A 56,867-nucleotide genomic window follows, 5' to 3' on the forward strand; every position below is an offset into this window, starting at 1 on the left:
CCCCATCCACCATAACAGACAAAGGAATGATGGTAATCCCCAACTCCTTAGCCAAACCAGCTTCTATTGTAGTACTAGAATCTGTTACAATTTTAATCTTCATCATCAAGTGTCCTTCCGTTCTCTTCTGTATTATCCTTTATTATAACAAATTTCAATCTAAAAATAAACATAAAAACAAAAGCAAAAAAGGCTAGTTGCCTAACCTTTTTCAACCAATTCTTTTGCTTGGCTACGGGCTGCATCCGTAATCTTGTCACCGGCTAACATCTTGGCGATTTCCTCGATACGCTCCTCTTTGGTCAACAGGCGGACGCGGGAAACAGTCGAGTGGTCATCAGATATTTTCTCAATAAAAAACTGATAATCCGCGATGGCAATCACCTGTGGCAAATGTGAGATAGCCAAGACCTGACCATATTGTCCAATTTTATATATCTTCTGGGCAATAGCCTGGGCAACACGGCCTGAAACTCCTGTATCCACCTCGTCAAAGACGATGGAGGTCTTGCCTTCCTTACGGGCAAAGGCTGACTTAATGGCCAACATCAAACGAGATAATTCTCCACCAGAGGCAACCTTGACCAAAGGCTTGAAGTCTTCACCAGGGTTGGTAGAGATGTAAAACTCCACCGTTTCATTCCCCTCTCGGTTAAACTTACCCTTGGTAAAACGAACCTGGAACCGAGCTTTTTCCATGTACAAGTCTTGTAATTCTTGACGGATAATCTCTTCCAGCAACTGAGCCAATTCATGTCGGGACTGGCTGAGCTGACTGGCTAAGGTCACTAATTCCTTCTCCATGGTCTTGAGTTGCACTTCCAAGTCATCTCCAGATAGGTCATTTCCTGTTAGAAGATTGTACTCTTCGCTGATTTTTGCAAAATAATCCAAGACATCATCGACCGTTCCACCGTATTTTTTAGTAATGGTGTGGAGCAGATCCAACCGACTTTCTAGCTGCAACAGGCGATTGCCATCGAAGTCTAGATTATCCACCACATCACTGAGGCGCTTGGTCACATCTTCAACAACATAGTAGGCCTCTGTCAGACTGCTAGAAAGCTGCTTGTATTCTGGGTCAAATTCTTCTAAGCTTTGCAGGTCCCCCATGGCTGAACGAAGGTTGTTCAAACTTGAAAAATCTTCATTGTCCAACAGAGCATAGGCATTGGTCAAGGTATCCGCAATCTGCTTGTGATTGAGTAACTTATCCCGCTCTTGATTGAGCTGAACATCCTCGCCAGACTGCAGGTCTGCTGCTTCAATCTCAGCAATTTGGTATTCCAGCATCTCAATGCGAGCCTTATGCTCCTGCTCATTTTTCTGCTTTTCGAGCACTCGTTTGCGGAGGCTACGATAGGCATCAAAAGTGGTCTGATAGCGGTCTTTTAAAGCCCAAAACTCATCTTCTCCAAAGCTGTCTAAAAGACGGATATGGTGCTGGGCCTTCATCAATTCTTCCTGGTCATGTTGGCCGTGGATATCCACTAGGTGCTGACCGATTTGTTTCAAGACAGACAAATTAACCATCTGCCCATTGACACGGCTGACCGAACGGCCATTTTGTAGGATTTCCCGACGGATAATGAGTTCGTCCGCAACTTCAATCCCCTGTTCACTCAAAATCTGTTCCAGAGCTCTGCTATTTTCAAAGGAAAAAAGCCCCTCAATCTCCGCCTTGGCTGCTCCGTGGCGAATGACATCCGTCGTCGCACGCGCCCCTAACATCAGGTTCATGGCATCGATGATAATGGACTTGCCGGCCCCCGTTTCACCAGATAGGATGGTCATCCCCTTTTCAAAATTGAGGGATACCTGTTCAATAATGGCAAAATTCTTAATCGAAACTTCTAATAACATGACCTACCACCCTTTTATCGTACGTTCTAAATTGGGGATGGTTTCCTGGTCCTTCAAAATGAGCAGAATACTGTCATCATCAGCAATAATCGAGAAGATTTCCTCTTGGAAATACTCACAAATCTGCCTTTTTACGACCGTTGCACTCCCTGGTACCAATTTTAAGTTGACCATCTTGTCCATGACTGCAAAATCAAGAATATTATTGGACTTGACCTTGACTAGGCTACTTTTAGGCAAGCCATAGACATATCCCTTGTCAGCTGATGGAACCTTGATAATGCCCAATTCCTTGATATCACGGGACACAGTAGCCTGGGTTGCATGAACCCCCAAGGCTTCCAAGCGTTCCACAATTTCTTCCTGAGTATCAATGGGAAATCGGACTACCAAATCTTTAATGACTTCTAATCGTTCTCGTTTATTCATCCTTCTTAAATTCCTCGTGTGCTTGATCGACTATATTTCTTATTTCACTATGTTCAATCGGGCTAGGCTGGCTAGATTTCTCTAAATGTGCCAAAAATTCCGTGTTACCATGTCCGCCTTGAACAGGTGAAAAACTAAGGCTCTTTACAGAAAAACCGGTTACGACAGCCATAGCAGTCACATCTTCCAAGACCTTGATGTGAACTGCCTTATCCTTGACAATCCCGTTCTTACCGATATGCTCCCGACCTGCTTCAAATTGGGGTTTAACCAAGGCCACGACCTGACCACCGTCTGCCAAAATACCATGAAGGGCTGGCAAAATCAAGCCTAGAGAGATAAAACTGACATCAATCGAAGCAAAACTTGGTTGACCAAGTTCGAAATCTCCCAACTCAGCATAGCGGAAATTATATTGTTCCATGCTAATGACACGCTCGTCCTGACGCAATTTCCAGGCCAGCTGATTGGTCCCGACATCTACAGCATAGACCTGCTTGGCGCCAGCCTGCAACATGACATCTGTAAATCCGCCTGTCGAAGCCCCAATATCAATGGTCGTTTGCCCCTCAACTGATAGGTCGAAAACCTGCAAGGCCTTTTCCAATTTCAGACCACCACGGCTGACATACTTGAGTTTCTCTCCCTTGAGCTTGAGCTCAACTCCCTCGTCAATCTTCTCGCCTGGTTTGTCGTAGCGTTCGCCATTGATGACCGATACCACCAGCCCTGCCATAACACCGCGCTTGGCCTGCTCTCTGGTTTCAAAAAGCCCCTGTTTGTAAGCCAGTACATCTACTCTTTCCTTAGCCATTGATTCGTAAACTTTCTATGATTTTTTTTATTTCTTCTCTTGAAAATGGGACTAGTTGAGCCACTTGATCTAGCTCACTGCTTGCTTGATTCAGGCTGTCTTCTAGAAAGACTTTTGAGGCCTCCAAGCCCATCAGAGCTGGGTAGGTAGACTTCTCTGCCAATAGATCCTTTTGCGGTGTTTTTCCGATTTCCTCAAAAGTGGCCGTCACATCCAATATATCATCCCGCACCTGAAAGGCTAGACCGACTAATTGACCTGCTTTTCGCAAATGGTGGATAACCTCATCTGACTGTCCAGCAATCAAACCAGCTGCGACAAAGGGAAAGGTCAATAATTTTCCAGTCTTATTGGCATGGATGGCTTGTAATTGTTCGAGAGATAATTTTTGTCCCTCGCCTGCCATATCCAAGACCTGACCAGCAACCATTCCAAAAGTCCCAGATGCCTGAGAAAGCTCTCTCACGAGAGCAAGGATGGTCTTAGCTGGCAAATCTACCTGAGCCAAAAATCCAAACGGATCTAAAAATAGACTGTCCCCTGCTAAAATAGCTGTCGCTTCGTCGAATTTCTTATGGTTGGTCAAACGTCCCCGACGGTAATCATCATCGTCCATGGCTGGCAGATCATCATGTATCAGACTGCCAGTGTGAATGAGCTCGACACAGGCAGCTACCTGATAATGAGCTTGTTTTAATTCCACTCCGAAAGACTCCAAGAGGGTTAAGAGGAGCAAGGGACGAATTCGTTTCCCGCCAGCCTGTAGCGAATAAAGAACCGCTTGGTTAAGGCGTTCTGCTACCTGAGGTTCATAAAAACCTGCCATGGTTTCCTCAAGTCGCTGCAATTTACTGGCTCCCATTAGTTCATCTCCGCTTCACTGCCATCTGCCTGCATGACCTTGACCAAGGTCTTTTCAGCTTCAGCAAGTGTCTTTTGTAAATCCTTAGATAAAACCATACCCTTTTGAAACTCGGCAAGTGCCTCTTCCAAGGCTACATCCCCACGCTCCAATTTGGTTACAATTCCTTCTAATTCAGCTAAATTTTCTTCAAATGTTTTTGTCTTTTTGGACATGATTTACCTCCACATCAAGTTGACCATCCTTCATCTGAATGGTCAGGTGTTCACCCTTTTGTATCGTTTCCACACTGTCTAGAACTCGACCATCTTGTAAAAGCATGGCATAACCACGAGCCACAATGCGACTGGTATCCAGCATGGTGAGGGCCTCAATTAACTTGTCTGCCTTGGCCATCTTATTATCATAGATATTGGCCATATTGCTCTTCAAAAGCCGTTCCTGCTGGATAATTCTCTCTTGGAAACTCTCGACTTTAGGGCCAAGTTGTAGGCCTTGTAAGCGTTGATTGAGTAATAAGCTAGCCTGTTTCTGCTGGCCATATACTTCTTTCATCCGTGTCTGCAATTGATTGGTCAAGCGGTCTAATTTTTGCAAATAACCATCGTATAAGCGTTCAGGCTGCCGAAACATAACTGATTGGCTAATTTTCTCAAGCTGACCTCTCAGGAATTTCAAGCGATTGGTCATGGCCTGATAGGCTCGATTTTCCTGCTGATTTAAATAACCCAGCAAATCTGCCTTGGTCACAGGGGTCGCTAATTCTGCTGCAGCTGTCGGAGTGGCTGCCCTGCGGTCTGCCACAAAGTCTGCCAGAGTTGTATCCGTTTCGTGACCCACGCTGGAAATGATAGGAATACGAGATTCAAAAATAGCCCGAACCACTATTTCCTCATTGAAAGCCCACAGGTCTTCAATAGAACCACCGCCACGACCAACAATGAGGACATCCAAATCATCACGCTCATTGGCTCTTTGGATATTGGCAACAACTTCCTGAGCAGCCCCATCTCCTTGCACCTTGGTCGGATAGAGGACAATTTCCACACCAGGAAACCGCCGACTGACCGTGGTAATAATATCTTGAATGACCGCTCCACTCGGACTGGTAATGACCCCTATTTTCTTGGTAAACCGAGGTAATTCCTGCTTGAATTCTTGCTTAAATAGACCTTCCTGGGTCAGAGCTTGTTTGAGCTGCTCAAACTTGATGGCCAGGGCACCAATACCGTCTGGCTCTGCCTTTTCAATGATAATAGAATAGGAACCGCTAGGCTCATACAATTGCACACGCCCGACCACATTGATTTTCATTCCCTCTTCAAGGTCAAAGCCCAGATTTTTATAGACACCAGCCCACATGGTCGCCTGAATGATTGCCTTATCATCCTTGAGCGAAAAATATTGATGGCTAGGACGCTTGCGGAAATTGGACACTTGTCCTGTTAAATAGACCTTCTCCAAATAAGGATCGCGGTCAAACTTTAATTTTAAATACTTAGTTAGATGGCTAACCGTTAAATATTCAACCATGTCCACTCCTTCTGTCTGTATCTCTACTATTATACCAAAAATTGCACATTTATACAGAACTGGACACACCATTTCCAATAGCTTTCCTGTGTTTTTTTCTGCAATTTGCTATATAATAGTTTGTGAGAAAATAGGAACTTGATAACAGGTTCTAAGGAGTTTATGATGAAAATTGACGATTTACGAAAAAGTTCCAATATTGAAGACCGCAGGGGACAAAGAAGCTCAGGTCCGTCTTTCTCTGGTGGTTCAGCTGGCGGAAATCTCTTACTAAGCTTGCTCTTCTCCCGTCTGGGTTGGAAGGGAAAATTGGTGCTAGTGGTCCTCCTATTTGCTTTTGGTGGCATGTCCAATCTAGGTGGCCTACTTTCACCAACAACCAACACCAATCCTTATCAGTCTAGCCAGGTTACGACAAGCGGTAGCAGTGTTTCTGACGCAGATGCAGAATTCATGAGTAAGGTACTGGCCTCAACAGAAGATTTTTGGACACAAGAGTTTGCAAGAAATGGTCTAACCTACCAAGCACCAACCCTTGTTTTCTATACGGACCAGACCCAAACAGGCTGTGGAACCGGTTCTGCTCAAGCCGGCCCCTTCTATTGTTCAGCTGACCGCAAGATTTATATTGATACTTCTTTTTATCAAGAACTTGCTAGCAAATACAAGGCTGCTGGTGACTTTGCCATGGCCTATGTCATCGCTCATGAAGTTGGTCACCATGTCCAAAATGAATTGGAAGTCCTTGGTGCCTACCACCAAAAACGTGCTCAATTATCAGACAAGGAAGGCAATGCCCTCAATGTCCGTCTAGAATTGCAAGCTGACTACTATGCAGGAGCCTGGGCCAAATATGTCGATGGTCAGGGTATCTTAGACGTTGGCGATATTGATGAAGCCATGAATGCTGCCCATGCAGTTGGTGATGACACTCTCCAACAAGAAGCCTACGGCCGTACTGTCCCAGATAGTTTCACCCACGGTACTTCTGAGCAACGTAAAAAATGGTTTAACCTCGGCTATACCTATGGTGACCTTGCCCACGCCGACACCTTCTCAGTAAGCAATCCATAAAAGCGATCCCCAGTTTCATGACTGGGGATTTTTCTTATAAAAAAATGAGGTCAGCTCTTGCCAACCTCGCCTACTTACCTATTTCCCACTTCTGACACAAGCCTCAAAAGTCTGTTCCATGAGCATGGTAATGGTCATAGGGCCAACTCCACCTGGAACAGGGGTAATGTGACTAGCAACTTCTGCTACCTCATCATACTTGACATCCCCAATCAGTTTGCCATTTTCATCACGGTTCATACCAACGTCAATCACTACTGCACCTGGCTTGACAAATTCCTTGGTTACAAAATGTCCACGACCAATCGCAACGACTAAAATATCCGCCTGACGAGCTAATTCTGCCAGATTTTTTGTACGTGAATGAGCAATGGTTACAGTTGCATTGGCATCCAAAAGGAGCTGGGCCGTGGGTTTGCCAACGATATTGGAACGACCAATAACCAGCGCTGTTTTGCCTTCTAGGTCAATCCGGTATTCCTTGAACATCTCCATAATTCCTGCTGGAGTTGACGGAATCATGACCGGATGACCTGACCAGAATTTACCCATATTGGTCGGATGAAAACCGTCCACATCCTTATCTGGGTCAATGGCCAACAAAACTTTTTCTTCGCTGATGTGGGCTGGTAGAGGCAACTGCACCAAAATACCATGCCATGCATCATCTTGATTGTAGCGCTCAATCAATTCCAAAAGTTCTTCTTCTGAAATGCTAGCTGGCACTCGTACAACCTCACTCTTAAAACCAGCTGCAAGGGCTGAACGTTCTTTATTGCGAACATAGACCTGGCTGGCTGGGTCTTCTCCAACCAAAATAACGACCAAGCCTGGTACCAAGCCCTTCTCCACTTTTAATCGAGCTGTTTTTTCTGCCAGAGCTGCCTGCATTTTGGCTGCCAAGGCCTTTCCATCAATCACTGTCATTGCTTAAAATCTCCTCACTTTTTCTTCATTATACCCTATTTGCCACTGATTTGACTAGGTTCTCACCCAATTCATCTGAAAACAGCAAAAAACTCCGAACAATGTCGGAGTTGAGCTTATAAGACTTTGGATAAGAAATCCTTAGTCCGTTCTTCCTTGGTGTGTTCAAAAACTTCTTCTGGAGTTCCATCTTCAACAATATAGCCTCCATCCATAAAGATAACTCGGTCTGCTACTTCACGCGCAAAGCCCATTTCATGGGTTACGATTACCATGGTCATCCCTGACTTAGCCAAGTCCTGCATAACCGCAAGTACCTCACCAACCATTTCAGGATCAAGGGCTGAGGTCGGCTCATCAAAGAGCAAGACATCTGGATCCATGGCCAAACCACGGGCAATGGCAATCCGTTGCTGCTGACCACCTGATAGACTTTGTGGATAGGCATCCGCCTTGTCAGGCAAACCAACTTTTGCCAACAATTCATGCGCCTTAGCTTCTGCCTCTGCCTTAGCAATTCCTTTTGTCTTAATAGGTGACAGGGTAATATTTTCTAATACGGTCATATTTGGAAAAAGGTTAAACTGCTGGAAAACCATTCCCATCTTCTCACGCATCTTGAAAATATCATTGGATTTGTCCGTAATATCGACCCCTTCAAAAGTCACCGTCCCCTTGGTCGGTACCTCTAAGAGATTCATGGTACGCAAGAAAGTTGATTTTCCTGAACCTGAGGGACCGATAATGACAACCACTTGACCTTGCTGGATATCTAAATCAATCCCTTTTAAAACTTCATTTTCACCAAAATACTTATGAAGATCTTTTATGGAAATAATTGCTTCTGTCATCTTAGTGTCCTCCCTTGTTTAATTTTTTCTCAAGAGCTTGAATGCCTAGGGTCAAAATACTGGTCATCATCAAATAATAGAAGGCTGCAAAAATAAGCGGACTTTGAGTGAGATAAGTCGTCGTAGCAACCGTCTGTGCCCCATTCCACAACTCAATAACACCAATGGTTGACAGGAGCGAACTGTCCTTAACAATGGTTACAAACTCATTTCCCAAAGCAGGGAGAATATTCTTGATAGCCTGTGGCATAATGACATAGCGCATGGCTTGTTTTGGACGAATACCTAATGAATAAGCTGCTTCCAATTGACCCTTTGGCACAGCATTGATACCCGCACGAATGGTTTCAGACACATAGGCTGCGGAGTTCATAGAAATGACAATAATCCCTGGAATTAAACGCGTCAAATCTACATCTAAAATCCCTATTTGGATAGTCGGTGCAACAAAATTGGTCATGGCAAAGGCAATCATAATCTGTACTACCATTGGAGTACCGCGGAAAATCCATACATAAATATTGGCAAGCCAAACCAGAACCTTATATCTACTGCGTTGGGCAAAGGCCAAGAGCGTCCCTAAAATACTACCAAAGAAAACCGAGAAAAAAGCGATAATAAGGGTTACAAGGGCCCCATAATTAAAATATGCCCAATAATCAGGCAAGAAAGAAAAATCCATTCATTCACTCCTCAAATATGATCTAGACACCATTATACCATTTTTGAATATTTATGCAACTATTTTTGCTTAGATATTCATTTTATTGCAAGAAAAAAGCACCTATCGGTGCTCGAGCTTGTTCTTAGTACAACAATTCGTAGATTTCCATCGCAATCAAGTCAATGCTGTCAAACGTATAGGTTTCACGAGCAGCGACATCACGCAAGGTAAATACTGAACCATTTTCCTCGTCATAGCTATAAGCCACTTCTGCAACAACAACACCTTCACGCTCAAAATTACGTTTCAATGTACCGCCATCGTTAGCCATAGCTTCCAGACGATTGATAATTCTCACCAAATGTGATTCCATATTCCTTCTCCTAATCCTTTTTATAAAAACATTTTACCACATATTATAAAAAAAGTCTTGATTTTTCAACATTTTCTTGTCAGTTCCAAGGCATCCAAGTGATTATGTTCCGAATATAGCAGTTTCTTGATTTTTCCCTAAATCTTGTTATAATAAAGCTATAACTGACCTTTATTGACTATTTGACAAAGGTCCATTCCATAGAAAGAGGTAGAACGATGCTCTGTCATAACTGTAAAATCAACGATGCAACCATCCATCTCTATACCAATCTGAATGGTAAGCAACAACAGGTAGATCTCTGCCACAACTGCTACCAAATTATGAAAACTGATCCTAATAATGCCATCTTGCGTGGTTTAGGGGATTTAACAAACCCAAATAATATGGACCCTTTCAGCGAGTTCTTCAATCACTTGGGAGGCTATCCAGGAAACACTCCAGCTGGCAAGAAACGTGACCAAACCCCACCAACACAAGCAGGAGGGAACAACGGGCGTGGTGGGCAAACTCCACCACCTCAGCAACCCCAACAACCAAATGGACTTTTAGAAGAGTTTGGTATCAACGTGACGGAAATTGCCCGTCGCGGAGATATTGACCCAGTGATTGGCCGTGACCAAGAAATTACGCGTGTCATCGAAATCCTCAACCGCCGTACCAAGAACAACCCTGTCCTCATCGGTGAGCCAGGTGTCGGTAAAACCGCTGTTGTTGAAGGGTTGGCTCAAAAAATTGTCGACGGCGACGTGCCACAAAAATTGCAAGGTAAGGAAGTCATCCGATTAGATGTTGTCAGCCTGGTACAAGGGACTGGTATCCGTGGTCAATTTGAAGAACGCATGCAAAAACTCATAGAGGAAATCCGTAATCGTCGTGAGATTATCCTCTTTATCGACGAAATCCACGAGATTGTCGGTGCTGGATCTGCTGGTGATGGCAATATGGATGCTGGAAATATCCTCAAACCTGCCCTTGCCCGTGGTGAAATGCAGCTAGTCGGTGCAACAACCCTCAACGAATACCGTATTATCGAGAAGGATGCAGCCTTAGAACGCCGTATGCAACCTGTAAAGGTCGAAGAACCAAGCGTTGAAGAAACCATTATCATTCTCAAGGGTATCCAGAATAAGTATCAGGACTATCACCATGTCAAATACTCTGACGCAGCTATTGAAGCTGCTGCTGTCCTTTCAAATCGCTATATTCAAGACCGTTTCTTGCCAGACAAGGCCATTGACCTACTGGACGAAGCTGGTTCTAAGATGAACCTGACCCTCAATTTTGTTGATCCAAAAGAAATCGACCAACGCTTGATTGATGCCGAAAATCGTAAGGCCCAAGCAACTCGTGATGAGGACTACGAGAAGGCTGCCTATTTCCGCGACCAGATTGCCAAGTATAAGGAAATGCAAAAGGCAACCATCAGCGAGGAAGATATTCCCCTCATTACTGAAAAGGAAATTGAAGCCATCGTAGAACAAAAAACCAACATCCCTGTTGGTGATTTGAAAGAAAAAGAACAATCTCAACTCATCAACCTGGCTAGCGACCTCAAGGCCCATGTTATTGGTCAAGATGAAGCTGTAGACAAAATCGCCAAGGCCATTCGCCGCAACCGTGTTGGTCTTGGAGCGCCAAACCGCCCAATCGGCTCCTTCCTATTTGTCGGACCAACCGGTGTCGGTAAAACAGAACTATCCAAACAATTAGCCATCGAACTCTTCGGTTCTGCCGATAGTATGATTCGCTTCGATATGTCTGAGTACATGGAGAAACATGCCGTTGCCAAGCTAGTCGGTGCCCCTCCAGGCTATGTAGGCTATGAAGAAGCCGGTCAGCTAACTGAAAAAGTCCGCCGCAATCCTTACTCTCTCATCCTCTTGGATGAAGTAGAAAAAGCCCACCCTGATGTCATGCACATGTTCCTCCAAGTTCTCGATGACGGCCGTCTGACAGATGGTCAGGGACGCACAGTCAGCTTCAAGGACACCATTATCATCATGACTTCAAATGCTGGAACTGGTAAGGTTGAAGCAAGTGTAGGCTTTGGAGCAGCCATGGAAGGTCGCACCCAGTCGGTTCTTGGCCAACTCAGCAATTTCTTCAGTCCAGAATTCATGAACCGCTTTGACGGAATCATCGAGTTCCAACCACTCAGCAAGGAAAACCTCCTCGAAATTGTCAGCCTCATGCTGGATGATGTCAACAAACGCTTGTCTAACAACGGTATTAGCTTACATGTGACAGATAAGGTCAAAGAAAAGCTAGTTGATCTAGGTTACGATCCCAAAATGGGGGCTCGGCCACTACGCAGAACTATCCAAGACCAAATTGAAGATGCCATTACAGACTTTTACTTGGAAAACCCAAGCGAAAAAGACCTTCGCGCTGTTATGACCAGCAAGGGGAACATTCAAATCAAGGCACATACAAAAACAAAATAAGTAGGAAAAGTGGGAGTGGGAAAGAACTCGACTGGTCAAAAAAGAGTTCGTCTTCCCACCCCCGCACAGTTGATTAGGTCAGATTTGGAGTGTGAAACACGAACAAATCTGCCAATCAACCACTGCGCTGAGATGTTGATGCGAACTCTGAGAAGAGAGGCTGGACTTTTTGCCCAGCCTCGTTTTTTCAAAAATCCTTCCTCACATATAAAAAAATACCTGATTTGACCAGAAAAGTCTAGTCTGAGGAAAAATGTAAGAAAAATGGTATAATATAGTCATCTCAATTGTAAAAAGGACTTAGTTTACTATGAATATTGCCGTTTTTGGAGAAAAGAAGGCTGACGTAGACTATCAAAATCGATTTGGTGTCTATGCTGTTATCCCTGATGAAAAGAAAGAAAATATCATCCTCGTTCAAGCACCAAATGGTGCCTGGTTCCTACCAGGTGGGGAAATCGAAAAAGGGGAAAATCATCTCATCGCCCTAGAACGCGAACTAATGGAAGAGCTTGGTTTTACAGCCGAAATTGGTCACTATTATGGTCAGGCTGACGAATATTTCTACTCTAGCCATCGAGATACCTACTTCTACAACCCCGCTTACATCTATCAAGTGACCAGCTACCACCAGGTCGGCCTACCTTTAGAGGATTTTAACCACATTGCCTGGTTCCCAATCGATGAGGCCATCGAAAAACTCAAACGAGGCAGTCACAAGTGGGGAATTGAACAATGGAAATTGCAAGAAAATGTATCTGATAACTAGCCAAAACACCCCCTAGCGTGCTATAATGGAACTAAAGAGATGTAGGAGGTTCCACATGAAAATCATAAATACGACAAATAGTCATTCATACCTGGTCCAAAATCAGTTGGCCAATACCGATGCCTTTCTAGTAGAAACCTATTCTGCTGGTAATACAGATGTTATTTTCACTCAGGCCCCTCGTCACTATGAACTCTTAATCAGCAACAAATACAGGGCTGTGCAACAATCCGAAATCGAAAAAATCCGTGATTTCTTCCTTCACCGCAAGATTGATGAACGAACAATTGACAAGGCTGCTATTCAAACCATCCATACCGAACGTTTGATTGAAATGTCTATTCCCATTATTACTGAAATCTAAGAAGCCGAAAGGCTTCTTTTTTTGACCAATTGACAATAAAAAAGCCTATCGCTAGATAGACTTTAATTAACGAATATGGATTGCTTATGCTTCAAAACCTTGAGCTACTGCTTCAGCAAAGTTTTCTTCTACTACGCTAGCACAGTGGTCACAGATTGTTGCACCATAGCTACGCTCAACAACGCTAGTATCAATGCGACGGCAACGGTCACACACCTCTCCGGCTGCACGTTCTACAGCAAAGGCAACTTCATCAACCACAAGCGCTGTTGAAGGGGCAGTTTCAGTTGTTACTGTCAAGTTTGAAACGATGAGTAACTGAGCCAGGTCTGCATTCAAGCTCTCCAAGAAGGACTTGGTTTCAACTGACACATAGGCAGTCAGATGCGCTTCTAGCGATTTACCAATCACTTTAGCATTACGGGCTTCTTCCAAAGCTTTTTGAGCTTTTGTACGGAAGACCATAAAGCTTTCCCAGTCAGCCAAAAGCTGCGCTTCATTAGCAAAGGTTTCCACCTCTGGCATTTCCGCCAATTGTACAAACTCTTCTGCTTCGTGTTCCAAGTAGGACCAGATCTCTTCTGCCGTGTGTGGCAAAATCGGAGTCAAGAGCTTGGTAATTTTCACCAAGATGTCATAGAATACTGTCTGCATCTGACGACGAGAAAGTGATTTAGCACCATCAATGTAGACGACATCTTTGGCAAAATCGAGGTAAAAGGCTGACAAATCAAGTGTTACAAAGTTCACCACAGACTTGTAAATAGCCATGAAATCATAGTTGTCGTAGGCTTCACGGATTTGAGCTACCAACTTGTTGAATTTCACCAAGAGATATTGGTCAACAGAACGGAGCTCGTCGTAGGCTACTGCATCACTTACAGGATTGAAATCAGAAGTGTTGGCAATCAAGAAACGAAGGGTATTACGGATTTTACGGTAGGTTTCAGAAACCTGTCCAAGGATATCCATAGACACACGGACATCGTTGGAAGTATCAACGGATGTCACCCACAGACGCAAGATTTCTGCACCAAATTGCTTCTCAACATCACTTGGAAGGATGGTATTCCCCAATGATTTAGACATCTTCATCCCCTTACCATCAAGGACAAACCCCTGTGACAAGATAGCTTTGTATGGTGCATGACCATTTACAGCAACAGAGGTGATCAAAGATGAGTTAAACCAGCCACGGTATTGGTCTGAACCTTCAAGGTAGAGATCTGCTGGATAGGCAAGGTTTTCACGGGCATTCATGACACCATTCCAAGATGAACCAGAGTCAAACCATACGTCCATGATGTCTGTTTCTTTGGTAAATTCGCCATTTGGTGAACCTGGATGAGTGAAACCAGCAGGCAAGAGGTCTTTTGCTTCTGATTTCCACCAGATAATAGAACCATGCTCTTCAAAAAGGGCAGCAACGTGGTCTGTTACTTCCTTGGTCATAATGGCTGTACCATCTTCTGCATAGAAGATTGGAAGCGGCACACCCCAAGCACGTTGACGAGAGATGACCCAGTCACCACGGTCACGGATCATGTTGTAAAGACGCGTTTTACCCCAAGATGGATTGAAAGTTGTTGCTTCGATTTGGTCCAAGATTTCCTGACGGAATTTAGAAACAGAGGCAAACCATTGCGGTACTGCACGCCAGATGATTGGCTTCTTGGTTCTCCAGTCAAATGGATAGGAGTGATTGATCACTTCGCTAGCAAGGAGCAAGTCACCCAATTTTTCCTTGACAGTTGGCACAACCTTGTCATAGAATTGACCTTCAAAATCAGGACCCGCAGCTTCATTCATCAAGCCACGTTCGTTGACAGTTACCGCAACTTCCAAGTCATATTTGACACCGACATTGTAGTCATCCTCACCAAAGCCTGGAGCCGTATGGACGATACCAGTACCCGAGTCCGTTGTAACGTGGTCACCCAAGATAACCAATTCATCCACTTCTGTATCCCATGGGTGTTCGGTCACAATGTATTCAAATTCAGCACCCTTGTGTTTTGAAATCACTTCAAAGGATTCCCAACCGAATTTGGCTGCCAAGCTGTCAACCAAGGCTTCTGCCAAGATGTACTTACGGTCTGAGCCAGCAGGTTGAACCAAGACATAGTCAATGTCTGCTCCCATGGTCAAACCACGAGAAGCGGTTACTGTAAATGGAGTGGTTGTCCAGACAACGATGTAGCTGTCTGTATCCAAAAGTCCCTTGCCATCTTTGACCTTGTTGGCATAGTAGAGAGAAGTAGAGTCAATGTCATGGTATTCGATTTCAGCTTCTGCAAGGGCTGATTCAGATGACCATGACCAATAAACTGGCTTAGCACCACGGTAGATATAGCCCTTGTCTGCCATAGCACCAAAGACACGAATTTGAGCAGCCTCGTAGTCTTTTGTCAAGGTGATGTATGGATTTTCCCAATCGGCAGAAACACCCAAGCGTTTGAAATCATCGCGTTGCTTGTCAACCTGGCTAAGAGCGTAATCACGACACATTTCAAGGTATTCTACCAAGTCCATTTCCTTGCGTTTGACACCTTGTTTTGCCAATACTTGCTCAATCGGAAGACCGTGCGTGTCCCAACCTGGTACAAAGGGTGCACGGAAACCTGACATGGACTTAGAACGAACGATGATGTCTTTTGAAATCTTGTTCAAAGCATGCCCAACGTGGATATTCCCATTTGCGTATGGAGGTCCATCGTGGAGGTGGAAGGCTGGCTTGCCTGCGTTGAGTTCTTGACGACGAGCATACAAGTTTGCTTCATCCCAAGCCTTTTGCCATTCTGGTTCACGAGTTGGCAAACCTGCACGCATTGGGAAGGCCGTTTGACCTAGATTAAGGGTTTCTTTTAATTTCATTTTATCTCCTTTTTAAAAAGTTAATTCCATTTTTATTTCTTGTCCAATCATACCAACTGATTGGAAGCCAAATTTTTCTAAGATGTACCGCATTTTATGATTGCCGATTACATAATTCATGGTAACTGTGTGGCAACTTGGATCTTCCTTAGCCAGACCAATCACTTGCCGGATGACTTCCTTACCATAGCCTCTATTTTGACAATGCCTGTCTATTAACAAACGCCACACATAGTAGCTCTTGTCTTCTTGTATAGACAACAATACAAAACCTACGATTTTCTCTCCTGATTTGACTGCATAAGGAAGGAGAGTTCCTTCATCCCGATAGAGCCAAGCCTGAGCCAGAGAATATTCAACCGTTGCAACTCGACGCTGGTCCTCTTCTAAGACCTGCACTTGCAAGACTTCTTCAAAATTATCCTTATTTACTAATTCTAATCCGATCATAACAAACAAAAAAACTCCCGCCAATAAGGACGAAAGTTCGTGGTACCACCTTAGTTTAGATAGGGTTTCCCCCATCCCTCTATGTTCGTAACGTGAACCGACGTCTTTCCCTACTTAACTGTTCAGGAAAAATCAGACAAAGGGATCTTTGACTAGAAAGGGATTGCAGGTCTTCCACCATCACCTACTCGCTGAATATATTTCTAGCAATACTGTCTTTGTATCTGAAAACTATTCTGTAATGGAAACTTCAATCGTTTCCCCTTTATCAAAAGCTTCTGCCTGACGAGTTAATTCTGCAATTTCCTCTGGACTTAGCTGACGGGTATAGTCTAAGCTATCCTCTTCAATGGATACTTCCTCATCTAAAGCCTTATGAAGGACATCGCGGAAAGCATCATCGCTAGTTTGAATATAGGTAGCTGTTGGACGGAGAATTTCTTCCCATTCTGGAGAATTTATCAAAGATAGCTGGCTTTCCACTGTTGATTTTAATCGTTGATGGAAAATACGCGTCTTATTCTTTAATTCCTCTGTTTCAATTACAACTTTCTTTGCATTATCTGTCGCATTACGGAGGATCTCATTTGCCTTATCCTTTGCTTCGTGCAATAAAGTAGCGGCATCATAATCTGCTTGTTTAATAATATTTGCTGCTTGATCTTCTGCAGCATGTTTTACTTTCTCAGCTGTATCTTGTGCTAAGAGAACAGACTGGCTCAAGGACTCCTTCATTTCATCAAAATATGCCAATCGTTCACGAAGCGTCTTTAATTCTGCCTCTTGTTCATGGTTTTTACGAGTTAAATCCTCATAATCACGAGTCACAATATCTAAAAAGTCATCCACTTCATCCGCATCGTAACCTCTAAATTTGGTTGCGAAGGTTTTATCTTTTAATTCTAATGCTGTAAGTGCCATTTTTCCTCCTATATGTTAATCATTTCTAACTTTAATTTTACTTTACCTTGCTTAGAAAAACCTAAAAATTCCTTCACAAGAACTCGTCCATGTTTTCTAAGACTTATCAACTGTCCTACTTCCACTTGCTTGCTTCCTTGCTCTACTTGAACGTAGTCTAATTTTACATGACCAGCTTCAATTAATCTATCAACAGTTGTTCGCGAAAGTCGAAAAGCGACTGCAACCAACTTATCCAATCTCAAACTGGATACCAACACTTCCTTCATGATAGATTCCTCTTTGGCTTTGATTGAAATAGACTTCCAATCTTGTTCAAGCATCTTAACAGGAACTCTAGCGATTTTAGAAATTGATTGAAGAGCTAATTCACCAAATTTTTTATCTATAAAAACAAGTAGTTGCTCATCGGTGACGGTAATATCACCTAGATATTCTCTTCGAATTCCTAATTGATGTAGGAATGTACCTAATACCTGCGAATGCGAAAGGCTATGAAATTTTCTAGAGTAGTCTATCTCTAAAGCCATCAAGTTAAAATCATTACTATCTAATAGATAATAACTAGGAGCCAAAATTAACCGTGAATATTCTGTTTGTACGTATTCTCGACTAGAGAATACTTCTAACTGATAATGATTTGCAATGATGTGAACAATCGCATCTTGCCTAGGATTTAGAAATGTGGTCAATCTCAATGAATAAGTATCCTCAACTTGCTGACACATATCCATCACCTTCTCGACAAATTCCCTCTCCTCTCGGGCAAAATGTTCCAAAATATGCTTTTCACTCTTCATGTTTATACCAGGCCAACTAAGAGTTGCACCAATAGGCGTGTTCCCATATTCAAGACTAGCATGGCCACCAGGACTGTCAAATCTAAGCCCATAAATTGTAAGTTCAAGCGCCGAAAGGGTTTCAAGAGCGGACTAACTAGACTTTCTAAGAAACGACCAAGGGGACTTGTGAATAGAGCAGGGAACCAACTCAATAAAGCGTAGGCAAATAAGAGATAGGAATAAATCTCTACAAATTTTAATAGGATTAAAATCAGAATTTGCATACGCTTATCGCTTCATATCAAAATCGAAAGTCGTATCTGCCCCTTGTCCATTATTGGCATTACGCAATTCTTCAATATGTACAGTAACATTTACAGGAGTCAATAGCCACATGGTATTAGATACCTTCTTCAAATTACCAGAAAGAACAGAGCGTGCGCCATCTAAATAATCCAAACAACGTCTAGCCTGTTGCTCTGACATATACTGAAAATCGATCAAAATACTTGCATTATCTAACAGCAAATTGACCATTTCTGGAGCATCCTCATAGCGTTTTGGAAACTTAATGTCAATGGTTGTCCTAGCCATATCACTAATAACTGTATTTTTTAAATCTTGTTGTTTTTCACTTGATCGCTGAACTTGATAGTCCGAACGTGTTTCTCTACGTGTTTCAGGCTTTTGCTGATGCTCACTAACAGTTTGTGTCGTATTAGCAACACGCATCTTAGGACGTTCATTTGGCATGGAATATGCTTCCTCTTGCTCAGCTACTTCATTTACATCGTCAACCTCAAAATAATTAAATAAATTTTTAAATGTATCTTTTAGTGCCACGGTTTTCTTCCTACCTCACCTATTCAAAAAACGCAGAGCCGATTCTCACATAGGTAGCCCCATGTTCAATGGCTATCTCAAAATCACCACTCATGCCCATACTTAATTCTGTAAAAGGCATTCCTGGTAACTGCCGATTTGACAATTCTTCTTGAACTTGCTTCATTTTAGAAAAAATGGAATGCAGTTCCAATTTATCTGCCTCAAAAGGAGCCATTGTCATCAAGCCCACCAACTCAAGGTTTTTAAATTGAGCTATTTCAGACAAGACCTCATCAATCTCTGATAGGTCAAATCCATGCTTACTTTCTTCACCAGATATATTCACTTGCAGAAAACACTTAATTCTTCTAGTAGCTCTTTTATCAATTTCTTTGGCTAACTTTACAGAATCCAAGGCATGAAAATAATCGACAAAATTGATGATATCCTTAACCTTGCGTCTTTGCAGTGTTCCAATTAAATGCCAGGTAAGATTTTGATCTGCCAAGGCATTATATTTATCTAAAAACAGGTCAACTCGGTTTTCACCGATGTGCCTTACCCCTGTTTTTACTAGCTTATTAGCAATAGAGCTGTCAACATACTTGGTGACAGCTATTACATTTACAGATTCAATTGGACGCCCTGCCTTTTCAGCTGCTTGAGCCACAGCTAAAAATACATCATCCTTGTTCTTTTGGAAATCCATCTTAACGGTTTCTGAAGAATGGTGGCGTATCCAACTCATCTTCATCATGCTCCATTGAAAACTTTTCAACAGCTACTGTTGAAGCTGGTTCTGTATCAGTAGGACGGATTAGATTTTCTCGACGTAAGTCCCATTCACCAAATGCTGAAGCTTTTGGTGTTTCTACCTGAGCTACTGCAGTGCGAACTGGAGCCGTTGCTGGAGCTACTGGATAATCAAAACGTTGTGTCTGACGTGGTGAAACAGTTTCTGTACGATGACGGACAGCTTTTTCAGCCGCATCCTGACGAACACCTGTCGCCACAACGGTTACGCGGATTTCATCCTTCATGGTTTCATCAATAGATGTTCCCAACCAGATATTCACTCCTTGACCAGCTGCTTGATGAACAATCTCAGATGCATCCTCTGCTTCTGTCAAGGTCATATCATAGCCACCTGTAACGTTGACAATAACATCTTCTGCACCATCGATAGTTGTTTCAAGAAGTGGTGAGTAAATCGCTTTACGAGCTGCTTCAATAACACGGTCTTCACCAGTACCGATACCAATCCCCATAAGAGCATTGCCTTTGTTTTCCATAACAGTCTTCACATCCGCAAAGTCCAAGTTAATCAAACCAGGATTGGTAATCAAGTCTGTAATACCTTGAACACCCTGACGAAGAACATTATCAGCTTCACTCAAAGCTTCCAAAAGAGGTGTCTTCTTGTCAACAATTTCAAGAAGATTATTATTTGAAATAATCAAAAGTGTGTCGACTTGTTCGCGAAGGCCTTCGATACCTTCGATAGCAAAGTTGCCACGTTTGTTTCCTTCAAAACCAAATGGACGTGTTACAACGGCTACAGTCAAGGCACCCAAATTTTTAGCAATACGTGCAATAACTGGTGCCGCACCTGTACCTGAGCCACCGCCCATACCAGCAGTGATGAAGACCATGTCTGCTCCAGAAAGAACATTTGTCAACACTTCTTCACTTTCCTCAGCCGCCTTACGACCAACTTCAGGTTGTCCTCCAGCACCTAGACCGCGAGTCAACTTAGGACCTAACTGAATAACCGTTTCTGCTTTTGAACTACTTAGCGCTTGTACATCTGTGTTAGCTGCAATAAATTCAACACCAGCTACACCTTCTTCAATCATACGGTTGATGGCATTACCACCACCGCCGCCGACACCAATAACTTTAATGACAGCACCATGACTTGCTGCTGCTTCAAATGAAAATGCCATAGTTTATATCACCTTTTCTATTCTCTTATTCAAACATACTGCCAAACAAACCACGGATACGATCTGTTAGGTTTCCTTTGGTCGCTGGACGACTCTCTTCTACCTCATTACTGTAGGCAGGAATTACTGGTTCTTCATGTTCTACCACATTCAGCTCATTCACAATCTCCTTCTGAATGGGTTGACTAATACGTGGACGTGCTATAGGAATATCTACAGGCTTATGTCTTAATATTGTCTCACCATTTACAGCACGTTGAGCGATGTCTGCAACCTCTTCAAGTTCTCCCACATACTCTACAAAACTGATAACACTAGCAAACGAAGGATTACGTATGCCAATCTGATTTGGAACAAAGAGTTTTGTATTTACTCCAAATACTTCTTGTGCCAACTCGGTAATACCTGGTAGAATAGCACCGCCACCTACAAGAACAATACCTCCTGGTAAGTCTAAGGCGCGAGTTCGTTCTAAATCTTGTTTTACACGTTCAAAAATCTGACGAAGTCGAGCTGCAATCACTTCTGATAGGTAGCGTTCTGTTACTTCTACAGGTGCACTCTCACCAATGACCTCAACAGTGAATTTTTCCTTATCACTTGCTTCTTGTGGGAAGGCAATGCCATAATTATATTTCAAATTCTCAGCAATGCTCTTTGAAGTTGTCAAGACTTTAGAAATGTCATTGGTGATGTAATCTCCACCTTCTTGGTAGATATTGGTATATTGCAATTCCTGACCACGCATGACTGCTACGGTTGTTTGACCACCACCGAGATCAATAACAGTGGCACCGAATTCACGTTCTCCTTCATTTAACACTGAACGTGTCAAAGCTAATGGAGAAATAACAATGTTTTCTACCTGCACACCCGCACGTTCAACTGTTTTTCGTAGATTGTGAAGAATAGTACGAGGTCCAGTATAGAGCATCCCGCGCATTTCCAAGCGAATACCCATCATACCACGAGGATCCTTGATCCCTTGGAAACCATCGACTATGAATTCTTCTGGAATAAACGAAATCACTTCACGTTCTGGTGTCATGCTCTTTGTCAATGCCGACTTCACAACATTCTCTACATCCACATCTGTAATTTCTTGTGAATCTGTTGTTACAGGAATCATGCCTTGAGTCGGTTCAATTTGTAGAAGATTTGCTGGCAAACCAACATTTACTCTGTCGATTCGGACTCCCGCCTTCTCTTCGGCTTGTTCGATAGCCTTCTTTATTGCACCTGCAGCAACCTCAATATTGACAATAATCCCATCCTTGACACCAGCACTTTTCACATTGCTGACACCAATTACGTTCATTTCATTTTCATTATATTCTGCAACCAAGACTTTAACGGAGCTTGTTCCAATATCTAATCCCGTAAAAAAGCCGTTTCTAGCCATTCTATCAGTCCTCTCTTACTTCCACTTTAACAAATCATCTTCCATTTTGAAAAATAGTATAATTAGTCATCTTTCATTATACCATATTATCAAGAAATATGATGAAATTATTGACTTTTTTTCTTACTTTTTCTTTAAAAAGTCACCGTTTCTAACTAGCGTAACTATAAATACCCACTTCCATGTCTATTGTAGTAGGAATAGTTGCCACTGCTGCTATTTTTTCATAATATGGGAATTTTTCGCTCATCTCACTTAACGGTACCAAAACAGTGTTGCCATCTGTCATATTCAATGTTAATAAATCCGCTGTTACTTGACTGGGTGTTAAGTTTATAGTCTTTATTTTCTCTCTCACAGCAACGTCTATACTACCTAAAGCAATGGCTAATTTTTTCACCTGCTCTCTATCAGACAAGTGGATAGTAGTATGGTTTTCTGGCAGACTAGCCGTCTCGACTGCCTCTCTTCCAATTTCCCCACTAGACAAAACCGGATATACCTGATTATTTTGCTGAATATAACCAATAATGTCATATTCTTTAATGCGAATGGTAAATTTATTTGGAAATTGATAACTCATCTCTGAGCTCTCCACGGAGGGGTTATTTTTCCTCACATTTTTAGCATAAGCTGATGCATTTAGCAAGGTAGTGAGGACGTAATCCTTCTCAGAAATCAAACTATCCTTGATTACCTGTTCTGATGTTAACTGGTTATTCCCCTCTACAACAAGAACTTTCGCCTTACTTGTTGGGGAGATAAAGTACAGGGACAGGGCGGCTAGCAAAATACTTGTCAGTAAGATAGGTACAGTCTTCCATAAAACCGATCTAGGGATTGTCAATTCGACTGTAAATTTCTTTTCTGACACACTATCCGGAACAGTAGCTAGATTACGAGTTTTTTTTATTCCCTGGAATAATTTCTTTTTTTCTTGTGTTTCGGAAACAACTTCACTATTACTAATCTCTTGTTCCTGGCTTGCTAAGTAGGCTTGATGCTTGGCTTTCCACTGTTCAAAAAAGGCACTTTTTTCTTCCTTTGAAGCGACCTTAGATGGCACTTTTATGTCTGTCTGGTCATGGACAGTAGGTTCTTTATCATTTTTTTCGGTCATTGCACCTACCTCCCCATATCATCCCGCAATAAATTGTAAAAACTATCTACAGATTGGATTTCCTTGGAATTAGCCATGTTATTTTTGTAAAATTCCTTGTTTTCCAACAAATTTTCAACTTCGGCTAGTAGATTTTCCAAGGTCAATTGACTTTCATCAATTTGTTTGGAATACCCTTTTTTCTCCGCATAGAGAGCGTTTTCTATCTGATCCCCTCGACTAGCTTGACGTCCCAGGGGCACAATCAAGTGAAGTTGTTGCATGGCAATCAACTCAAACAAGGTATTGGAACCACCACGGGTAATAACGACATCCGCCAAATCCATCAAGGGCTGGTATAGTTCTGTTACATAGTCAACTCTATATAAGTTTCTATCTAATCGGTTAAGGCTACTATCCCCTGTCAAGTTGATAATATTGAACCGTTCTGTTAGAGCTAGGCTATTCTGACTAATCAAATCATTAAATACCTTAGCTCCTCCTGAACCACCTACAAATAAGAGAGTAGGTAAGGACTTGTCAAAATGACTAAGGATTTCTGGCAACTGAATAGGAGTTACCTTATCATTGCTTTGACCCACTTTTGTAACCGCGCCAACATGTTTTACCTTAGTCAAACTTGCAGGTTGTTCAAAAGTACTATACATGGTTGTTGCAAATTTATAGGCAATCTTATTAGCCAGACCCATGGACAAATCAGACTCATGGATAAAAACAGGTACCCCTAGAAGTTTAGAAGCAATGACCGGCGGAACTGATACAAAACCACCTTTTGAGAACAGGGCCTGGGGTCTAATTTTTGCAATAATAGCAAGCGATTGTAGGACCCCAAAACCAACCTTAAATACATCCAGCATATTCTGGAAAGAAAAATAGCGGCGTAATTTTCCTGTAGCAATCGAATGAAAGCGTACATCTAAGCCTGATTTTACAATCTGCTCATGCTCAATTCCATTTCCATCACCTATATAGTGAACTTCCCAGCCATCTTCAATAAAACGTGGAATCAAGAGAAGGTTGAGGGTCACGTGACCCACAGTACCTCCACCTGTAAAAACAATTTTTTTCATTAGTTACATAACTCCTCGTAGGTCTGCAAGAAAACATCTCCACGCACTTCAAAGTTTGGATACATATCCCAACTTGCATTGGCAGGACTTAAGAGCACAACATCCCCTTCTTCTGCTGCTTCGAAGGCCTTCCGAGTTGCGTCCGCAATATCCTTTGCAGCAAGAGTTGGTACTCCAGCCTTGTCTGCTGCTCGCTGAACCCGCGGAGCTGATTGACCCAGAATAACCATTTTCTTCAAACCAAGCAAATCTGGAACCAAGTCATCAAATTCATTGCCTCTATCCAAACCACCAGCAATCAAGATTACCTTGCTATTATCAAAACCTGACAAGGCTTTTTGAGTTGCTAGGATATTGGTCGATTTACTATCGTTATAGAAGGTCACTCCCTTGATTTTACCAACCAACTGCAAGCGGTGTTTCACTCCACCAAAGGCAGACAAGCTTTCTTGAATAGATTGGTTATCAACTCCCCACAACTTAGCAACAGCAATCGTTGCCAAGGCATTCTCAATATTATGAGTTCCTGGAACACCAATTTGGTCTGCATCCATGATGAACTCACCCTTGAAATAGAGTTTGCCATCTTGTAAATAGGCACCATCCACCACTTCTTTGGTTGAAAACGGAAGAACTTTAGCCTTGGTTTTTTGAGCCAAATCCTTGGCTTCTTCTTGATTGAAGTTCAGAACAATCGTATCTTCTTCAGTCATCTGGCGTTGAAGCATCCATTTGGCTGCTACATACTCTTCATAGGTTCCATGATAGTCAATATGGTTGGCACTCAAATTAGTAATAACTGCCACATTTGGACGAAAAACCTCCGTTCCCATCAATTGGAAAGAGGACAACTCCATTACTAGAGTATCATCATTGGCCGCTGTTTGCGCGACAGAAGAGGCTGGATAGCCAATATTCCCACATAATTTTGCAGACTTATTTCCTGCATTTAGAGCTTCCGCAATCATGGTTGTGGTTGTTGTCTTACCATTTGACCCTGTAATTCCGATAATCGGAGCATCTGAAATCAGGTAGGCCAATTCAACTTCCGTCCAGACCGGTATACCTTTTTCAAGGGCTTTTTCAACCATCGGATTATCATAGCGGATACCTGGGTTCTTAACCATAAGAGCAAAATCCTCATCCAACAACTCCAGCGGATGGCTACCACAAACCACACGAATTCCTTCCTCAAGAAGTCCTTGAGCTGTCGGATTTTCTTCAAATGGCTTACCGTCATTTACTGTTACAATAGCCCCTAAGGTATCCAATAGGCGAGCTGCCGATTCGCCCGACTTAGCCAAACCGAGCACCAAAACTTTTTTATTTTTTACAATTTCAGTCACTTTCATATTCTAGTTACCTTCATTTTCTATCATAGTCAATCAACTCTTGTCAAATGACCGATTATCCTTTTCAAGAATAAGTATTTTCTAACACTTTATTTTACCCTTTACAAGAAGCTTTTTCAAGCCAAAGGGAGTGAATAGCATGCAGAACAGAAAAAAACCAACTTATTTGTCAATTGTATGTAAACATGGTAGACTAATAGCGAAAAATATTATATTTAAGGAGTATTATATGACAAATATAATCGATAGTTTATTCTATCCTTTGCTTTCTGCTTTACCAGGCGTCATCCGTATGCTTGTCCTGGTTATCATTGCCTTTGTGTTGGCTGGCTTATTACGCAAGCTAACTCTAGCTGGTTTGAACAAAATCCAGTTCTCACAAAAATTACAAGAATGGGGTGTTATCAAGCCTGAAGATAACGGCCAAGCCCTTATCAAAACACTTGGTCAACTTGTTTACTTCCTTGTGATTCTCTTCTTCCTTCCATCTATCTTGTCTGGTTTGAATATCAGCAGCACGGTAGATCCAATCTCTAGCATGTTTGAGAAATTCTTTGCCTTTATTCCAAACATGATTGCAGCTGGTTTGATTATCTTTGTTGGAACTTTCTTCTGCAAATTTATCAAAGGTCTGTTGACTGGTGTCCTAGAACGTTTAGACATTGATGCATGGTACACTAAAGTTACTGGTCAGGAAAAATTACCATTTGACAGCAAACAAATCATTTCTGTCCTATCAACTGTTGTCTATGTATTGATCTTCATTCCGATCTTAACCTTGGCTTTGGAAACACTTGGTATCACAAGTATTTCTCAACCAATCGTTACCATTCTTAATCAAGTAATCGGTATCTTACCAAATGTTTTGGTTGCCCTTATCTTGATTGCAGTTGGTAGCTTTGTAGCTAAATTGATTGGCAACCTTCTTGAAAATCTTCTGGAAACTGCCGGTATCAACAACTACTCTAAATACCTATTCGCTAAAGAAGAAGCTAACTTTGAATTGTCAGCTATCATTACTCAAGTCGTTCGTGCTATCATCATCGTTTTCTTCTTTATCCAAGCTATCCAAGTATTGAACCTTGAAGTATTTAATTCTGTTGGTTCTGCCCTACTTGCTTACCTGCCATCACTTATCAGCGCTGTTGCTATTGTTATCTTGGCAATCATCGCAAGCAATCTAGTAGCTAACTTCCTACAAAAAGTTACGGATAGTCCTCTTGTTATCACAATTGTACGCTACTTGATTATCGTATTTGCAGTCTTCATGGCCCTCGATCAATTGAAGTTTGCACAACATATCGTTCAATCAACCTTCACAATTATTCTTGGTGCACTAGCAGTAGCCTTCGCCCTTGCCTTCGGTTTAGGTGGTCGTGACTTTGCTGCAAGACAACTTGAAAAATTAGAAAAGAAAATTGACAAAGAATAACCATTACAAGTAGCCTGAACACTCGTTTGGGCTATTTTTATACCCTAAAATCCTGAGAAAAAAGGCCGGACCAACTGTCCAGCCTTTTATTCTATTATTAACTTATTTTCCTTTAGGAGAACTATCTAGATAGTGAATATCCCTCATAGCCCAGCCCCCAATGAAAATCATGATCAAACCAAGCCAGAAATTTGTAGAAAACTGCATGATTTTTAGAAATCCAAGAATGAGCGCGATAACCAGTACGACTAGCAAAAACACTGCTAAAATCAAATTGATAGTCCCCTTGACATTTTTAGGGGCTACAAAAATATAAAAGAGTACCAATAAAATCGCTAGGATGAGGTAAAACATAGCTCTTCTCCTCGGAATTATTCTTCAGTTGCTAATTTTTTCTTTTTAGCGGCCTTATCACGCTCTGCCTTATTCAAGATTTGCTTACGAAGGCGGATTGACTCAGGCGTTACTTCCATGTATTCATCATCGTTTAAGAATTCAAGTGATTCTTCAAGAGTCAAGATACGCGGTGTCTTGATAACTGACGTTTGATCTTTGGTTGCTGAACGAACGTTAGTCATTTGTTTAGCAGTTGTGATGTTAACGGTCAAGTCATTTTCACGTGAGTTTTCACCGATAATCATTCCTTCGTAAACCTCAGTACCTGGGTTGACAAAGATTGTACCACGCTCTTCGATACGCATGATTGAGTAAGTAGTTGCCTTACCTTGATCGATAGAAACAAGGGCACCACGGTGACGACCACCGATCTCACCTTGAACAACTGGTAAATACTGGTCGAAGGTATGGTTCATGATACCATAACCACGAGTCATTGAAAGGAACTCTGTTGAGTAACCAATCAAACCACGCGCAGGAACAAGGAAGACAAGACGAGTTTGGCCATTACCAGTTGAAATCATGTCCAACATGTCACCCTTACGCTCAGAAAGGGATTGGATAACAGAACCTTGGTATTCTTCTGGTGTGTCGATTTGCACGCGCTCAAATGGCTCCATCTTCACTCCATCGATTTCCTTGATGATAACTTCTGGACGTGATACTTGAAGCTCATAGCCTTCACGACGCATGGTTTCAATCAAGATAGACAAGTGCAATTCACCACGACCTGAAACAGTCCATTTGTCCGGAGAATCAGTCGCTTCTACACGGAGAGAAACGTCTGTCTGCAATTCTGCCAAAAGACGCTCTTCGATTTTACGTGATGTCACCCATTTCCCTTCACGACCTGCAAATGGTGAGTTGTTGACCAAGAAAGTCATTTGAAGAGTTGGCTCATCAATACGAAGAACTGGAAGTGGCTCAACTGCATCAGTTGGTGTTACAGTTTCACCAACGAAGATGTCTTCCATACCTGAAACGGCAATCAAGTCACCTGCTTTTGCTTCTTGGATTTCCTTACGCTCAAGACCGAAGAAACCAAAGAGTTTTGTAACGCGGAAGTTTTTCGTTGTACCGTCTAGTTTAGAAAGGGTAACCTGGTCGCCAACTTTAACAGTACCACGGAAGACACGACCGATACCGATACGACCTACGAAGTCGTTGTAGTCCAAAAGCGATACTTGGAACTGCAAAGGCTCATCTGAGTTATCGACTGGCGCTGGAATATGCTCGATAATGGTATCAAAAATTGGTGCCATTGTTTCTTCTTGGTCCGCTGGATTGTCAGACAAGGAAGAAGTTCCGTTGATAGCTGATGCATAAACTACTGGGAATTCCAACTGGTCATCATCTGCACCGAGTTCGATGAAGAGTTCAAGGACTTCATCCACAACTTCTTCTGGACGAGCAGATGGCTTGTCAATCTTGTTAACAACGACGATTGGCGTCAAGTTTTGTTCAAGGGCTTTTTTCAATACAAAACGAGTCTGCGGCATAGTTCCTTCGTAAGCATCTACGACAAGGACAACACCGTCAACCATTTTCATGATACGCTCAACCTCACCACCGAAGTCCGCGTGCCCTGGTGTGTCCATGATGTTGATACGAGTACCGTTATAAGCAACAGCAGTGTTTTTAGCTAGGATAGTGATACCACGCTCTTTTTCGATATCGTTTGAGTCCATGGCACGCTCATCCAACTGCGTACGTTCATCAAGGGTTTGGGATTGTTTCAATAATTCATCAACGAGGGTTGTTTTTCCGTGGTCAACGTGGGCAATAATGGCTACGTTACGGATGTCTTCTCTAAGTTTTGTCATAATATCCTCTGTATCTTTTAATTTAACTAAAAAAGTATATCATAGATTGGCGAAAAAATCACAGATAATCACATTGTAAATGTTTTCAGACAAAAGTTTGAAAGAATCTAGGAAAGAATCTGTAGCCAGCGTTGAACCTATAATTAAATAATCTGTTCTACCACCTATATCTATCTATTTTAAACACTAAACTTTTTATATAATAACATGTATAGAAAACGCTTTTATTTTATGATTGAATATGATATACTTAAAGAAATATGAAAGGAGATTCTTCAAAATGAAAGTGAAGACATTCGTTATATCGTTAGCTGCTCTCCTTATCGGAGCAAGTATCCAAACAAGCGTTTCTGCAGATACTCCTATCTATCGCCTATATAACCGACAGAATGGTGAACATCTTTATACCACTGATGCAAATGAAAAAGATGTTTTATATAACCAACATGGTTGGGGATACGAAGGTATTGGTTGGAATGCCCCTGACACTGGCACACCTGTATACAGACTTTATAATGCTGGTCTTCAGAACCATCTCTATACTAGCGACACCAATGAAGTGGCGGAATTAACTGCTAAACACGGTTGGACATCTGATAACAACGGACAACCAGTATTCTACTCTGGTGGTACTGTTCCAATTTACCGTGTTTATAACTTCAAACTCCGTGGGCTTCACCATTGGACAACAGACCTAAATGAGTACAATGTTCTCCCTAGTCATGGCTGGTCACAAGAAGGTGTTAAATTCTATGCGACGTCCCTAGGACAGCAAATTACAACTCAGTATGTTACTCCTCCTGCACCACCTACTATAGAAGCACCTCAGACCCCTGTTCAAACTGAACCTGCAACACCTACACAAACTGAACCTGCTGCACCTTACTATCCAAATTGTTCTGCAGTCCCTGAAAGTTTAAAACCTATTCTATCTGGCCAACCTGGTTATGGCCCACATTTAGATAGAGACGGGGATGGTCGTGCATGCGAACCAACTAGGCAGTGATAGAAACTATGATTAAAAAATTTGTCAGCTGTATTTGTTTATTGCTCTGTTTGGTGATCTTCTATGCCTGCCAACCTTCTCAAGAAGCTAAATCAGAGGTTATCACCTCCACTCAGTCTATTTCGCTTGAAGAAGTGGAAGAAAAGATACGCAGCCGAGAAGACTTCTATCTCTATGTAGGACGACCAACCTGTCCTTATTGTCAAAAATTCTTTCCAAATTTGGAAAAAGCCATTCAAGATACACAAGTTCCCGTTTACTATCTCAATACAGATGAAGAATCTAGTGACCCTGTAAAAAGTTTTGTATCGTCTCAAAATATACAAACAGTTCCTCACTTAACCTTCTATCAAAATGGTGAAAAACAAACTTATCTTGAAAAAGGAAGTCAGACTCCACTTGAAGAAATTGAGCAGTTCTTGAAACAATATTAAATAGAAAATGATAGGCTTCCTTTTTGAAACCTATCATTTTTTATATACTCATCTTACAAGATATTTTCAAAGTTATCACGCACTTCCTGTGGCCATACGCTAGATTGAACTTCACCGATATGTTTCTTACGAAGCAAGAACATGGCCAAACGAGATTGACCAATCCCACCACCAATAGACAGTGGAAGCAAGCCGCTCAAGAGCGCCTTATGCCAGTCAAACTCTAGGCGGGCCTGATCACCAGTAATGGCTACCTGACGACGAAGGGCTGCCTCATCAACTCGAATACCCATTGATGACAATTCAAAAGCTGAACCCAGAACTTCGTTCCAGACTAAGATATCCCCATTGAGCCCCTTGTAATCCCCTTCTGATGGACTAGTCCAGTCATCGTAGTCCGAAGCACGACCATCATGTGGCTTACCATCTGCCAGTTCTCCACCAATGCCAATCAGGAAAACCGCTCCGTATTCTTTGGCAACCACGTTTTCACGCTCTTTTGGCGTCAAGTCTGGGAAATTTTTCACCAAGTCTTCCGTGTGGATAAAGGTGATTTTCTTCGGCAAAACAGACTCAATGTCATAACGAGCTTCAACGGCCAATTCTGTCAGGCGGATGGCCTTATAAATCTGCTCAACCGTTTCCTTCAAATAAGCTAGGTTACGACGACCTGCTGGAATAACTTTCTCCCAGTCCCACTGATCCACATAGACTGAGTGGATTTCATCTAAGGAGTCCTCATCAGGACGCAGGGCCTTCATATGAACAAAGAGCCCTTCTCCCTCATTAAAACCGAATCGAGCCAGGGTATGACGCTTCCACTTAGCAAGAGAGTGTACGACTTCGTAAGTTGCATCTGGAATCAATTTGACATTAACTGACACGGCATTCTCCACTCCTGACAAATTATCTTGAATACCATCCCCGACACGACTTAAAATCGGTCCTTGTACTTCTACGATTTCTAACTTGTCTTTCAAATACTGTGTGAATGTATTTTTGACGAAAGAAATCTCCTCTTGCTGATGAATGAAGCTTTTCTTCATACCTTACCTCCTCGTAAAATTGATACACCTATTATACTCTTTTTTTTCGACTTGTAAAGTCTTTTTATTAAATATTCTGATAATTTAATGAACCATTAGAAATCCTGATAAGAAAATTGTTTCTGCAATTCTCTTATCAACTCTGCTGTCAACCGTCTAGGTCCACGGACGGCTTTCACTCCTAGGTCCATCATGCGCTCTCTTGGTAAAAACTCATCTGGCAACTGTGCAATCAACTCGACCTGCATGACTGACTTGTCCCTTGGGATATCCGACTGACCATGATTGGTAACATTGGCTTGCAAAACCCGACAGACATAGCGAATGACCTGTACAGGCGCCGTCACATAGATGGCTACGATGTCCCCCGCTTGAATGGTTGATTTTTGTGGCCAATAGACTACCTTATTTTCCGTAAACTCGCTATCAATATCATAGACCTTTGGATTGGCTGGAATAACCCAGTAATCAGGCCCTTGCGCCGCCTTGTAGGATTTCGGTCCCACCAAATAACGACTTTTCTCAAGGAGGGCAAACACCGTCTGGTCCTCCACCGTATCATCCAGTAAGACTGACACCCAGGTCTTCTTTGACATATGGTAGGCAGGGAAGATGCCCGACTGACTCAGCAGCTCTGCTATTTCCCGACCGTCAACCTTGAGATTGACAATCTCCACCTCTTCTTGAGAACCGCTCCCATCCAGCTTGTCCCTCGGAATCTGACTGACCAGGGCATACCACTTGTTATTGTTGGGATGGCGAAAGGCCCCATAGGTCGGCAACTTGGCAAAGGGATAGTCAGGAAGGTCGCCCCACTGCTCCTTGATGAGCTGGGCTAGGCGGTTGCTTTGGTCTTTGGTAAATGGCAGAGCGATACAGCAGGCTTCCTCTACCCGAGCCAAAATGGTCTGGTAAGCCTCACGCACCTGCCCCACAAAAGCCCCCGCTGGCGCAGTCACCAGATGGGCGGTATAGACCTCCTCCATCTCACAATCCCAAACATAGGACGACAGCTGACCAGCCTCATCGACCTCCACCACCGCCTCTAACTGCCCCTCCATGAAGACCTCACGGTAGATGTAACGATTGTTGGAGAGGATAAAACCGAAAGGGATGAGGGAGGGGAGGTGGATTTGGTAAGAATTAGATTTGTTCATCATTCATCCTTGCTTCCTAGAAAATAGAGGAATAATCTGTGAGTTTCTCTTTAATAAATATCCTCAAGAACATGATACTCCTTTACTGCTTTTGACTGGACTATTTTTTCTCTAAAGCCCAACTCTTTCAATGGATTTTCAATCGTCACAATTCTAGGGATACTCTCCAAATTTAACACTAAAGATAAGACAAATTGATTTGGAAATTCTTTCGCTTTCAAAAATTCTTTCTCAGTCATTCTGAAACGACCTCTGTTTTCTCGAATTCCTTTTACTTCGGATAAAAATACCCTTTCTGTTGTTGTGATTTGAAAATCATATCCATCACCATACAAACGAGCATCTTCAATACTCCCTGCTTTAAACAGAGGTACTGACTGGAAATGTTGCAAAAAGTATTGCTCTGCTTCTAGACCGGTTTCCTGCAATTTCCGAAATCGTGTTTGAATAATTGGTTTTTGAGCCACAAAAATGTCCTTTAAGAACCCCTCTTCTTTTAAGCTCATTTTCAAAATATCTGCAAATTCCGTTACATCTGCAGTTCCAAACAAACTATCTATAAATAATTTTCGATGCTCATAAACATCTTTTTTCTGCCACCAACCCCGCCGACCATTCTCAAAATAAGGATCAAATAAATCCATACGTTGCTTGACAACACCTGTCGTTTCAGTTAAACCAAGCTGAACAAAATACTGATAAAAATCCGTCTTTGTATTGAAACCAAATTGCTTGATTAACTGGGTATCAAATTTAGCCAGACCATAGCCAATTAAATTTAATAGATGGTAATATTTGTGCTTACTCATAACTTATACCTGTTCCAATTTATTATCCCCATTATACCACAAAACCCAGCCTTTTTAGGCTGGGCTTTTTATCTTATTCTACCTACTTAACAAGTTTTTTCATTTCTGCGATACGTTCTTGTGTCGCATCATATTTTGCTTGGTAGTCGGCTTGTTTTTCTTTTTCTTTTTCAACGACTTCTGGTTTGGCGTTGGCGATGAAGCGTTCGTTGCTGAGTTTTTTGCCAACCATGTCTAGTTCTTTCTGCCATTTGGCAAGTTCTTTGTCCAGACGAGCCAACTCTTCTTCTACGTTGAGGAGGTCAGCTAGTGGCAAGAAGATTTCAGCACCGGTGATAACGGCTGACATGGCTAATTCTGGTGCGGCGATGCTTGAGCTGATTTCCAACTGTTCTGGATTTGTAAAGCGGCGGATGTAGTTTTCATTTGCCTTGAAGAAGGTTTCAAGCTCAGCATCCGCTGTCTTAATCAAGATGGTAATCGGCTTAGAAGGAGCGACATTGACCTCTGCTCTGCTATTTCGCACCGAACGAATCAAATCCTTGAGACTTTCCACTCCCTTGTGAGCTTCAGCGTTTTCAAAGGCTGGGTTGACAACAGGGTAAGCCGCCACCACGATAGAGCCCTCTGCATACTGGGCGAAGATTTCTTCCGTCACGAACGGCATGATTGGGTGGAGGAGGCGAAGGATTTGGTCCAGCGTGTAGAGAAGGACAGAGCGGGTCATGACTTTCTCGGCCTCGTTGGCGCTGTAAAGCACTTCCTTGGTCAGCTCCACATACCAGTTGGCGAACTCTTCCCAGATGAAGTTGTAGAGGATGTACCCAGCCACACCGAACTCGAACTTGTCGAAGTTTTCAGTGACCTTGGCAATGGTTTCGTTGAGGTTGTGGAGAATCCAGCGGTCCGTCACGTTACCAGCCTCACCAGTTGCGACTTTGGCTACATTCTCACGCGCCGCATCCAAGGTCAAGCCTTCATTGTTCATGAGGATGTAGCGGGAAATGTTCCAAATCTTGTTGATAAAGTTCCAAGACGCGTCCATCTTCTCATAAGAGAAGCGAACATCCTGACCAGGAGCAGAGCCGTTTGACAGGAACCAACGCAAAGCGTCTGCACCGTATTTCTCGATGACATCCATTGGGTCAATCCCGTTTCCGAGCGACTTGGACATCTTGCGACCTTCTTCGTCACGGATCAAACCGTGGATCAGCACATTCTTGAATGGCTGACGGCCGGTGAACTCAAGCGATTGGAAAATCATGCGTGACACCCAGAAGAAGATGATGTCGTAGCCCGTTACCAAGGTTGAGGTCGGGAAGTAACGCTGGAAGTCCGTCGCGTTTTCGTCAGGCCAGCCCATAGTTGAGAATGGCCAAAGGGCAGAGCTGAACCAGGTATCTAGGACATCCTCATCCTGTACCCATCCGTCACCTGCTGGTGCCTCTTCTCCGACGTACATTTCGCCAGATTCGTTATACCATGCTGGAATCTGATGACCCCACCAAAGCTGACGCGAGATAACCCAGTCATGTACATTTTCCATCCATTGTAGGAAGGTATCGTTGAAACGTGGTGGGTAAAATTCTACCTTGTCAGCTGTGTCTTGGTTGGCAATGGCATTCTTAGCCAACTGGTCCATTTTTACAAACCACTGGGTTGACAAACGTGGCTCGACTACAACACCTGTACGCTCTGAGTGACCAACGGAATGTACACGGTTTTCGATTTCCACAAGGGCACCCAGTTCTTGCAACTTAGCCACCGTTACCTTACGGGCTTCAAAGCGGTCCATACCCGCAAATTCGCCTGCCAACTCGTTCATAGTGCCGTCGTCGTTCATAACATTGACTTGTGGCAGATTGTGGCGTTGACCTACGAGGAAGTCATTCGGATCGTGGGCAGGTGTGATTTTCACAACCCCTGTACCAAATTCAGGATCTGCGTGCTCATCCGCAACGATTGGGATTGGTTTGTTGACGATTGGCAGGATAACGTTTTTACCAATCAAGTCCTTGTAACGTGGATCTTCTGGGTTAACCGCCACCGCAACGTCACCGAACATGGTTTCAGGACGGGTTGTCGCAACTTGAAGGGCACGAGAGCCGTCTTCCAACATGTAATTCATGTGGTAGAAGGCACCTTCTACATCCTTGTGGATAACTTCGATATCTGAAAGGGCTGTGCGAGCCGCTGGGTCCCAGTTGATGATAAATTCGCCACGGTAAATCCAGCCTTTTTTGTAGAGTTCTACAAAGACCTTGCGAACAGCTTTTGACAAGCCTTCGTCCAGCGTGAAGCGGTCACGTTGGTAGTCCAAAGATAGACCCAACTTGCCCCATTGCTCACGAATGGTCGCTGCGTACTCATCCTTCCATTCCCAGACTTTATCGAGGAATTTTTCACGACCCAAGTCATAACGGGTCACTCCTTGCTCCCGCAAGCGTTCCTCCACCTTAGCCTGTGTGGCAATCCCCGCGTGGTCCATACCTGGAAGCCAGAGGGTGTCAAAGCCCTGCATCCGCTTTTGACGGATGATAATATCTTGAAGGGTTGTATCCCAAGCGTGTCCCAAGTGTAACTTACCTGTTACGTTTGGCGGTGGAATCACGATAGAATAAGGCTTGGCCTCCGCATCGCCTGACGGCTTAAAGACATCTTGGTCCAACCAAGTTTGGTAACGACCAGCCTCAACCTCGGCTGGATTGTATTTTGGTGATAATTCTTTTGACATTAGTTTTTCTCCTTTAGTATTTTTTAAGAAAATTGGTTTATACTATCCTCAAGCTAGAAATAGCCCAATTCTTTTTCATATAATCTCCTAGAAATAGTCAGTCCATTGGGCTGGCTATTTCGTTTGTTCTTGCTCAAGCTCCTCCATTTTTTGGATAATCAGTTGAGCAACTTCATTAGCAGTAAGATGAGTATTATTAATTTTGAGATAATGCTGAATGCCCTCTGGAATGCCTAATGAGGTATATTGACATGTATCAGCTGTAGAGAGAATCTCAGCCTCTGAAACTTCAATGTGTCGTTTCAAAGGTTTATGGGTAAGTCGATTTTCTGTCCGATTACGCCGCAGACGTTCTTCCAAAGCAGTTTCCAACTCAACAAATAAAATTTCCTGACCATGATGATGAAAAATCGTCTGAACAGTTGTAAGGAATTGAACCTCTATGAGATTTTTAAAATTAATCAAGGCAGTTCCGATTAGTGGGCGACCTGACCTAGCAAACACATCATAAACAGCAAATGTAATACGTGTATTGAGGTCAAACATATCCTCAGAAAATTCAGGAATAAAACATAGGCTAAAATCAATCGAATCGTGATTATGAAAGAGGGTCATCCCTGTCAATTTCGCAACTTCCTGCCCAACGGTCATCTTGCCAGAAGCTTGTGCTCCAATAATAATTAGATTCATCTTGCCTCCCCCACCAACTCTATCTTAATCCCATCGGGATCTTCCAAATAGAGGGCGTAGTGGTCTGGTCCTCCTGCATGGGGATAGCGGTCGTCGTAGAGAAGTTTGACTCGTCTGGTCAAAAATTCCTTCCGCCATTGGTCAACATCATCAGGTGTTCCCGCATGAAAGGCTAGATGATTGAGGCCTGTGCAGCACCGGTGATAACCTGCTTCTAGGAAGTCCTCTGGCGTTTGGACAAAGACCAGGTACTGCTCTGCTTTTTTATAAGACAGCCCTTTATCCCACTCCTGATAGAGCGAGTAGCCCAGCTTGGTCAGGAGAAAGTCGTAAAATGCACGCGAAGTTTCCAAGTCAGAAACGTAAATTTCAACATGATGTAGCATATCTTCTCCTTTCCAAATGAAAATCCCTGCCTAGACTTGCTAGACAGGGACGAAGTTATTCCGCGGTACCACCCTTGTTCAGATACACTATCTGCACTTTGCTTATTCGATTCACATCATCAGCAACCAGTTTTGACATTTGTGCGGATTTCTCAGTACCACCGCTTCCTGTGACAAATGGGGCTCAAAACACCTCTGAATAGCTTTATTGTAACAAATTGTACCTTGAAAAGCAAGGGATTTAAGCTTTCAAGTCAATCCCTTTTTCTTTCAACTGCTTGATAGTTGCAGGACCGATGCCTTTAAGAGCCAAGAGCTCTTTTTCTGTATGGTTTGCAAAATCAGCCACAGATTGAATACCTGCTTGGTAGAAGGTTTCCAAACGTGCTGCCGCAATGCCTTCCAAGTCAGGAAGTGCCAAAAAGTCTTCCAATGAAGTCGCTGATGAAGTCACCTCTGCTACAACTTCTTTCACCTGTTCGACAGCCTTCTCTACCACAGCTTCTGTTTTATGAGCGACAGTTTCAACAGCCTCACGCGCTGTAGCAACCCCCACACGACCTGCACGCTTCAAGTCTGCTAATTGTTTTTTCAATAGTTTTTTACGATTGATTTTTTTCTTTGTCAAGTTTTCTATCCTCTCTTTAATAATGTCTTTGGCCAAATAAGCCATCTGGTAAATCATGAAAGCCCTTGCCAGCATGATAGTTGGCAAATTTCCCCTGGATAAAACGATAAGCATCTAGCTTACTTTCGTAACGGATGTAGGCATCCGCCGCACGCTCATCCTTATCCTCTTCCAATACACGACGGCTTTCTTCTACCGCCATCTCGTTTACCATGACCTGAGTATTGACCCAAGCTTCAAATTCCTTTAAAAATTCTTGTTCTTTTGTCATTATTTTCCTCTTTCGTCTGCTTCAATCGAAACACACCGATTTATTATACCACATTTTCCAAAAAAGACAAGAAGCCCTATCTGTACAACAGTTAGAGCTTCTCATTCTTACCATGAAAATCGATAAACAGTCTGGGACAAGAATTCCTCATCTTTTTCTAGCAAAATAGAACCAAAACCATCTAGGTTGCAAGCATTTGGCAGAGCCTGACATTCCAAGCTAAAGGCACCATGGTAGGTAGCCAAAGCTTCAACAGGATAATTGTAGGTGTAGATGACAACTGATGGCTGATTGGTTCGCACGCGCAGACTTATTTTCCCATCTGGGCTACTAACTTCAACTGGAACCTCCACCTGCTCCAAAAGCCATGGATGGTCGTAACCTTTCACAAGGATATTCTGAGGGTGCTGGCTGTCAAAGCCCTGAGCAAATCTTGCTCCCTCTCTAAAGTCAAACGGTGTTCCCGTTACATCCTCTAAGACACCTGTTGGCAGATTATCCTCACCAAGCGGAGCATAGCGATTTGCCTCAATCCGAATTTCATGGTCTGCTACTGACTGCTGAAAATCCCCCGATAAGTTGAAATAGATGTGATTGGTCGGATTGAAAATCGTGTCTTTGCTAGACACCGCTCGATAATCCACCGTCAACTCGTTCTGGTCTGTTAGACCATAAATAGCCTCAACCCTCACGTCTCCTGGAAAACCATTGAAACCATCTTTTAGGACAATCCCAAAGGTAACTTGATTTTTTTCGTGGTCAAGAGCAACATCCCAGTACTGTTCATTTGCCGTGTCAATCCCACCATGCAAGGTTCTACCAGGTTCATTTTCTGTGAACTGATAACTGGTTCCCTTTATCTCAGCCTGGGCACCTGAAATACGCCCCGCTACTGGGACAATGCTTGAACCAGGGTACAAATCTGTCTTACGGTAATCATCATCCGACTTGGCAGCCAAACTGACATTCCGTAGACCGCCATTTTCATCTACTGGCAAAAGCACTTCTACCACTCTGGCACCAAAATCTGTCAGACTAACCTGCATGCCATTTTTATTTTTTAAGCAATAGAGCTTCGCTTTTTCACCAAAATCTTTTACGTCAATCATTGCTTTTCCTCACAACATCAAATGAGGGGAGGCAATCAACTTGCTTCCCCTCAGGATACTTAAAGCCTCATCATATAGATGACTAGTCAGAAAACTGGAATGAGAAACCCATTTCTAGGCTCGGGCTTTCTTTGGTCACTTCCTTATTTCAAGGTGACCAGCTGAAACAGTTCCCCGAACTGTTTCACTCATCATCGTCATCGCTTGTTAGTAGGCTATTGACATGGACGAGGTTGCTTGTACCAAATTCCACATAGTCTACGGCTTCACCGAGCAAGACGCCGTTCAAGAAACCAATCACCATAGGCATGTTCATACCTGCATAGAGGTCAAACTGCCCACCGTCAATCAATTTACGGGAAACAACGTTGGCTGGTGTTCCGCCCAACAAGTCAGCGAACACAACAAAGTCATCTAAATTAGCAACTGTTTCTTCAAATTTCTTCTGGAAGTCTTCTGGACCTTCTTCTGGTAAAAGAGCTACTGTATAGATATCCTCCTGAGGACCCATAATCATCTCAGTAGATTTCTTCAACTCTTCACAGAAAATCCCATGACTTACTAAAATTAAACTCTTACCCATACGCTTACATGCCAAAGACAAACTTACCGATTGCTGAAAGCGTTACTGCAAGAACGATGATAATCAAAATAGCCTTAGTAGAAGTCATACCTTTGCGTCCTAGCAACCAGAAGACAAAGCCTGTGAAGATAGCTGGTACCAAACGAGGGAAGATAGTGTTGAGCAAGTCTTGTACATCAATCACTTTTTCACCAACACTTGGAGCCCATGATACTTCAAAGTTAATCATAGTTGCAATCAAGGCACCCATCATGAAGACACCCATTACAGAAGCAGCATCTACAAGAGCTGTCAACTTATCACGCATAGTTGTGATGAGTTTAGTACCTTCTTTATAGGCAATTTCCAACTGTTTCCAACGGAAGATGTCATAAGCTACTGCTACAGCTACCCAAAGGAAGATACCTGCTGGAGTTCCTTCTTTAGCCATAGTCGCTGCTACAGTACCCATGATAGCTGGAACAAGGGAACCAAAGATAGAGTCACCGATTGGGGCAAATGGTCCCATCAAGGCTGTCTTAATACCGTTAACCGCATCCTTAGAAGCTACACCGTCGCTTTCTTCAAGCGCCAAGTCAATACCAGTAATGATGGTATGGAAGAATGGAGAAGTGTTGAAGAATTGAGTATGCAATTTCATCATTTCCTTCAATTCAGGAGTACCATCTCCATACATTTTACGAAGCTGTGGCAAAATCATGTAGAGGTAACCAGAACCCTGCATCCGCTCATAGTTCCAACCTAACTGATAAGTGAACAAGCTACGTTTGTTGATTTGATTAAAATCTTCTTTTGTTAGTTTGTAATTAGATTTCGTCATCTTCAATTTCCCCACTTTCTGAAACTGATGGAGCAACCACTGCTACTTTTTGGCTATTTTTGAAGTGAAGCACTGAAAGGAAAGCACCCACAATAGCGATACCGATCATTGACAAGCCTTTGAAGTTATTCACAAAAGCGATACCTGCATCTTCAGGAAGAGTGCCAACGATACCAGCAACAGCACCACCCAAAGCTGATACGTTACCGTAAAGAACAGTCAACATAGCTGTAAGGGCAAAACCTACTGCCAAGTAGTGAAGGTTACGTTTAAGTGGAAGGTAGTGGAGCAAGATTGCAAATCCAAGACCTGGAAGCATACGAGCAGCAAGTGTTAAACCATCTGCAATCCATTGATATTCTTGGATAGTAGTAACCATTGTGTTTACAAACTCACCACCGAATGCAAGGGCAAGGAAAACAGGAAGTGCACGAGATGCTGCCCATGGAATAGCTCCAAGAAGGTAGTTGCGTTCGATTGCTGCATAGTCAAATTTTTCAACCGCAGCATCTACGCGGTGTGCAAAGAACGTAGTTGAGAAACGACCAGCAATATCTGTATAAACAAGAAGTGCTGCTACAGGTACTGCGATAGTAGATACGGCAAGTTCTGGGTCAATACCTTGTGAAACTGAGAAAGCTGTCGCAAGAACCGCACCAGAAGTTGCGTCGATACGAGATGCACCACCGAAAGTACCTACACCAAGTACCATCAATTGAAGAGATGCTCCAATGGTCAAACCAGTTGCCATGTCACCCATGATCAAACCAGAGATGAACCCTGCGAAGACTGGAGAACCAGCTGACGATACAATTGTCAACTCATCACAGATCTGATAAGCAGAGTAGAGCGTTAGAAGTAATATTTGCCACCATTGCATAATAGTGAACCTCCTTTAAAATTTTTCAAAAATATCCGAAGTTTATCTGACCTTATCCAAGAGTGGCATAAAGTCTTTTGGTGTGTCGCCTGGTACCATTTGAGCAATCAATTTTACTCCCTTAGCAACCAAGGCATCAAAGTCCGCAATGTCCTTATCTACAACGTTAATAGAGCGGGTAACAGAGCGAGTTTCTGGTGATTGTGACATATTGCCGACGTTCAATTCAGCAAGTTCTACACCATATTCAACCAAGCGGAGGAAGTTTTCAGGACGACGGGCAACAATCAACAAACGTTGCGCATCATATTTGCCTTCCTTGATGTTATTAGCTGCTTTTTCGATTGGCAAAATAGATAATTTTACCCCCGGTGGGCAGGCTAATTTCAAACCTTGTTTCTCAATGTCGTTTTGAGCAACCGCATCATCGATAACCATGATCCGACTAATATTTAATTTAGTCGTCCAAAGGTTAGCAACCTGACCGTGGATCAAACGACCATCAATACGTGTAGCAATAATTGCCATACAATGTTCTCCTTTTCTTCATAAATCTTTCTGTTAGACACTCTCAAGGGAGTACCTATACTTCTTTATAAACGGGTTCCTGTGAAAAGCTAATCTTCTCTCTATATTGTCCTTCCGTTTCAAAAACGACTATTTCATTAACTCCTTTCTTTAAGTATCCTTTTGGAATATAGAGATAGAGGATTGGACCTTTTTCCCAGAAACGTCCGATATTTACATTGTTAACAAATACAACACCCTTACCAAAACCTGTCATGTCCAAGTAAGTGTCTGCCAGATCTTCTAGTTCAAACTGGTAGCGATAGAAGGCTGGTTGCCCCTCCTGCCACTCTTTTGTGAAGTCTAGTCCAGAAATATCATCCAGTGGCAATGGGTACATATCCCAATTACTGATATAGTGCAAATCTGCTATGGCACCACGACCCAAACCTTTGGATTGTGTAGGTGCAGTCAATTTATGACCGTAATTGACTCGTCCCATGTTTTCAACTAATACTGCTAGTTCAACCTGGTTAGACTGGAACTCTAATTCAATATCTTCACCAATTTCTGTCTGATACTGGGTTGTAACCAAACGACCATCGGCATAGACCTGAATACGATCTCGAGCATCAATAATACGAAGTCGCTCTGCCTCATCCTTATCACGTTCTAGCCGTGTTTTATAAAGAATATAGCCCGTCGATTGACCCAACTCTTCCATATTTTTTGGATAGAAGCTAGATGAGTAATCGCTTACATTTTCTGCTGTAGAAAATAGACCAACCTTATCCTTTAAGTCTACTGCTGGATATGCCTTGGCTTCCTTAACCAGTGGCTCCGCATAGGACAAATCAGGATAGGCTTCTTTCATACGTTTTTGTAAGGCATAGAATTTCTTAGTTGGGTTACCAGCCTCATCTAAAATCGCATCATAGTCATAAGAAGTCACCTGTGGCAAATCAATCTGACCCCGAGCCGAGCAACCATTCATGAAGCCAAAGTTGGTTCCTCCGTGAAACATATAGAGGTTAATCGAACCCAACTCAATACATTCCATAACAGCGTCAACCATCTCATCTGGATCGCGACGGATAACTTCATCACCCCAGCGGTTAAACCAACCATCCCAGAACTCCATACACATGTAGGGCCATTCCTTGCCATATTCATTAAAGAAGGCCTGCATGTTTGCAAAGTTTTCTCTAGCTCTCGAACCAAAGTTACCTGTCACAAAGATGTCGTCTTCTATCAAGGTCCCTGCTCGAAGCGTTGCCCGCCATGCACCATCAGAAGTGAAGAGCGGAGCTGTCAAGCCATACTTCCTCATTAGACCTGCTACAGCCCTTAGATATTCCTTATCCTCACCATAGGAACCATACTCGTTCTCTACCTGGAACATAAGGATATTGCCACCTTGTGCGAGTTGGAACTTGGCTAATTTAGGAAGAAGAGAAGCGTAATATTCATCTAAGTGCCTTAGGTAGCGCTCATCATGTGAACGAACCCTCAGCTCCTCCTGCATCAGCCAAGCGGGGAGACCTCCCCATTCCCACTCAGCACAAATATATGGGGAAGGACGAACGATAGCATAAAGCCCCAAATCCTGCGCCAGCTGTAAGAAGCGCTCCAGATCCAGTATCCCTTCATAGCAAAACTCCCCTTTTTTAGGTTCGTGCATATTCCAAGGAACATAGGTTTCAACCGTATTAAAACCTAAAGCTTTTAAGTTATACAAGGAATGGTACCAGTCATCAGGATGCACTCGGAAATAATGGATGGCCCCCGATAGAATTTTAAAGGGTTGATGATCTAAGTAAATTTGATCTTTTATATAGAACTCTGTCATCTCGTCACCTTTATAATCATATACCTTTCTGTTAATATAATAACACTTTTTACTGGTTATGTCCACTACTTTTTTGAAATTTTTTTGAAATATTTTATTCTATTTGCCAAATCCTTGATTTGAAAGGGTTTTACCGCAAGTTTTTTTTGATTTTTCAGTTATATATTTTGATTTTTCAGTCTTCATTTAGTATAATAAGCGCTAGAAAGGAAGTTATAAACATGAAAGTACCTAAGTATCAACTTATACAGAATGACTTACGTCAGCAGATCATTTCTGGTAAATTTGAAAATGGCGATAAATTTTACACAGAATCTGAATTGACAAAACTATTTAACGTTAGCTCTATTACAGTTATCCGTGCTGTAAATGAATTGGTTAAGGATGGCTACCTGGTTCGTCAACAGGGCAAAGGAACTTTCGTTTCCCGTTCCCGTAAAGGACGCTTGGTAGAATTCTCCGATATTGAAGTTTTCTCAATGGATAAGGATACTGTTGTCGTGCTCTCTTGTGAAAAAGGCAATGACCCTGAAATTCTTGAAAAACTCAACCTAGACAAGAATGATTTCTACTATAAGATTGTTCGTGTGCGTTCAGCAGAAAATACTCCATACATCTTCCACAATTCCTATATCCCTCAACGATATATTCAAAATCCGGATGCTCCACTAGAACATTATCAGTCTATCTACCAACGCTTCAAATTGGACTACAATATCCATATGTCTGAGGAACCGTTTGTTGAAACAAATGAAATTGTTAGCCCTTGTCCAAAAGACGTTTCAAAACATTTGAATTTAAAAGCAACAGAACCTGCAGTTCTTCAAAATAAAACAACCACTCACAGCGCAAGTGGTGAAATTATGGAATATACTGAAACCTACAAGCACTGGAAATACTACAAATTTGAAATCATGGCTAACCACCGTTAAATGCAAAAAACGCAGACTTAACCATCTGCGTTTTTTCTATTTCTGATGAATAATCTTATAACGAAACTGATCCGCTCTAGCAATACTCAGTGTAAACTCAATTATCCTATTTTTATCATTGTAGGTTTTTCTCACCAAATGAAGAACTGGACTGTTGTTAGGAATACTTAATATCTTTGCTTCATTATCCAAAGAAATACTTGCATAAAATTCTTCTTCTGCCAAACGGATGGTTTGGTCATAATCTTCTAAAAACAATTCATACAAGGGTAACTCCATCATTCTATCCGCAGATAAACTCGGAAATAGAGAGGCAGGAACATAGGTCCTCTCTAGCATCATTGGGATCTCATCAGCCAGACGAAGGCGTTCTATTTCAAAAACCTCTTCCCCCTTACGCAACTGGAGATGTTGAGCAAGATAATCAGTAGCTGGAACAGTTTGAAAAGACAGAATTGAAGTTCGGGGTTCCTTACCAATCTTTCTCATCTGGTCTGTGAAACTGTAGGACTGGGATAAATCAACAGCATTGTCCAAAATTTCTGAAACATAGGTTCCCTTGCCATGTTTCCTATAAACTAAGCCACGCTTTTCCAACTCCTGCAAGGCTAGGCGAACGGTAATGCGGCTGACCCCGTGTACCTGTGTCAGTTCCCGCTCTGAAAGCAATTTATCATTTGGCGCCATTCTCTCACGAATAGCTACTTCTAGTTCATCGACCAACTGCAAATAAAGGGGTTTGTCATCAACTTGACCACTCATAGCATCCTCCTTTCGAATCAGCACAATCTCTCACCATTATTTTACACTAAACTTACTATATTAACAAGATGTTATTGTGATTTGATTGATTCCAAATGAAAAAGAGCTGAGCAAGAAGCGAAAATGGAAGATAATTATAAGAGGGTCACTTCATCTGGCAGGGTAATGGTTTCCTTGCCCTGCTTATCCATCACCAAAATCGTTGACGGATAAAAAGGATCGAAGCGACTGTTCAAATCCAAAGCAATGGCATTCCTATAGCCCTCTTGAGAAAACACAAGTGTCACTTTCCCCTTCCTATTTTTGATGGAAAAACGCAAGACACTTTTTAAGGGAATAACTCCTTTTAAGTAGTTATCAATAAAATACCAAAAACTGTCAATGACCTCTCCTGGCAATGAGGTGACAACACCAAAACTTGCGTACCGTCCATTTGTTTGATCAAAAGCCATCTTTCCTCCTTTATGGTAAGAAAAAAACCTGCAAAACAGGATTTTCTCTCTCTAACTTTATCTACTTCTCAGTTCTAAATAGCGTTTGTACCAGATATTAACATAGGCTGGGGAGAAGGGACCACGTTGATTGTTAATCCAGTCCACCAGAATCTTGACATTTTCCTTCAAAATAAAATCAATATCACTAGAATACTTCATAGCCTTGCGGTGACGCTCGTATTCGTCCACATCCAAGAGCCTTTTCTCACCATCAGCAAAGACCTTGACATCTAGGTCGTAGTCGATGTACTTGAGGGCTTCGTTGTCTAGAACATAAGGACTAGCAAGGTTACAATAGTAGGAAACACCGTTTTCACGGATCATAGCAATGATATTGAACCAGTATTTTTTATGAAAATAAACGATTGCTGGTTCTCTCGTTACCCAACGTCTGCCATCATTTTCAGTCACTAAGGTGTGGTTATTGACCCCAATAACAGCATTTTCCGTTGTTTTTAATACCATGGTGTCACGCCAAGTGCGATGAATTTCACCGTCATGTTTATAACTTTGAATAGTAATAAAGTCGCCTTCCTTTGGTAATTTCACTTTGTTACCAACTTTCTACTATTACAATTTATCTTGACTATTATACCATATTTTTTCAACCTAGGCGAAGATTTTTCTCAGAGATATTCACGAAGGGCTGTTTTTATAGTATCAAAATCAAATCCTTTGCGGGCCAAAGCCTGTGTCAAACGTTGTTTTAGCTCATATCCCTCATATTTTCGACTGTATTTCCGATACTGCTTATCCAACTCCTTGGCAATCAACTCTGCTTCATTTTCTTCATCCGATGTCAAGTCTAATTGAGCAAGGCTTTGTTTGGCAAGCTCATAGGAAAAACCCTTAGCCATCAGCCCCTGAATCAGCTTATCCAGCAAGGCACGCAGAGGCAACTTGGATTGATACTTTCGACTTAACTTTTCTGCAACCCTTTCAGCCAGGTCTGAAAAATCAATCTCAGCCAGTCCATCTTCTATGATTGATTTTGAAATTCCCTTCATCATCAATTTTTGACGAAGCATAGCCGGTCCCTTGTCACCATTCAAGCTATTCTGACGGATATAGGTTTCTACATAGGCTTTATCGTCAATCCACCTATCTTCTTCCAAATTAGCAACTATTTTTAGAGCAGTGGCTCCTGCAATCTCATATTTTTCCAGATAATCCAATACTTGTTTTTTGGTTCTCTGCTTAAAGGAAATGAAATACAGGGCTAAATTTTTTCCATAGGAAAATTGTGCAAAATCCCGAATGGCTTGAAATTCCTCTTCTGTGATGTCCTTGTCCTTACTGAGCATGAAGCGAACAATGGTATCTTCTGTAATATAGGTATTTTCCTGTCCTTCAACTTCTAAGAGATAGAGCCGTTTTTTCTTTTCGATTTTTGTAATTCTCATTCTTTCATTATACAGGAATTTTCGGTAAAATAATAATATGAATCTACAAGTAAACCAACGAATTCCCTTGAAAATCAAGCGAATGGGTATCAATGGAGAAGGTATTGGCTTTTATCAAAAAACGCTAGTCTTTGTTCCTGGTGCCCTCAAGGGAGAAGAAATCTACTGTCAAGTAACATCTGTTAAACGTAATTTTGTGGAAGCAAGGCTACTGAAAATTAACAAAGAATCAAAATTCCGAGTCAAACCAAGCTGTGACATTTATCAAGCCTGTGGCGGCTGTCAAATCATGCACCTCCGTTATGACAAGCAACTGGACTTCAAGCAAGACCTGCTCCAACAAGCCTTGAAAAAGTTTAAGCCAGCAGGCTATGAGGATTACCTCATTCACCCAACCATTGGAATGGATCAGCCAAGTCATTATCGGGCTAAATTACAGTTTCAAACCCGTTCATTCAAAGGTCAAGTCAAGGCTGGCCTCTATGCTGAAAATTCCCATCGCCTGATTGGTATTACAGACTGCTATGTCCAAGACAAGGAAACCCAAAAGGTTATCAATAGGATTGCTGACCTCCTAACTAAGCACCGTATCCCTATTTACAACGAGCGTAAGGAGCAGGGCATTCGTACAGTTATGGTCCGCAGGGCCCGTCAATCTGGTCAGGTGCAGGTTATTTTTGTCACCTCCTGCCAGGTTAATCTGACCAAACTCATTGAAGAAGTAACCAAGCAATTTCCTGCCATTGTCACTGTTGCTCTAAACTGGAATAGACAGAAGTCCAGTGATATATACGGAGAAAAAACGGAGATTCTCTGGGGCAAACAGGCCATCGAAGAGGCAGTTTTGGATTACGAATTCTCCCTGTCACCTCGGGCATTCTACCAACTAAATCCCCAACAAACGGAAGTTCTCTATGGTGAGGCTGTCAAAGCTTTGGATATAACAGGTAATGAAGACCTAATAGACGCCTACTGCGGCGTGGGAACCATTGGCTTTGCCTTTGCTAAAAAGGTCAAGTCTGTTCGGGGGATGGACATCATTCCAGAAGCCATCGAGGATGCTAAGGCCAACGCCAAACGGATGGGACTGACCAATACCCACTACGAAGCAGGCAAGGCAGAGGACATCATTCCCCAATGGTACAGGGATGGCTATCGGGCTGACGCCCTGGTGGTAGACCCCCCTCGGACTGGCTTAGACGAAAAACTCCTCAAAACGATTTTGGAATACAAGCCTGCTAAGATGGTCTATGTATCCTGCAATGTTTCGACCCTAGCAAGAGATTTAGTTGAGCTGACCAAAGTCTACAAGGTTGAATACATCCAATCTGTTGATATGTTTCCCCATACCGCACGGACGGAGGCGGTTGTGAAGTTGAGTAGGAAGTAAGCTGCTGACAAGGTTTATTGCATAGAAAAAAAGCAAGCCTTGCGAGGCTTGCTTTATGCTTGTTCTAAAAAGGCAATCAGGGTCTGGGCAGACCGTTCACCTGCCTGGATAATAAATTCATCAAAGGTGATATTGGCATCCCCTTGGGCTGTATCACTCATGGCACGGATGACTAAGAAGGGTTTACCTGTATTAACGGCCGCTTGGGCAATAGCCGCTCCTTCCATCTCCACAGCCAGAACTTCTGGGAAATGTTCCTTTATGCTGGCGATCTTATCTTGACCGGCAATAAAACTGTCACCGGTTACAATCAGACCCTGATGACTGGTTATTTCCTGCTCTGCCAAAACGCCTGTTAACTGTTCTAACAAAACTTGGTCAGCTGGATAATACAATTCCTGCCCTGCCATTTGCCCATAGGCGTAGCCAAAAGCCGTCACATCAACATCGTGGTAGGCCAAGTGAGTAGCTACCACCACATCACCGATGGCAATCCCGTCAGCTACTGCCCCTGCTGAGCCTGTGTTGACAATGGCGTCCACTGCAAAGCGGTCAGCCAAGATGGCCACAGACATAGCTGACATGACCTTGCCAATACCCGACTGGACAAGCACTACTTCATGCTGACCAATACGGCCTTGGTAATAGGTCCGACCCAAGACAGCTACTTCTACCTTGTCTTGCAGCTGCTCTACCAAAATCTTCAGCTCCTGGGGCATGGCTGCGATAATTCCAAATTTCATGGTTTCTCCTTAAATAAACAAGACAGCAATGATAAAGATAATCAGTAAAAGAATGACCCAAAAAAGAATTGTGTTGACTTTTCCCCGAAATTCTTCGCGTTTGATGGTTTCAATTCTTCGACTTTTTACCACCGATGGTTTGACAGGGATACGGATGGTCTGTCCTTCCTCGTAGCCTTGGTAATCTTCATCTAAAATGGGCTCAAAAATTTTTTCATCCATGGATACCGTTTGCTTGGGACTAAAATGTCCAAAGCGTTCATCAGTATCCGCCTCCTGCATTTTTTTCACTCGTTTTAGTATTTCATCCGTTAACAAGGGCTTGCCCATTGCCAATTTCCTACTTTCTCATGAGTTGTAAATATTGGACTGCCATAATGGTCTTCGCATCACAAATATCTCCACTTGCTACCAAGTCCAAGGCTTCTTCTAGAGTTACATAAGACAGTTCAATGACCTCGTCCTCATCCATGGGACGAGGGTTTTCCACTTTAACCAAGTTATCAGCTAAATAGAGGCGAATACGCTCATTACAAAACCCGATAGCTGAGTAAAAATCTGCCAACAAGGTCAGCTTGTCACTGGTATAGCCTGTTTCCTCTTCCAATTCACGCAAGGCAGCATCTTCCAGTGTATCTTCTTCGCCTAGTTCCAACTTACCTGCGGGAATTTCATAGATAGCGCGCTCGATAGCCTTTCGATATTGTTTGACCAAAATCATTTTACCTTCAGGAGTGACTGCTAAGACACATACTGCCCCCTTGTGAAAGATGAGTTCACGCTTGCCAGTCCCACCATTTGGCAAAGCCACATCATCGACGACGACATCAAAGATATGCCCCTTGAAAATCTCAGTACGGTTGATGGTTTTTTCTTCAAAATTCATGGCATCACCTATTTTTGGCTTGGATGGAAGGGAAAACGGGTCGCGTAGCCTTCCTTGTTTTCCTGACGACCACGACCGATACCGATGGCATCTTTTGGAATGTCCTTGGTAATGGCAGAGCCAGCAGCAAGCAGGGCATTGTCACCGATGGTTACTGGAGCGATGATGGTTGAGTTTGAACCGATAAAGGCATTGTCGCCAATCGTGGTCTTGAATTTATTTTTACCATCGTAGTTGACAGTAATAGTTCCTGCACCAACGTTGACATTGCTGCCGATAGTGGCATTTCCCAAATAGGTCAAGTGACCTGACTTGGTTCCTTCACCCAGTGTCGAAGCCTTGACTTCCACAAAGTTTCCAACATGGACATCTTTTTTCAGATGGCTGTCTGGACGGATATGGGCATAGGGGCCTACTGTCACGCCCTCTTCGATAACTGATTCTTCAATGTCTGAGTTGCTAATAACCACATCTGCTGCGATTTTAGAATCACGTACACGGGTACCGTTTGTCAAAATCGTGCGTTCACCGATCACTGTCTGACCTTTCAAGACAACGTTGGCTTCAATAACCGCTTCAGCTCCAATTTCTACATCAATGTCGATATAAGTCGCTTCTGGATTAACAAAAGTCACTCCGTTAATCATGTGTTTCTCATTGATCCGCTTGCGCATGACCGCTTCAGCAGTCGCAAGAGCTACACGGTCGTTAACACCCAGGCTTTCATCAAAGTCTTTGAGGACATAGGCCCCAACTTTTTCGCCAGCCTGACGGAAAATAGAGATGACATCCGTCAAATAGTACTCACCTTGGGCATTGTCCGTATTGATCTCCTTAAGAGCTTCAAACAGGCGCTTGTTGTCGAAGAGATAGGTACCAGTGTTGATCTCCTTGACTTGTTTTTCAAAATCATTGGCATCTTTTTGCTCAACAATCTTCAAGACTTCATCATCAGCATTACGGATAATCCGACCATAGCCAAAAGGATTGTCAGCCTGGGCTGTCAAAATAGTCGCAACGTTTTTATGGCTGATATGGAAGTTAATCAAGTTCTTCAAGCTTTCGCCTGTAATCAGCGGTGTGTCACCTGCAATGACCAGTGTTTGTCCTTCCAGACCTGCCAAAGCTGGCTCTGCCATCATGACCGCATGACCTGTTCCCAACTGTTCAGATTGGAGGGCAAATTCTGACTGACCCTCTAAAACAGTCTGTACCAATTCTGCCTTATGACCAACAATGGTTACAGTCTTGGCAGGCTCCATGGCATCCACGGCACGCTTCACATGCTCCAACATGGTAATTCCGGCCACCTTATGTAAGACCTTTGGTAAGTCAGACTTCATGCGAGTTCCCTTACCCGCTGCTAGGATAATTGCATAGTTATTGCTCATAAGTATCTCTCTTTTCATTTGTATATGACCCTATTATAGCAAATTTTGTGTTTTTTGGAAAATACCAGAAGTGTGCCAAGTTTTAAGTCAAGCAAAAAGGAGCCTGAGCTCCTTAGATCGTTAAGTGAAGACCTCGCAGACCGTCCTCTCTAGTTTGTTCCGTCAGGACTTTAAACTCCTCCCAGACAGGGCGTTCTTGGTCTGTAAAACGGAGATTGGCGCCAGGCAAGCTAGCATTGGAAATGGCCTGAACAAAGCCTGATAAACTGGTTGCCAAAGCCACACCGTCCTTACTGGCCACATCTTCCTTGGTCACAAGCAAGGCTGACTGCAATTTCTCCGTCAGTTCTTTGCCGGTTGTTTCCTCTTTCCCGGCCAGAATGGGAGAAAGCTGGTCCAACAAATCAATAACACGTTGTTTATCCATAGGATCCTCCTAGTTTTTTATTTTTATATTATTATACCAAAAAACCAGAGGCGAACCAGAAAAAACTTACATTTTAGGATAAACCAATTCAAATTCTTCACAGACAACCAGCATATCTTCTGAGAAGGACAGGCCTGCTTCTGCCAGCCAGATAGTGAAAAGCTCTTCATGAACCTGCCGCCAGTGAATCAGACTTTTCGCTTTTATGTCAGACAAGTCACCTCCCTGACGGAACTCGCCCTCCTTATAGGCATGATCCGCTGTCACTTGGGAAAATGGCGTCACATAGACCTTGGTTGTTTGGATAATGCAAACAGCCTGACCTTGTCCGTCCAGAATGATGTCGTAGCCACCAGCTGTTGGGATTTCTTCTCCCTCTACTGCATAGAGGGCATGGGCAGAACTGGTCGAGGTTTTGATGCCTCTAGCCACCAAGTCAGCCAGTCGATCAGCTTCCGCCCCAAAGGCCCAGGCCTCTGGCTCAGGACCTGCTTGGGGATTGATGGCAAGAAATTCTTGCCAGAGTTGTGTTGGTGTCATGGGATTTTCCTTTCTACTTCAAACTCCAGCCACCATCGATGGTGATGATCTGGCCTTGCATGGAGGCGAGTTTGCCGCTGGCCAGCATCAAGGTCAGCTCTGCTATTTCGCTGGGCTGGGTCCAGCGTCCAATAGGAGTCTGTTCTGCCACCCAGTCCGCTAGACCTCCAGGCTCAAAGTCCTTCTGGGTCATGCCTGTCTTGACAGCACCTGGGGCAATGCCAAAGATCTGGACCTTGTCCTTGGCATAGTCCAGTGCCAACTGCTTGGTAAAGCCCGCCAAAGCGTGCTTGGAGGCGGTGTAGGCAGAGCCTCCACCACCTGCTAGACTGGAGGCAATGGAACACATATTGATAATGATGCCCGACTGTCTGTCCACCATTTGCTGCAGATAGGGGCGGGTCAGTCTGGTCACCGCGAAAAAATTAACCGTGAAGATGCGAGCTAATTCGTCCTCCGAAATATCGAGGTGGGGTCGGTAATCGTCTAGAATGCCTGCGGTGTTACAGAGGACATCGACTGACTGGCACCAGGAAAAGACGGGCGATAAATCGCCTGTCAGGTCCAGCTGTAGAAAGTGGAAATCGCCTGCCAAATCAGGCTTGCTGGCCTGATCAATCCCGTACACACGCCAGCCATTTTCCAAAAAAATCTTCGCCTGTGCTAAACCAATGCCGCTGGAAACGCCGGTGATGAGGGCTGTCTTAGTCATGGACTTCTACCCAGTCGGTCGCAAGGACATCGCAGGGGGTCGGGCTCCACATGGAGAAGCCCTCACCCTCGCCGGTCACGTTGATGAGGAAGTAGGGCGTCGCCTCCAGCTTTTGCCCGTGGACTTCGATGGTATCAAAGAGCTGGACGTAGTTCTCCGCCCCGCCCCAGCCTGTGCGAACGTACTTTTTCTTGGCCTTCAAGCCTGGTAAAATTTCTTCAAATGTCATTTGAAACTCCCTTATTCTTCTATCTTTCAATCATTATACCAAAAAAATCGCTTCTATTTCGGTTTCCTCACCAACAAAACCGCACTTCCAATCCAAAAGGCCATGGCTGGCAGAATGAGCAACACCAGATTGAGCCAAACTGGAACGGTCATGACCATATTCACCACACCGCCAACAATCATGAACAGATAACTAGGCATAAAGACATAGCGAACCAACTTTTCCTTTTGGAAAAATAGCAGAGCTAAACCGAGAACGGTAAGTGGTACTGCAAGCCCCCAGCCAGTCAGAACCAGGTCAGGTTCCTTGGGGATTGCCCAAAGACGAAGCCCACAAATCAGGAGAAAAAGAAGGGGAATGCAGAGAAAGCTTGCCCAAACCTTGATTTTGCTGGTCTGGTAAATGAGACCGCGAATAATGAGGAAAATCCCTGCTGGCAGGAGGAAACTGAGAGCCGTGTCACACACCAAGCCCAGCCAGTTGAGCGAAATGGTTCCTGTCCCTGCAAAGTCCATCAGCCATTGGCTGCCGAGGTAGATGACCAGCATGAGGCCACTCAGGTTTGCGACTTCCACGAAACCAATCGGAGGGAGGTAGCTGAGTAGGTCGTCTGCCATCTGCTTGCTGTCCTTGCCTAGAAACTCTTCTGCCGAAAGCCCGTCTTTTTGGGCTTCAAGTACGTCTTGGTAGATGGATAAGAGCTGGGCAGTCACTGCTTCTTCCTGCCTGTGAAAAACAGAGGCAATCATCATATAACCATTGATACGACCCATATACTCCTTGTTTTCCTTGGTCAGCTGGTTTTCAATCACTTCAATCTGCTTGCGGTATTCCATTTGTTTGCTCATCTTATTCTCCTTTCAATCGCTGAACCTTTTGGACCAATTCCGTCCACTGGCTCCAAAAATCTTCTAGATAAGCCTTTCCCTGGTCTGTCAGATAGAAATACTTCCTGTCTGGTCCGTCTGGTGAAGACTTGTTTTGGCTGACAATTAAGCCATTTTTTTCTAACTTCTGGAGCAGAGGATAGACTGTTCCCCCGACCATGTTTTCAAAGCCCTGTTTTCTCAACTCCTGAACCAGCTCATAACCATAAATCTCCTTCTGACTGATAATTTGTAAGACACAGCCGTCTAGGACACCTTTGAGCATTTGGGTTTCTTTCATAAGCCCTCCTCAACATCTGTAAAAAATCCAAACAGTAAGCCTGATACTAACAGGATTCCTAAGATCAAAATAGAATCCAAAGTCCAGCCAGTTATAATAGCAGTCATAAGCGTGATGCTTACTAGTTTCCAATTTTCCCGACTTTTCTTATCCAATTTCATACTGCCTCCCTATTCTAGTTTGTAATACCAACTAGTTTAGTAAAAATAAAAGTGATTTTCTTTGTCTTCTATCACTAGTTTGTTTTACCTATTAGTCTTGTATCTATAGTATAACACAAGACAGCTAGTATGTAAAACAAAATAGTGAAAACTATTCAAAAAAACATCACTTCTAAAAGTTTGCGTCAACATCTCAGCACAGTGATAGATTGCTTCAACAGTCTGGGGAGAGACTGTTGAAGGTGGGAAATAAAACAAACGCAGTTTGTGTCCAAACAATCTGAGAAATTGTTGGAGGTTGGAAATAAAAAGTTACGGTAGCAACATATCTAAAAACACATAAAAAACTTGGGTTGCCCCAAGTTTAGGAAATAATTTGTTTGTAAGACCGTGTCGTGATAGCATAGACCACTAGGTAGAGGAGGAGATAGCCACCACAGATGCCTGCAGTCACCTGCAACATAAGTCCTGCATTGACCACACCGATAGACAAAAGAATGGATGATAGCATCTTGTAGGCAAAGGCAAGATGAACAAAGGCAAGTAGGATAGGTAGGAAAAAGACGGTCAGCAATTGCTTGCGAATGGACTGTCTCGTCTGATCCTCATCCAAACCAACCTTGGTCATAATGACGAAGCGATCTCTGTCTTCATAGCCTTCTGAAATTTGTTTGAAGTAAATTACCAGCACCACCGCCATCAAAAAGATGAGTGATAGCAAGAGGCCGATGAAGAAAAGTGAGCCTGCAAAACTGAAGAAACCACGCATGGCATAAGCTCTGTAGGCGAGACTGATGGCGTTCGTTCCATTCTGTAATATATTGGACTCCCAAAGCTCACTTTCAAAACTTCCTGATAAAAAGGTGTCATGGCTATCTACCTGCTCTGCTTCTGATAGACTGCTTTCAAAGCCCATATAATAGCGATTTTCGGCTTGATTTTCAAATATTGTCAAGTCTTGAACAACAATGACCAGATACTGGCTGAGAAGGAAGGAACCATGATCTGGTAGATGTCCTAAAGTCACATTCTTGGGCAAGACTTGGACAACTTCCATTTCCTTTTCATCAAAGGTGAGGGTTTGACCAGCTTGATACTGGACTCCCTTACTATAAATGGCTACTTGATCACTTGACAACTGGAGTTTTTCTCCCGTCATCTTTTCATAGCTGGCTTGATTAAGGACAAAACCGATCCCCAATCGGTCAGAGAAATCCATACCAGCAGCTTCTTCATCCGTCAAAAATTTTATTTGCTGGTTTGTCACCTCAGAAAAATAGGCTTGCTGGTAAGGATAGACTACCTTACTTTCAACAGGAATATCTGTCTCTTCTAAAATAGCTTCCGCCCACTCCTCC

Annotated in this window: 63 protein-coding genes and 2 pseudogenes (2 of these 65 cut by a window edge); 9 read left to right on the forward strand and 56 right to left on the reverse strand. The window is 42.9% G+C overall.

All coding sequences use genetic code 11. The annotated features are described in order from the left end of the window. The 7 genes from PW220_RS07645 to xseA form a co-directional block, all read right to left on the reverse strand. Positions 1–106, reverse strand: partial view of a DegV family protein gene (locus PW220_RS07645; RefSeq protein ID WP_248054054.1) — the start only. Its footprint begins 728 nt before the window's first position; only the first 106 of its 834 coding nucleotides appear in the window; the start codon lies at positions 104–106; the stop codon falls past the left edge of the window. A 95-nt stretch (positions 107–201) separates the two neighbouring features. Next, positions 202–1,863, reverse strand: a complete 1,662-nt coding sequence (recN, locus tag PW220_RS07650) for a DNA repair protein RecN (RefSeq protein WP_248054053.1) — start codon at positions 1,861–1,863, stop codon at positions 202–204. A gap of 3 nt (positions 1,864–1,866) precedes the next feature. After that, positions 1,867–2,292 (reverse strand): arginine repressor, encoded by a 426-nt coding sequence (locus PW220_RS07655; RefSeq protein WP_105113726.1) that lies wholly within the window; start codon positions 2,290–2,292, stop codon positions 1,867–1,869. Further along, a complete protein-coding gene (locus PW220_RS07660) occupies positions 2,285–3,106 on the reverse strand; it encodes a TlyA family RNA methyltransferase (protein ID WP_248054052.1) in 822 nt (273 codons plus the stop codon). The genes PW220_RS07655 and PW220_RS07660 overlap by 8 nt, the downstream gene beginning before the upstream one ends. After that, complete coding sequence (locus PW220_RS07665) at positions 3,099–3,968, reverse strand: polyprenyl synthetase family protein (RefSeq protein WP_248032655.1); 870 nt, start codon at positions 3,966–3,968, stop codon at positions 3,099–3,101. Before PW220_RS07665 ends, PW220_RS07660 begins: the two co-directional genes overlap by 8 nt. Next, positions 3,968–4,183 carry an exodeoxyribonuclease VII small subunit gene (locus PW220_RS07670; RefSeq protein ID WP_029186527.1) on the reverse strand — a complete coding sequence of 72 codons (216 nt, stop codon included), beginning with the start codon at positions 4,181–4,183 and terminating at the stop codon, positions 3,968–3,970. Before PW220_RS07670 ends, PW220_RS07665 begins: the two co-directional genes overlap by 1 nt. After that, complete coding sequence (gene xseA / locus PW220_RS07675; protein ID WP_248054051.1) at positions 4,158–5,501, reverse strand: exodeoxyribonuclease VII large subunit; 1,344 nt, start codon at positions 5,499–5,501, stop codon at positions 4,158–4,160. Before xseA ends, PW220_RS07670 begins: the two co-directional genes overlap by 26 nt. 165 nt (positions 5,502–5,666) lie before the next feature. Here xseA and ypfJ point away from each other — a divergent pair, with 165 nt between their 5' ends. Then, entirely contained in the window at positions 5,667–6,575 is a 909-nt protein-coding gene (gene ypfJ, locus PW220_RS07680) for a KPN_02809 family neutral zinc metallopeptidase (RefSeq protein ID WP_248032653.1), read from the forward strand. 78 nt (positions 6,576–6,653) lie between these two features. Here ypfJ and PW220_RS07685 read toward each other — a convergent pair whose 3' ends face one another. The 4 genes from PW220_RS07685 to PW220_RS07700 form a co-directional block, all read right to left on the reverse strand. Continuing rightward, complete coding sequence (locus tag PW220_RS07685; RefSeq protein WP_105117507.1) at positions 6,654–7,502, reverse strand: bifunctional methylenetetrahydrofolate dehydrogenase/methenyltetrahydrofolate cyclohydrolase; 849 nt, start codon at positions 7,500–7,502, stop codon at positions 6,654–6,656. 116 nt (positions 7,503–7,618) lie between these two features. Then, on the reverse strand, positions 7,619–8,353 hold the full coding sequence (locus tag PW220_RS07690; protein WP_105113720.1) for an amino acid ABC transporter ATP-binding protein: 735 nt from the start codon (positions 8,351–8,353) through the stop codon (positions 7,619–7,621). Position 8,354: 1 nt separating this feature from the next. Beyond that, positions 8,355–9,035 (reverse strand): amino acid ABC transporter permease, encoded by a 681-nt coding sequence (locus PW220_RS07695; protein WP_105109884.1) that lies wholly within the window; start codon positions 9,033–9,035, stop codon positions 8,355–8,357. A 124-nt stretch (positions 9,036–9,159) separates the two neighbouring features. Continuing rightward, positions 9,160–9,390 (reverse strand): DUF1797 family protein, encoded by a 231-nt coding sequence (locus tag PW220_RS07700; protein ID WP_024532454.1) that lies wholly within the window; start codon positions 9,388–9,390, stop codon positions 9,160–9,162. Between the two features lie 218 nt (positions 9,391–9,608). Here PW220_RS07700 and PW220_RS07705 point away from each other — a divergent pair, with 218 nt between their 5' ends. From PW220_RS07705 to PW220_RS07715, 3 genes are all read left to right on the forward strand, one after another. Next, entirely contained in the window at positions 9,609–11,837 is a 2,229-nt protein-coding gene (locus PW220_RS07705; RefSeq protein ID WP_248054050.1) for an ATP-dependent Clp protease ATP-binding subunit, read from the forward strand. Between the two features lie 310 nt (positions 11,838–12,147). After that, positions 12,148–12,606, forward strand: a complete 459-nt coding sequence (locus tag PW220_RS07710; RefSeq protein ID WP_105113717.1) for an NUDIX hydrolase — start codon at positions 12,148–12,150, stop codon at positions 12,604–12,606. 55 nt (positions 12,607–12,661) lie between these two features. After that, on the forward strand, positions 12,662–12,970 hold the full coding sequence (locus tag PW220_RS07715) for a DUF1827 family protein (RefSeq protein WP_105113716.1): 309 nt from the start codon (positions 12,662–12,664) through the stop codon (positions 12,968–12,970). Positions 12,971–13,054: 84 nt separating this feature from the next. Here the strand turns inward: PW220_RS07715 and ileS are convergent, their stop codons facing one another. The 13 genes and pseudogenes from ileS to murD form a co-directional block, all read right to left on the reverse strand. After that, the gene (ileS, locus tag PW220_RS07720) at positions 13,055–15,844 is read right to left on the reverse strand and encodes an isoleucine--tRNA ligase (RefSeq protein WP_248054049.1); all 2,790 of its coding nucleotides are present in this window, start codon (positions 15,842–15,844) and stop codon (positions 13,055–13,057) included. A 12-nt stretch (positions 15,845–15,856) separates the two neighbouring features. Further along, entirely contained in the window at positions 15,857–16,294 is a 438-nt protein-coding gene (locus PW220_RS07725) for a GNAT family N-acetyltransferase (protein ID WP_044692224.1), read from the reverse strand. 231 nt (positions 16,295–16,525) lie between these two features. Then, a complete protein-coding gene (locus PW220_RS07730; RefSeq protein WP_248054048.1) occupies positions 16,526–17,215 on the reverse strand; it encodes a DivIVA domain-containing protein in 690 nt (229 codons plus the stop codon). Between the two features lie 8 nt (positions 17,216–17,223). After that, a complete protein-coding gene (locus PW220_RS07735) occupies positions 17,224–18,015 on the reverse strand; it encodes a YlmH family RNA-binding protein (RefSeq protein ID WP_248054047.1) in 792 nt (263 codons plus the stop codon). 2 nt (positions 18,016–18,017) lie between these two features. Beyond that, on the reverse strand, positions 18,018–18,281 hold the full coding sequence (locus PW220_RS07740) for a YggT family protein (RefSeq protein ID WP_105124757.1): 264 nt from the start codon (positions 18,279–18,281) through the stop codon (positions 18,018–18,020). Positions 18,282–18,285: 4 nt separating this feature from the next. Beyond that, positions 18,286–18,840, reverse strand: a complete 555-nt coding sequence (locus tag PW220_RS07745; RefSeq protein ID WP_248054046.1) for a cell division protein SepF — start codon at positions 18,838–18,840, stop codon at positions 18,286–18,288. Positions 18,841–18,859: 19 nt separating this feature from the next. Further along, positions 18,860–19,531 (reverse strand): YggS family pyridoxal phosphate-dependent enzyme, encoded by a 672-nt coding sequence (locus PW220_RS07750; protein WP_248054075.1) that lies wholly within the window; start codon positions 19,529–19,531, stop codon positions 18,860–18,862. Between the two features lies 1 nt (position 19,532). Beyond that, positions 19,533–19,685 (reverse strand): annotated as a pseudogene (locus PW220_RS10375) (cell division protein FtsZ); the annotation flags it as partial. A gap of 107 nt (positions 19,686–19,792) precedes the next feature. Next, positions 19,793–20,768, reverse strand: a pseudogene (ftsZ, locus tag PW220_RS07755) (cell division protein FtsZ); the annotation flags it as partial. Between the two features lie 25 nt (positions 20,769–20,793). After that, the gene (gene ftsA, locus PW220_RS07760) at positions 20,794–22,170 is read right to left on the reverse strand and encodes a cell division protein FtsA (RefSeq protein ID WP_248054044.1); all 1,377 of its coding nucleotides are present in this window, start codon (positions 22,168–22,170) and stop codon (positions 20,794–20,796) included. A 151-nt stretch (positions 22,171–22,321) separates the two neighbouring features. Continuing rightward, on the reverse strand, positions 22,322–23,290 hold the full coding sequence (locus PW220_RS07765) for a cell division protein FtsQ/DivIB (RefSeq protein WP_248054043.1): 969 nt from the start codon (positions 23,288–23,290) through the stop codon (positions 22,322–22,324). Between the two features lie 5 nt (positions 23,291–23,295). Further along, entirely contained in the window at positions 23,296–24,360 is a 1,065-nt protein-coding gene (locus tag PW220_RS07770) for a UDP-N-acetylglucosamine--N-acetylmuramyl-(pentapeptide) pyrophosphoryl-undecaprenol N-acetylglucosamine transferase (RefSeq protein WP_248054042.1), read from the reverse strand. After that, positions 24,360–25,712 carry a UDP-N-acetylmuramoyl-L-alanine--D-glutamate ligase gene (gene murD / locus PW220_RS07775; RefSeq protein WP_248054041.1) on the reverse strand — a complete coding sequence of 451 codons (1,353 nt, stop codon included), beginning with the start codon at positions 25,710–25,712 and terminating at the stop codon, positions 24,360–24,362. The genes PW220_RS07770 and murD overlap by 1 nt, the downstream gene beginning before the upstream one ends. 229 nt (positions 25,713–25,941) lie before the next feature. Between murD and PW220_RS07780 the strand changes: the two genes are divergently transcribed. Then, complete coding sequence (locus tag PW220_RS07780; RefSeq protein WP_105124371.1) at positions 25,942–27,144, forward strand: mechanosensitive ion channel; 1,203 nt, start codon at positions 25,942–25,944, stop codon at positions 27,142–27,144. Between the two features lie 102 nt (positions 27,145–27,246). On the opposite strand, the gene PW220_RS07785 is transcribed toward PW220_RS07780, so the two are convergent. Together PW220_RS07785 and typA are read right to left on the reverse strand one after the other, a co-directional pair. Further along, complete coding sequence (locus tag PW220_RS07785; protein ID WP_248050441.1) at positions 27,247–27,498, reverse strand: DUF3165 family protein; 252 nt, start codon at positions 27,496–27,498, stop codon at positions 27,247–27,249. 17 nt (positions 27,499–27,515) lie between these two features. After that, positions 27,516–29,363, reverse strand: a complete 1,848-nt coding sequence (gene typA / locus PW220_RS07790; RefSeq protein ID WP_105117491.1) for a translational GTPase TypA — start codon at positions 29,361–29,363, stop codon at positions 27,516–27,518. 280 nt (positions 29,364–29,643) lie between these two features. Between typA and PW220_RS07795 the strand changes: the two genes are divergently transcribed. Then, complete coding sequence (locus PW220_RS07795) at positions 29,644–30,369, forward strand: excalibur calcium-binding domain-containing protein (RefSeq protein WP_161941350.1); 726 nt, start codon at positions 29,644–29,646, stop codon at positions 30,367–30,369. Between the two features lie 8 nt (positions 30,370–30,377). After that, the gene (locus PW220_RS07800) at positions 30,378–30,803 is read left to right on the forward strand and encodes a thioredoxin family protein (RefSeq protein WP_248054040.1); all 426 of its coding nucleotides are present in this window, start codon (positions 30,378–30,380) and stop codon (positions 30,801–30,803) included. Between the two features lie 53 nt (positions 30,804–30,856). Here the strand turns inward: PW220_RS07800 and asnA are convergent, their stop codons facing one another. The 14 genes from asnA to PW220_RS07870 all read right to left on the reverse strand — a co-directional run bounded on the left by asnA (position 30,857) and on the right by PW220_RS07870 (position 44,272). Then, positions 30,857–31,849, reverse strand: coding sequence for an aspartate--ammonia ligase (gene asnA / locus PW220_RS07805; RefSeq protein ID WP_105117488.1), 993 nt, complete (start codon positions 31,847–31,849; stop codon positions 30,857–30,859). Positions 31,850–31,944: 95 nt separating this feature from the next. Then, positions 31,945–33,006, reverse strand: a complete 1,062-nt coding sequence (locus PW220_RS07810; protein WP_248054039.1) for an MmcQ/YjbR family DNA-binding protein — start codon at positions 33,004–33,006, stop codon at positions 31,945–31,947. Positions 33,007–33,056: 50 nt separating this feature from the next. Next, positions 33,057–33,815 (reverse strand): protein NO VEIN domain-containing protein, encoded by a 759-nt coding sequence (locus PW220_RS07815; RefSeq protein WP_105117487.1) that lies wholly within the window; start codon positions 33,813–33,815, stop codon positions 33,057–33,059. Between the two features lie 82 nt (positions 33,816–33,897). Beyond that, on the reverse strand, positions 33,898–36,549 hold the full coding sequence (locus PW220_RS07820; protein ID WP_248054038.1) for a valine--tRNA ligase: 2,652 nt from the start codon (positions 36,547–36,549) through the stop codon (positions 33,898–33,900). A 114-nt stretch (positions 36,550–36,663) separates the two neighbouring features. Continuing rightward, complete coding sequence (locus PW220_RS07825) at positions 36,664–37,239, reverse strand: AAA family ATPase (RefSeq protein ID WP_248054037.1); 576 nt, start codon at positions 37,237–37,239, stop codon at positions 36,664–36,666. Further along, positions 37,236–37,625 (reverse strand): VOC family protein, encoded by a 390-nt coding sequence (locus PW220_RS07830; protein ID WP_248054036.1) that lies wholly within the window; start codon positions 37,623–37,625, stop codon positions 37,236–37,238. Before PW220_RS07830 ends, PW220_RS07825 begins: the two co-directional genes overlap by 4 nt. Positions 37,626–37,866: 241 nt before the next feature. Continuing rightward, positions 37,867–38,253, reverse strand: coding sequence for a helix-hairpin-helix domain-containing protein (locus PW220_RS07835; protein ID WP_248054035.1), 387 nt, complete (start codon positions 38,251–38,253; stop codon positions 37,867–37,869). A 16-nt stretch (positions 38,254–38,269) separates the two neighbouring features. Further along, a complete protein-coding gene (locus PW220_RS07840; protein WP_105107204.1) occupies positions 38,270–38,524 on the reverse strand; it encodes a DUF1912 family protein in 255 nt (84 codons plus the stop codon). A 107-nt stretch (positions 38,525–38,631) separates the two neighbouring features. Beyond that, the gene (locus PW220_RS07845; protein WP_248054034.1) at positions 38,632–39,633 is read right to left on the reverse strand and encodes an aldose epimerase family protein; all 1,002 of its coding nucleotides are present in this window, start codon (positions 39,631–39,633) and stop codon (positions 38,632–38,634) included. Positions 39,634–39,817: 184 nt separating this feature from the next. Further along, positions 39,818–40,216, reverse strand: a complete 399-nt coding sequence (locus PW220_RS07850; RefSeq protein WP_172091508.1) for a PTS sugar transporter subunit IIA — start codon at positions 40,214–40,216, stop codon at positions 39,818–39,820. 4 nt (positions 40,217–40,220) lie between these two features. Then, positions 40,221–41,036: a PTS system mannose/fructose/sorbose family transporter subunit IID gene (locus tag PW220_RS07855; protein WP_105113637.1), complete on the reverse strand. Its 816-nt coding sequence runs from the start codon at positions 41,034–41,036 to the stop codon at positions 40,221–40,223. After that, positions 41,023–41,919, reverse strand: a complete 897-nt coding sequence (locus tag PW220_RS07860) for a PTS mannose/fructose/sorbose/N-acetylgalactosamine transporter subunit IIC (RefSeq protein ID WP_248054074.1) — start codon at positions 41,917–41,919, stop codon at positions 41,023–41,025. The genes PW220_RS07855 and PW220_RS07860 overlap by 14 nt, the downstream gene beginning before the upstream one ends. Positions 41,920–41,958: 39 nt before the next feature. Continuing rightward, positions 41,959–42,444 carry a PTS sugar transporter subunit IIB gene (locus PW220_RS07865; protein WP_105117480.1) on the reverse strand — a complete coding sequence of 162 codons (486 nt, stop codon included), beginning with the start codon at positions 42,442–42,444 and terminating at the stop codon, positions 41,959–41,961. A gap of 55 nt (positions 42,445–42,499) precedes the next feature. Continuing rightward, positions 42,500–44,272 (reverse strand): glycoside hydrolase family 35 protein, encoded by a 1,773-nt coding sequence (locus PW220_RS07870; RefSeq protein ID WP_248054033.1) that lies wholly within the window; start codon positions 44,270–44,272, stop codon positions 42,500–42,502. 221 nt (positions 44,273–44,493) lie between these two features. Between PW220_RS07870 and PW220_RS07875 the strand changes: the two genes are divergently transcribed. After that, positions 44,494–45,204, forward strand: a complete 711-nt coding sequence (locus tag PW220_RS07875; protein WP_172050052.1) for a GntR family transcriptional regulator — start codon at positions 44,494–44,496, stop codon at positions 45,202–45,204. A gap of 36 nt (positions 45,205–45,240) precedes the next feature. Here the strand turns inward: PW220_RS07875 and PW220_RS07880 are convergent, their stop codons facing one another. From PW220_RS07880 to recX, 4 genes are all read right to left on the reverse strand, one after another. Then, on the reverse strand, positions 45,241–45,966 hold the full coding sequence (locus PW220_RS07880; RefSeq protein WP_248054032.1) for a GntR family transcriptional regulator: 726 nt from the start codon (positions 45,964–45,966) through the stop codon (positions 45,241–45,243). 134 nt (positions 45,967–46,100) lie between these two features. Continuing rightward, a complete protein-coding gene (locus PW220_RS07885) occupies positions 46,101–46,418 on the reverse strand; it encodes a DUF960 domain-containing protein (protein ID WP_105117476.1) in 318 nt (105 codons plus the stop codon). A 57-nt stretch (positions 46,419–46,475) separates the two neighbouring features. Beyond that, positions 46,476–47,009 carry a nucleoside tri-diphosphate phosphatase gene (gene ntdP, locus PW220_RS07890; RefSeq protein WP_105117475.1) on the reverse strand — a complete coding sequence of 178 codons (534 nt, stop codon included), beginning with the start codon at positions 47,007–47,009 and terminating at the stop codon, positions 46,476–46,478. A gap of 77 nt (positions 47,010–47,086) precedes the next feature. After that, positions 47,087–47,863, reverse strand: coding sequence for a recombination regulator RecX (gene recX, locus PW220_RS07895; RefSeq protein WP_248054031.1), 777 nt, complete (start codon positions 47,861–47,863; stop codon positions 47,087–47,089). A 37-nt stretch (positions 47,864–47,900) separates the two neighbouring features. Between recX and rlmD the strand changes: the two genes are divergently transcribed. Further along, the gene (gene rlmD, locus PW220_RS07900; protein WP_248054030.1) at positions 47,901–49,253 is read left to right on the forward strand and encodes a 23S rRNA (uracil(1939)-C(5))-methyltransferase RlmD; all 1,353 of its coding nucleotides are present in this window, start codon (positions 47,901–47,903) and stop codon (positions 49,251–49,253) included. Positions 49,254–49,306: 53 nt separating this feature from the next. Here the strand turns inward: rlmD and PW220_RS07905 are convergent, their stop codons facing one another. From PW220_RS07905 to PW220_RS07960, 12 genes are all read right to left on the reverse strand, one after another. Beyond that, positions 49,307–49,996: a 5'-methylthioadenosine/adenosylhomocysteine nucleosidase gene (locus PW220_RS07905; protein WP_248054029.1), complete on the reverse strand. Its 690-nt coding sequence runs from the start codon at positions 49,994–49,996 to the stop codon at positions 49,307–49,309. 9 nt (positions 49,997–50,005) lie between these two features. Beyond that, the gene (macP, locus tag PW220_RS07910; protein ID WP_248054028.1) at positions 50,006–50,326 is read right to left on the reverse strand and encodes a cell wall synthase accessory phosphoprotein MacP; all 321 of its coding nucleotides are present in this window, start codon (positions 50,324–50,326) and stop codon (positions 50,006–50,008) included. Positions 50,327–50,336: 10 nt separating this feature from the next. Continuing rightward, positions 50,337–50,882: an NUDIX hydrolase gene (locus PW220_RS07915; RefSeq protein WP_105117470.1), complete on the reverse strand. Its 546-nt coding sequence runs from the start codon at positions 50,880–50,882 to the stop codon at positions 50,337–50,339. A gap of 8 nt (positions 50,883–50,890) precedes the next feature. Further along, complete coding sequence (gene glmU, locus PW220_RS07920) at positions 50,891–52,273, reverse strand: bifunctional UDP-N-acetylglucosamine diphosphorylase/glucosamine-1-phosphate N-acetyltransferase GlmU (RefSeq protein WP_248032747.1); 1,383 nt, start codon at positions 52,271–52,273, stop codon at positions 50,891–50,893. Positions 52,274–52,385: 112 nt separating this feature from the next. Then, the gene (locus tag PW220_RS07925) at positions 52,386–52,700 is read right to left on the reverse strand and encodes a hypothetical protein (protein ID WP_172029086.1); all 315 of its coding nucleotides are present in this window, start codon (positions 52,698–52,700) and stop codon (positions 52,386–52,388) included. Between the two features lie 66 nt (positions 52,701–52,766). Then, positions 52,767–53,240, reverse strand: coding sequence for an ASCH domain-containing protein (locus PW220_RS07930; RefSeq protein ID WP_248054027.1), 474 nt, complete (start codon positions 53,238–53,240; stop codon positions 52,767–52,769). Positions 53,241–53,253: 13 nt separating this feature from the next. Further along, positions 53,254–53,952 carry a 3-oxoacyl-ACP reductase gene (locus PW220_RS07935; RefSeq protein WP_248054026.1) on the reverse strand — a complete coding sequence of 233 codons (699 nt, stop codon included), beginning with the start codon at positions 53,950–53,952 and terminating at the stop codon, positions 53,254–53,256. Next, positions 53,945–54,181, reverse strand: coding sequence for a DUF2829 domain-containing protein (locus PW220_RS07940; RefSeq protein ID WP_004194840.1), 237 nt, complete (start codon positions 54,179–54,181; stop codon positions 53,945–53,947). The genes PW220_RS07935 and PW220_RS07940 overlap by 8 nt, the downstream gene beginning before the upstream one ends. 53 nt (positions 54,182–54,234) lie before the next feature. Continuing rightward, complete coding sequence (locus PW220_RS07945; protein ID WP_248054025.1) at positions 54,235–55,029, reverse strand: DUF1129 domain-containing protein; 795 nt, start codon at positions 55,027–55,029, stop codon at positions 54,235–54,237. Between the two features lies 1 nt (position 55,030). After that, complete coding sequence (locus PW220_RS07950; protein ID WP_248054024.1) at positions 55,031–55,348, reverse strand: PadR family transcriptional regulator; 318 nt, start codon at positions 55,346–55,348, stop codon at positions 55,031–55,033. Then, positions 55,345–55,509 carry a hypothetical protein gene (locus PW220_RS07955; protein ID WP_248054023.1) on the reverse strand — a complete coding sequence of 55 codons (165 nt, stop codon included), beginning with the start codon at positions 55,507–55,509 and terminating at the stop codon, positions 55,345–55,347. The genes PW220_RS07950 and PW220_RS07955 overlap by 4 nt, the downstream gene beginning before the upstream one ends. A 364-nt stretch (positions 55,510–55,873) precedes the next feature. Continuing rightward, positions 55,874–56,867 carry the 3' end of an ABC transporter permease gene (locus tag PW220_RS07960; RefSeq protein ID WP_248054022.1) on the reverse strand. 1,019 nt of this gene lie beyond the right edge of the window, so only the last 994 of its 2,013 coding nucleotides appear in the window; its start codon lies beyond the right edge, outside the window; its stop codon occupies positions 55,874–55,876.

It is taken from the genome of Streptococcus sp. 29892, assembly GCF_032594935.1.
Taxonomy (GTDB): domain Bacteria; phylum Bacillota; class Bacilli; order Lactobacillales; family Streptococcaceae; genus Streptococcus; species Streptococcus hyiners.

Excerpts from the sequence above, each read along its gene's own strand:
- PW220_RS07715 (WP_105113716.1), top strand. The coding sequence starts at position 12,662 with ATGAAAATCATAAATACGACAAATAGTCATTCATACCTGGTCCAAAAT.
- PW220_RS07700 (WP_024532454.1), bottom strand. The coding sequence starts at position 9,390 with ATGGAATCACATTTGGTGAGAATTATCAATCGTCTGGAAGCTATGGCT.
- PW220_RS07800 (WP_248054040.1), top strand. The coding sequence starts at position 30,378 with ATGATTAAAAAATTTGTCAGCTGTATTTGTTTATTGCTCTGTTTGGTG.
- PW220_RS07740 (WP_105124757.1), bottom strand. The coding sequence starts at position 18,281 with ATGCAAATTCTGATTTTAATCCTATTAAAATTTGTAGAGATTTATTCC.
- PW220_RS07695 (WP_105109884.1), bottom strand. The coding sequence starts at position 9,035 with ATGGATTTTTCTTTCTTGCCTGATTATTGGGCATATTTTAATTATGGG.
- PW220_RS07655 (WP_105113726.1), bottom strand. The coding sequence starts at position 2,292 with ATGAATAAACGAGAACGATTAGAAGTCATTAAAGATTTGGTAGTCCGA.
- recX (WP_248054031.1), bottom strand. The coding sequence starts at position 47,863 with ATGAGAATTACAAAAATCGAAAAGAAAAAACGGCTCTATCTCTTAGAA.
- asnA (WP_105117488.1), bottom strand. The coding sequence starts at position 31,849 with ATGAAGAAAAGCTTCATTCATCAGCAAGAGGAGATTTCTTTCGTCAAA.
- PW220_RS07850 (WP_172091508.1), bottom strand. The coding sequence starts at position 40,216 with ATGGGTAAGAGTTTAATTTTAGTAAGTCATGGGATTTTCTGTGAAGAG.
- PW220_RS07930 (WP_248054027.1), bottom strand. The coding sequence starts at position 53,240 with ATGACACCAACACAACTCTGGCAAGAATTTCTTGCCATCAATCCCCAA.
- ypfJ (WP_248032653.1), top strand. The coding sequence starts at position 5,667 with ATGAAAATTGACGATTTACGAAAAAGTTCCAATATTGAAGACCGCAGG.
- PW220_RS07865 (WP_105117480.1), bottom strand. The coding sequence starts at position 42,444 with ATGGCAATTATTGCTACACGTATTGATGGTCGTTTGATCCACGGTCAG.
- ileS (WP_248054049.1), bottom strand. The coding sequence starts at position 15,844 with ATGAAATTAAAAGAAACCCTTAATCTAGGTCAAACGGCCTTCCCAATG.
- PW220_RS07925 (WP_172029086.1), bottom strand. The coding sequence starts at position 52,700 with ATGGATAAACAACGTGTTATTGATTTGTTGGACCAGCTTTCTCCCATT.
- PW220_RS07950 (WP_248054024.1), bottom strand. The coding sequence starts at position 55,348 with ATGAAAGAAACCCAAATGCTCAAAGGTGTCCTAGACGGCTGTGTCTTA.
- PW220_RS07905 (WP_248054029.1), bottom strand. The coding sequence starts at position 49,996 with ATGAAATTTGGAATTATCGCAGCCATGCCCCAGGAGCTGAAGATTTTG.
- PW220_RS07810 (WP_248054039.1), bottom strand. The coding sequence starts at position 33,006 with ATGAACAAATCTAATTCTTACCAAATCCACCTCCCCTCCCTCATCCCT.
- PW220_RS07765 (WP_248054043.1), bottom strand. The coding sequence starts at position 23,290 with ATGACCGAAAAAAATGATAAAGAACCTACTGTCCATGACCAGACAGAC.
- PW220_RS07670 (WP_029186527.1), bottom strand. The coding sequence starts at position 4,183 with ATGTCCAAAAAGACAAAAACATTTGAAGAAAATTTAGCTGAATTAGAA.
- PW220_RS07785 (WP_248050441.1), bottom strand. The coding sequence starts at position 27,498 with ATGTTTTACCTCATCCTAGCGATTTTATTGGTACTCTTTTATATTTTT.
- PW220_RS07725 (WP_044692224.1), bottom strand. The coding sequence starts at position 16,294 with ATGATCGGATTAGAATTAGTAAATAAGGATAATTTTGAAGAAGTCTTG.
- PW220_RS07665 (WP_248032655.1), bottom strand. The coding sequence starts at position 3,968 with ATGGGAGCCAGTAAATTGCAGCGACTTGAGGAAACCATGGCAGGTTTT.
- PW220_RS07845 (WP_248054034.1), bottom strand. The coding sequence starts at position 39,633 with ATGATTGACGTAAAAGATTTTGGTGAAAAAGCGAAGCTCTATTGCTTA.
- PW220_RS07830 (WP_248054036.1), bottom strand. The coding sequence starts at position 37,625 with ATGCTACATCATGTTGAAATTTACGTTTCTGACTTGGAAACTTCGCGT.
- PW220_RS07710 (WP_105113717.1), top strand. The coding sequence starts at position 12,148 with ATGAATATTGCCGTTTTTGGAGAAAAGAAGGCTGACGTAGACTATCAA.
- PW220_RS07840 (WP_105107204.1), bottom strand. The coding sequence starts at position 38,524 with ATGACAAAAGAACAAGAATTTTTAAAGGAATTTGAAGCTTGGGTCAAT.
- PW220_RS07735 (WP_248054047.1), bottom strand. The coding sequence starts at position 18,015 with ATGAAGAGTGAAAAGCATATTTTGGAACATTTTGCCCGAGAGGAGAGG.
- PW220_RS07885 (WP_105117476.1), bottom strand. The coding sequence starts at position 46,418 with ATGGCTTTTGATCAAACAAATGGACGGTACGCAAGTTTTGGTGTTGTC.
- ftsA (WP_248054044.1), bottom strand. The coding sequence starts at position 22,170 with ATGGCTAGAAACGGCTTTTTTACGGGATTAGATATTGGAACAAGCTCC.
- macP (WP_248054028.1), bottom strand. The coding sequence starts at position 50,326 with ATGGGCAAGCCCTTGTTAACGGATGAAATACTAAAACGAGTGAAAAAA.
- PW220_RS07935 (WP_248054026.1), bottom strand. The coding sequence starts at position 53,952 with ATGACTAAGACAGCCCTCATCACCGGCGTTTCCAGCGGCATTGGTTTA.
- PW220_RS07945 (WP_248054025.1), bottom strand. The coding sequence starts at position 55,029 with ATGAGCAAACAAATGGAATACCGCAAGCAGATTGAAGTGATTGAAAAC.
- PW220_RS07815 (WP_105117487.1), bottom strand. The coding sequence starts at position 33,815 with ATGAGTAAGCACAAATATTACCATCTATTAAATTTAATTGGCTATGGT.
- rlmD (WP_248054030.1), top strand. The coding sequence starts at position 47,901 with ATGAATCTACAAGTAAACCAACGAATTCCCTTGAAAATCAAGCGAATG.
- PW220_RS07770 (WP_248054042.1), bottom strand. The coding sequence starts at position 24,360 with ATGAAAAAAATTGTTTTTACAGGTGGAGGTACTGTGGGTCACGTGACC.
- recN (WP_248054053.1), bottom strand. The coding sequence starts at position 1,863 with ATGTTATTAGAAGTTTCGATTAAGAATTTTGCCATTATTGAACAGGTA.
- glmU (WP_248032747.1), bottom strand. The coding sequence starts at position 52,273 with ATGAGCAATAACTATGCAATTATCCTAGCAGCGGGTAAGGGAACTCGC.
- PW220_RS07685 (WP_105117507.1), bottom strand. The coding sequence starts at position 7,502 with ATGACAGTGATTGATGGAAAGGCCTTGGCAGCCAAAATGCAGGCAGCT.
- PW220_RS07940 (WP_004194840.1), bottom strand. The coding sequence starts at position 54,181 with ATGACATTTGAAGAAATTTTACCAGGCTTGAAGGCCAAGAAAAAGTAC.
- PW220_RS07870 (WP_248054033.1), bottom strand. The coding sequence starts at position 44,272 with ATGACAGAGTTCTATATAAAAGATCAAATTTACTTAGATCATCAACCC.
- PW220_RS07705 (WP_248054050.1), top strand. The coding sequence starts at position 9,609 with ATGCTCTGTCATAACTGTAAAATCAACGATGCAACCATCCATCTCTAT.
- PW220_RS07855 (WP_105113637.1), bottom strand. The coding sequence starts at position 41,036 with ATGACGAAATCTAATTACAAACTAACAAAAGAAGATTTTAATCAAATC.
- PW220_RS07915 (WP_105117470.1), bottom strand. The coding sequence starts at position 50,882 with ATGAATTTTGAAGAAAAAACCATCAACCGTACTGAGATTTTCAAGGGG.
- typA (WP_105117491.1), bottom strand. The coding sequence starts at position 29,363 with ATGACAAAACTTAGAGAAGACATCCGTAACGTAGCCATTATTGCCCAC.
- PW220_RS07750 (WP_248054075.1), bottom strand. The coding sequence starts at position 19,531 with ATGGATTTCCAAAAGAACAAGGATGATGTATTTTTAGCTGTGGCTCAA.
- PW220_RS07955 (WP_248054023.1), bottom strand. The coding sequence starts at position 55,509 with ATGAAATTGGATAAGAAAAGTCGGGAAAATTGGAAACTAGTAAGCATC.
- PW220_RS07875 (WP_172050052.1), top strand. The coding sequence starts at position 44,494 with ATGAAAGTACCTAAGTATCAACTTATACAGAATGACTTACGTCAGCAG.
- PW220_RS07820 (WP_248054038.1), bottom strand. The coding sequence starts at position 36,549 with ATGTCAAAAGAATTATCACCAAAATACAATCCAGCCGAGGTTGAGGCT.
- murD (WP_248054041.1), bottom strand. The coding sequence starts at position 25,712 with ATGAAAGTGACTGAAATTGTAAAAAATAAAAAAGTTTTGGTGCTCGGT.
- PW220_RS07780 (WP_105124371.1), top strand. The coding sequence starts at position 25,942 with ATGACAAATATAATCGATAGTTTATTCTATCCTTTGCTTTCTGCTTTA.
- xseA (WP_248054051.1), bottom strand. The coding sequence starts at position 5,501 with ATGGTTGAATATTTAACGGTTAGCCATCTAACTAAGTATTTAAAATTA.
- PW220_RS07825 (WP_248054037.1), bottom strand. The coding sequence starts at position 37,239 with ATGAATCTAATTATTATTGGAGCACAAGCTTCTGGCAAGATGACCGTT.
- PW220_RS07880 (WP_248054032.1), bottom strand. The coding sequence starts at position 45,966 with ATGAGTGGTCAAGTTGATGACAAACCCCTTTATTTGCAGTTGGTCGAT.
- PW220_RS07730 (WP_248054048.1), bottom strand. The coding sequence starts at position 17,215 with ATGGCACTTACAGCATTAGAATTAAAAGATAAAACCTTCGCAACCAAA.
- PW220_RS07690 (WP_105113720.1), bottom strand. The coding sequence starts at position 8,353 with ATGACAGAAGCAATTATTTCCATAAAAGATCTTCATAAGTATTTTGGT.
- PW220_RS07795 (WP_161941350.1), top strand. The coding sequence starts at position 29,644 with ATGAAAGTGAAGACATTCGTTATATCGTTAGCTGCTCTCCTTATCGGA.
- PW220_RS07660 (WP_248054052.1), bottom strand. The coding sequence starts at position 3,106 with ATGGCTAAGGAAAGAGTAGATGTACTGGCTTACAAACAGGGGCTTTTT.